The organism is Microbacterium sp. HJ5, from assembly GCF_054824025.1.
This window is the reverse complement of sequence record NZ_JSYE01000003.1, coordinates 56,983-112,343: the sequence shown is the minus strand read 5'-3', so window position 1 is coordinate 112,343 and position 55,361 is coordinate 56,983. Positions and strand designations below refer to the sequence as shown.

Genomic DNA, 55,361 nt, shown 5'->3' with positions numbered 1-55,361 from the left:
TGAGGGTGGTGAGCATGCGCAGGCTCGTCGACTTGCCCGCGCCGTTCGGGCCCAGGAACGCGACGAGTTCTCCTCGCGCGACCTGGAAGGTGAGATCGGTGACCGCCTCGACGGTCTTCTTCTTGACGCTGAAGCGCTTGGTGAGACCCTGCGCCTCGATGATCGGTTCGTTCGCCATGAATCCAAGCTAGAAGGCATTGCGGACAGATTCTGTCCGCGAGATCGGGCATTCTCGAGACATGTCCGATACGACCACCCGAGCGCTCTCGCTCCTCAACCTGCTCCAGACCCACCGCCACTGGCCCGGTTCGGAGCTCGCCGACCGGCTCGGCGTGACCGAGCGCACCGTCCGGCGCGACGTCGAGCGGCTGCGCGACCTCGGATACCGCATCGAGTCCTCACCCGGCGCGGCCGGCGGCTACCGGCTCGAGGCCGGAAGCGCGGTGCCGCCGCTGCTGCTCACCGATGAAGAGGCGGTCGCGATGGCGATCGGGCTGCGGGTCGCGGCATCCCAGCGCCTCGTCAGCGGTCCGGAGACGACGATCACCGCCCTCGCCAAGCTCGAGCAGGTGCTGCCGGCGCCGCTGCGCCGACGGGTGAACGCCCTCGCCGAGACCGTGCAGCCCGCGGGCATCAACGCGGGTGCCGCGGTGTCCAGCGACGTGCTCGGCGAGCTGGCGCTCGCCTGCCGCGACCACGAGCGGGTGAGGTTCTCGTACACCGCCGCGTCGGGCGAGGTCACCCGGCGCCGGGTCGAGCCGCACGCGCTCGCTCCCGCCGACCGCCACTGGTACCTGCTGTGCTGGGATCTCGAGAAGGACGACTGGCGTACGTTCCGCGTCGACCGCCTCGAGGGCGTCGAGCACACGCGGGTGCTGTTCGAGCCGCGGCCGCTCACTGCGGACGAGATCGAGGAGTTCATCTTCGTCGCACGGTCGTGGGTGCGTCAGAAGGTCGAGGCCGACGCCGTGATGGAGCTCCCCCTCGACCGCATGCGCGAGATCTTCGGCCAGTGGGGGCAGGGAGCCGAGGCGGAGGACGAGCACCGCACGCGCTGGCCCGTCGGCGGCGCCGACTGGCGCGAGACGATGTACGGGCTCATGTGGATCCCCGAGGGCGTCGAGTACACCACCGACCTCGAAGAGCCGGCGCGCTCGCAGCTGCGGGAATCGATCGAGCGGATGCTGCGCGCCGTCGACGCTCCCCCGCCACCACGCCGGCTCGCGTCCGCCCGAGCGCACATGGAGCGGGGGTAGGCGGCGCGCCGAGCGGCCACAGCGCGCTCGCAGGACCCCCGCCTACGCTGGCGCCGACCGAAGGAGTGACATGCGCCGACCGATCCTCGCGTGCGCGGGCGGAGCGCTGTTGCTCGCGCTGACCGCCTGTGCCACCGGAGGACCCATGACCGACCCCGCCCCCTCGAGCTCATCCGGCCGACCCGGATTCGAGACGACCACCCCGGGTCCTGTCGGCCCGACCGGCACCCCCGCCGACGTCCCGCCGCAGAAGTGGGATGCGATCATCGCCGACCTCGCCGGGCGGGGGGTCGAGGGCGAGCCGGTCCTCGTGTCAGCCGAGGCCGTGTCGTGGACGAACGGTGCACTCGGGTGCCCGAAGCCGGGGATGTCGTACACGCAGGCGATCGTCGAGGGCATGCAGGTCGTCGTGACGGTCGACGGCACCACGTTCGACTACCGGTTCGGCCGCGGCGACGCCCCCGTGCTCTGCGAGGCCTGAGCGCGGCATCCGCTCACCCGGCCGACGACGAGGGCGGCACCCCCTTCCGGGAGTGCCGCCCTCGGACGGTAGACGACGGTTACTTCGTCTTGACGAGCACCGTCTCAGACGTGCCCGACTTGTTGTCGATCACGACCGCCATGACACCCAGCGGCTTCTGGTCGGCGTACGCCGCAGCGTCGACCCCGACCGGGACCGTCGCGGTGCCGTTGCGGGGCACCTCGGCGAACTGGCCGTTCTCGAGAGCCGGCGACCACGGGTTGTACTTCGCGAACCCGTCGATCGTGTCGGTTCCCGCCGTGTTGGTGATCGAGTAGCTGTCCACCGAGTAGGAGAACGAGCCGGCATCGGACGTGAGGCCCAGGTCGCTCGCCCAGACCGGCAGCAGGATGGTGCTGCTGTCGGTGGGAGCCTGCGCGTAGAAGCCCGCTGCGAACAGACCCGCCGGGGTGCTGACGAACACCTCGGAGCGACCGTCGACGGAGCCCGCGCGGACCAGACCGGAGTCGGCCGAGAACACCACGGCCTCGGCCTTGCCGTCGCCGTTGCGGTCGATCACGACGTCGAACTCGACACCGGCGGCGTTGGACCACCGCTTGTGCGTGTTCACCGCGAACACCAGCAGCTGGTCGTCGCCGTCGGCGAACGACTGCACACCGGCCGATGCCAGGTCGAACCCGGAGTCCTCGATGGTCTCAGGCACGTCCTTGGCGTCGCTGAGACCCCACGTGTAGACGTCCGCACCGGCGGCGCGGGCGCCGAGGGCGTTGGTCAGCTTGACCGACTTCTCGGCGTCCGCGACCTGCTCCTTCTTGCCGAACAGGGCGCCCGTCGACGAGGCGACGCGGGCGTCCGAACGCGGAACCAGGAGGTACGGCACCCGCAGCGTCGACGAGTCGGAGGTGAGCACGATGTCACCAGAGAACTCGTACAGCGCGAACGGGTCACCGGCGACCGACGACGAGCCGACGGCACCGGCCGCGGCCGTGAGGCCCACGATGACGGTGGCCTTGCCCTTGGCGGGAACCTTGACCGTGGTGCGGTTCAGGCTGATCTTCGCCTTCTCGGACTGCGCCGACGGAGCGGAGCTGACCTTGTAGGTCACGTCCTTGTCGCCGTGGTTCGTCAGGGTGATCGTCTTGAGACCGGCGAAGCCGACCCAGGACTCCTGGAACCCGAAGCTCAGCGCCGACTCGCGGAGCCAGCCGCTGTCGGTGCGGAACGCGTCGCCGGTCGCGGTGACCTTCGTCGCGACGGCCTGAGCCGCATCGACGAGTCCGACGCCGCCGCGGGTCATCTGCTGACCGGCGACCTTCTCGGGGTCGGCCGACGACACGACCGCTGCCGCGATGTCCGCCGCCTTCCAGCCCGGGTGGGACTGGACCGTCAGCGCTGCGACGCCCGCGACATGCGGAGCCGCCATCGACGTGCCCGAGATCGTGGCCGGGCCGTTGCCCGTGCCGACGCCCGTCGACACGATCGAGACGCCGGGCGCCGCGATGTCGACGGCCACGCCGCTGTCACCGCTGCGGGGGCCGTTCGACGAGAACGACGCGTAGCCGCGGAAGGCGGGGTTGTCGAGGTCGGCCGCCGCGATGGTCGCCGGAGCGTTCGTGGTGAACTTCGCGCCGTCCGACGCGCGCACCCCGAGGAACGGGATCGTGACGTCGAAGGGCTCGCCGGTGTCGGCGTTCTCGGTGATCTTGCCCTCGAACGGCGGGAAGTCGTTCGTGTTGTTCACCATGAGAGCCGCGGCCGCGCCGGCCTGCTCGGCGTAGATCGCCTTCGAGACGCGGGCGCACGTTCCGCGCGCCGAGACGGCGAGCTGGTTGAGACCCGCGCCCACGCCGTTGCTCGTGTACGCGGCGACCGAGCAGCCGAGCGCCTCGTTCTCGGCCGTGGCCGGGTTGTCGACGAGTCGCACGACGGTCATCGCCGGGAGACCCTCGAGGCTCGCGCCGTTGGCGTTGATCGCCGGGACGGCCACGCCGCCCACGGTGACGGTGGCACCCGGGAAGCTCGCGGTGCTGTCGACCGCGGCGACCGAGATGACGCCCTCGCCGTTGCCCGGCGCGCCCGAGATGTACGGGGCCGGCCCGGAGTTGCCCGCCGAGGCGACGACGACGACGCCCGCGCCGATGGCGTTGGCGGCGGCGACGGCCTCGGGGTCGGTCGCGGTGCCGAAGCTCGAGCCGAGCGACATGTTGATGACGTCCATGTCGTTGGCGACGGCCCAGTCGATGGCGGCGGTGGTGACGTTGGTCGAGCCCTCGCAGCCGAAGACGCGCAGCGCGTAGAGGTCGACCTCGGGCGCGACGCCCGGCCCGATCTTCCACTCCTGCGAAGCCGTGCTCTCGTCGTAGGCGCCCGTGTAGGTCTCGCCCGCAGCCGTCACGCCGCTGCCGCCGGTGGTGCCGGCGACGTGGCTGCCGTGGCCGTTGCAGTCGAGCGGGTTGGCGTCGGGCTTCGGGACGCTGGTGTCGTCGTTGGCGTCGTAGTCGTCGCCGACGAAGTCCCAGCCGCCCTTGATGCGCGGGGCGTTCGGCCCGAAGAGGGCGGGGTCGGCCGCCTGCGTCTCGGCCGCGTTGGCGGCCTCGTACGCCTCGACCGTGCCCGGGCCGCCGAAGTTGGCGTGGGTGAAGTCGATGCCGGTGTCGATGATCGCGACCTTGACGTTCTCGCCGGTGTAGCCCGTGCTCTGCCACACCTGCGGCACGCCGAGGAACGGCACCGAGACGGCGTTGTCGATCGTGTAGGTGCGCGCGGTGTGGATGCCGACGACGTTGGGCAGCGCTGCCACGGTGTCGACGGCGTCTGCCGGGATGGTCGCCTGCACGCCGTTGTACGCGGACTGCATGGTGGCCTCGACCGCGCCGCCCTCCGCCTCGACGGCGCCGACGACAGGCTGCTGCGCCTGCTCGAGCGACTTCTTGATCGCGGTGCGCTCGGCCTTCGTGAGCTCGCGCCCCTTCTCGGCCTGGACGACCGCGACCGGGTCGCCCGCGAGCTCGACGACGACCGTGACGTTGCCGTCAGCGTCGGCGCTGAGCGGCTGGACGGTCTCGCTGATCTGTCCGCGCGACTCGGCCTGCTCGAATTTCGACGACGGGTCGTCGTCTGTTGCGGCGAACGCCGCGGTTGTGGGGAGTGACAGCGCCACGACAGCGGCGACCGCCAATGTACGTCTGTACAAAGGGGACCAACTTTCTCCGTGCTGGGGATACGGGGGAGGAGATACTCCGGCGACGGTATGTGTCTTCTCACATCAAGTCAACAGTCGATTCTCAGGTTGAGCAGAGCGCTCAATCCGAGGTCGGAAAACGCCCGCCCGGCTGTCTCGATGTGACATCCGCGGCCGTTGATCGAGAGATACGCTCGTGCTCATGAGCGACGACGCACGCAGCATCCTCAACCGGATCGAAGCCGAGGAGCGCGAGCTGGTACTCCCCCGGTTCGACCTGTCGGATGCCTGGGCTCTCGGCTCCCGCATGCGCGAAGCGGCACTCGCCGCGAGGCTGCCGATCGTCATCGGCATCACCCTCGGCGAGGCCCGCGTCTTCCACACCGCGCTGCCCGGATCGAGCGCCGACAACGACGGCTGGCTCGACCGCAAGACCCGTGTCGCAAGGCGGTTCGCGCGGTCTTCGTACGGTGTCGGCCAGTCGTTCCGCGCCGCCGACAAGGACTTCGACGTCGACGCGAGACTCGACCCCGTGCGCTACGCCGCGCACGGCGGAGTGTTCCCGCTGACGATCGCCGGCGTCGGGGTGGTGGGCACCGTCGGAGTCTCCGGGCTGCCGCAGGCCGAAGACCACGCCTTCGTCGTCGAGCATCTGCGGGCGTACCTCGCAGGGCTCTGACGAGCGGATGCCTCGCCCGCGACTTCCGTCATCCGGCGACGCACAGCGAAACCACAGTTAACGCTCTGGGCATACGTCCGCCGGTGGGGCTAGCTTTGCCTCATCGCGGCGATCCGGGCGGTCCCGGGCACCGGCTCATAACCGAGTGCGTTGCGGGTTCGACTCCCGCCGTCGCGTCCACGCGCAGCGATCGCACGGGATCGTCGACCGCTCGGCTAGCATTCCGGCATGACGACCTCCGCCCCGATCGACGACGTGCCGATCGGCGGGGATGTCATCCGCCTCGGACAGTTCATGAAGTTCGCCGGGCTGCTCGATTCCGGCGGCGACGTGAAGGAGGCCATCATCGACGGCTACGTCACCGTCAACGGTGAGGTCGACCGCCGCCGCGGCCGCCAGCTTCACCCGGGCGACGTCGTCGCCTTCGAGGGCCGCCGGGTGCGCGTCGCCCCGTAGGCGGCGCATCACCTCACCCGGTAGACGACCGCCTCCCAGGGTCGCAGCCCGAGCACGGTGCCCCGCACGACCGGGTCGTCGCCGTAGTTGCCGATCAGCACCGCGACCCCGTCGAGCGCGAACGGTGCCTCCACTGTGCGCGGCTCCCCCGTCGCGTTGCCGAAGACCGCGAGCTGCTCGTCGTCGAGCGTGCGCGTGAAGGCGTACACGTGCGGGTCGTCGTCGAGGAGCATCGCGAAGTCGCCCCACCGCACGACCGCCTCGTCGTGGCGGAGCGCGATGAGACGCCGGTAGTGATGGAAGACGGATGCCTCGTCCGCCCGCTCCGCCTCGGCGTTCACCGTCGTCGTGTTGGGGTTGACCGAGATCCACGGCTCACCGTCGGTGAAGCCGGCCTGGGGCGAGGCATCCCACTGCACGGGGGTCCGCGCGTTGTCGCGGCTGCCGAACGCGAGCGCCTCGACGAGCTGGGCATCGTTCAGGCGGTCGAGCTCGCGCGCCTCGGCCGCGAACCGCAGCGACTCGATGTCGCGATACTGCGAGAGGTCGGTGAAGTGGGCGTTCGTCATGCCGAGCTCTTCGCCCTGGTAGACGTACGGCGTGCCGCGGTGCAGGTGCAGGATCGTCGCGAGCATCGTCGCCGACTCGCGCCGGAACGCGCCGTCGTCGCCGAACCTCGAGACGATGCGCGGCTGGTCGTGGTTCTCCCAGTAGAGCGCGTTCCACCCGGCATCCTGCAGCCCGGTCTGCCACCTGCCGAGGGTCGCCTTCAGCTCCCGCAGGTCGACCGGCCGGCGGTCGAAGCGTCCGGCGGGGCCGTGATCGAGGCCCATGTGCTCGAACGTGAAGATCATGTCGAGCTCGGCGCGCGCAGGGTCCGTGAAGAGCCTGCCGTCCTCGACCGTCGCCCCCGGCGTCTCGCCGACGAGCAGCAGGGTGTCGCGACGGCCCTCGAAGACCTCGCGGTGCATCTCCTGGAGGAACTCGTGCAGGCGCGGTCCGTTGATGGTGTGCGGTCCGCCGTCGCCGTACGGACCGTGGCTCACAGCGCCGTCGGCCAGCGAGCCGTCCTCGCCCACAGCCTTCGAGATGAAGTTGATGACATCCATGCGGAATCCGTCGATCCCACGATCGAGCCACCACCGCATCATGTCGTAGACGGCCTCCCGCACCTGCGGGTTCTCCCAGTTGAGATCGGGCTGCTTGCGGCTGAAGAGGTGCAGGAAGTACTCGCCGGAGGCCTCGTCGAACTCCCACGTCGAGCCCGAGAAGAACGAGCCCCAGTTGGTCGGCTCGGCGCCGGGCGCGCCTGGCTCGAACCCCTCGCGGGCCGGCCGCCACCAGTACCAGTCGCGCTTCGGGCTGTCCTTCGAGGAGCGCGACTCTGCGAACCAGGCGTGCTCGTCGCTGGTGTGGTTCACGACGAGATCCATCACGACCCGGATGCCGCGCTCGTGCAGCGCGTCGACGACGGCGTCCAGGTCGGCCAGGGTGCCGAAGATCGGGTCGACGTCGCGGTAGTCGCTGATGTCGTACCCGTTGTCGTCCTGCGGGCTGCGGTAGACGGGCGAGAACCACACGACGTCCACGCCGAGCTCGACGAGGTGGTCGATGCGCCGGAGCACCCCGCGCAGGTCGCCGATCCCGTCGCCATTCGAGTCCTGGAACGAGCGGGGGTAGATCTGGTACACGACGGCGGAGGTCCACCACGTCGCTTCGCGACGCGCCTCGGTGGCGGGATCGGGGGTCATGGAGCCTGTCCTTTCAGCCGGGCAGGGCGCGGCATCCGCTCGACTATGCGCCCGCCGCGTCGAACGTATGCCGGTTCTTCCCCTGGCGCTTCGAGTCGTACATCGCCGCGTCGGCCCGCACGAGCATCTGCTCGGCGGTGGGGCGGGCGCCGGAGCCGGGGCGGTGGATCGAGATGCCGATGCTCACCGACGCCGAGATGATGCCGTCCGGGACGGCGATGGGCTGACAGCAGATGTCGAGGATGCGGTCCGCCACCGCGGACGCCGCCTCGCCGTCGGTGGCCGCGCAGATCGCGACGAACTCGTCGCCGCCGATGCGGCCGACCACGTCGCCGGAGCGCACCCCGGCCTGAAGCCGGTGGGCGAGCTCGACGAGCACCAGGTCGCCGGTGGCGTGGTCGAAGGCGTCGTTGATGCTCTTGAAGTCGTCGACGTCGAGGAACATCACCGCGAGCGGCTCGTTCCGATCGATCGCCTGCGCGATGGACTCGTCCAGCGTGAGCTGGAGCAGCTGGCGGTTCGCGACGCCCGTCAGCTGGTCGTGCAAGGCGAGGAAGGCGAGGCGGCGCTGCAGGCGCACACGCGTCAGCGTCTGTGACGCCTGGCGGCTCAGGGCGTCGAGCAGGTCGAAGAACTGCGAATCGAACTCGCTGCGCCGCGCGAAGAAGCACACCAGGATGCCCAGCCGCACGCCGTCGGCGACGAGCGGCGTGATCGTCAGTGCCGCGAGCCGCTCCTCGCGCAGCGCCGCGGCGACCTGCGGGTACGCGGTCTCCTCAGGCCCGGCGGTGATCACCGCGACGTGCGGAGTGGCCCGCAGCTCGGCGATCGGCGCGACCTTGCCGACCAGGGGGTTGCTGCCGCCCACGAGCTTCAGATCGCCGTCGTCCTGGAGCAGATGCACTGCGGTCTCCCGGGCCGCGAACGCCGTGCGCGCGACCTGCGCGAACGACTCGGCGACGTCCTCGTCGCTGGCGCTCACCCCGAAGGCGCTCGAGATCTCCTGCAGGATGCGCACGCGCTCCTCGGACGACTCGGCCGCGCGGCGCGCGGTGAGGAGCTCGCGCTCGTAGCGGATGCGCTCCTCCGCGTTGAACACGGCCGTGCGGATGACGCCCGCGTCGTCGTCGCGTATCGAGTTGACGAGGCTGGGCATGGGAGAACCGTCGGCCTTCATCAGGGTCAGCGCGACCTCGTTCACCCGACCCTCGAGATGCATCACCTGCGTGTAACGGGTCTCGAAGAAGAGCCGGCTTCCGGGATCGAGCAGCGACGCGAACGGCTGCCCGACGAGATCGGCGAGCGCATGACCGCTCCACGACAGGAACATCTCGTTGACGTCGGTGATCTCACCGTCGATCGTCATCGCGAGCAGTCCGCAGGGAGCCGCGTGGAACCAGTCTTCGCTGGGACCGCTCACGAGAGGTACGCGCGGATCTGTGCGACGACCTCGTCAGGGGCCGAGAGGATCGGGACGTGCCCTGTCGCCTCGAGCACCGCGAGACGGCTCCCCGCGATCTCGGCGTGGACGTAGTCGCCGACCGCATGGGGCGCGATCGTGTCTGCCGTGCACTGGATCACGAGCGTCGGCACCGACACGACGGCGAGGTCGGCGCGGTTGTCCGAGAGGAATGTCACGTGCGCGAAGTGCTGGGCGATGGAGGGGTCGAGACTGCAGAAGCTGTCGCTGAGCCGCTGCCCGAGCTCGGGAAGGTCGGGCCTGCCCATGATGACCGGCGCCGTCGCGTGCGACCACCCGAGGTAGTTGGCGTCGAGCGACTCGAGGAGCGCCTGGATGTCAGCCGGTTCGAAACCGCCGATGTACGAGCCTTCGTTGGTGTAGCGCGGCGACGGCCCGATGAGCACGAGTGCGCCGAAGCGCTCCGGCTCGCGATTCGCCGCAAGCACGCCGATCATGGCGCTCACCGAGTGACCCACGAACACCACGTCCGTGGCATCGAGCGCGTCGAGGATCTCGAGGACGTCAGCGGCATAGCCGTCGAGCGAGTCGTACTTGCCCCGGTCGTAGGCCGAGACGTCGGACCCGCCGGCGCCGACGTGGTCGAACAGCACGACGCGGTGGTCGGCCTCGAAGTGCGGAGCGACGAGGTTCCAGGTCGCCTGACTGCAGCCGAAGCCGTGGGCGAACATCATCACCCGGCCGGCGGGATCGCCGGACACGACGACGTTGTTGCGACGCAGAACGTCGATCGTACGAACGGCGGTCATGGCGTTCTCATCCCCGGCACAGCGGGGGGCACCGCACCTACGCCCGATCGTACGTCACCACGCGGCCGCGGCCCCACTCCGCCCTCGTGCCCGGTCGCGGGTAGCCGATCCGCGCATCCGTGAGCCGCATGGCGCGGCGGAGGTTCAGAGGTCTTCGGGCGCGAGATCGCCCTGGCCCTCCTCGCCGAGCTCCGCCTGATTCGGGTCCAGCCCCTGGGTCTCGGGGAGGTCGGCAGCAGCGTGGAGATCGTCGGCGGGCACCTCGTCGAGCGGGTCGGGGAGCTGCGCCGGATCGTCGCCGGTGGCGGTGGCGGCATCGAGCTCCTCGGCCGGCACCCCCGCGTCGAGCGAGGTCGTGCGGTCCCACTCCGCCTGAGCGGGGTCGTACTCGAGGTCGATCGACGTGTCGCCGTCGCGGAGCGGCTGCGCCCCGACGGATTCGTCTTCGACGGGCGCTATGCCGCGGTCCGGTGTCGTGTCCGACATGGTGCTCCTTCTTCCGTGTCCGCTCCACGGTACGAACGGCGCCCGCGCGGCCGGAGGGGGTTGACACGGCCGGTGCGCCGCCTCCTATCGTCGAGTCATGGCAGAGCACGAGACCGACGGCACAGCCGGCATGACTCCCGACGAGAAGCGCCGCGATCAGCTGCTCGCGGCGCCGGACGCGGTCGAGGCCGACGCCGCTCCGCGCTTCGACGTGACCCACCCGCGCGACGGCGTCACACGGATCGACGTGAGGGACGACGCGCCGGTGCGCCCCGGGAACCCGGAGGAGGACCCCGGCCCGTCCTGACCGCCCGCCGGCGAGATCGCCGGCGGGTCAGAGCCCTTCGGCGATCTCCTTGATCGCCGCGAGGCGCCGGTCCCACTCGGCGCCGACGGCGTCGAGCCGCCGCGCGGTCGCGCTCAGCTGCGCACCGACGATGCGGTAGCGCACCTCCCGGCCGACCTTGACCGGCTCGACGAGCCCGACCTCCTGGAGCACGGCGAGGTGCTTGGCGACGGCCTGCCGGGTGACGGGCAGGCGCCCGGCGAGGGCCGACGCCGATGCGTCACCCTCGCCGAGCGCCGCCAGGATGCTCCACCGGGTCTCGTCTCCGAGTGCGGCGAACACCGGAACCAGCGTCTCTGTCGTCACGAGCCGCTCTCGAGCAGCGCGACGAGCTTGTCGAGCTCGCCGTTCCAGCCGTCGCGATGGTCGGCGAGGTTCGCGGCCGGGTCGGAGGTCGCCTCGAACCCGGTCTCGACGACGGTCAGCTCGGTGCCGTCCGACACTTCGACGAGCGTGAAGGTGAACACCGTGGAGCGCGACTCGTCGAGCTCGTCGGGCACGACGCCGCTCGCGTCGTCGTTGCTCCAGCGGTAGGACACCATCCGCTGCGCTTCGATGGCCTCGAGCCGCACGGGGATCGGCGCGCGGTCGGGCCACGTCAAGGTGCCGCGCGCACCGGCATACGACCCCTCGAACTCGGCCCGCCCGAACCAGCGCGAGATATGCTCCGGCTCGGTGACCGCGGCCCACACCTTCGCGACGGGAGCGGCGATCCGGATGGTGCGCCGCACCGAGAAGGCGGCGTCGTCGACGGTCGACGACGGGTTGGCTGCCATGCTCACAATGATGCTTCCTCTCTGTCATCGACTGCAACCTTGAGGTTGCAATCTCTGTGCAACCTCATGGTTGCAGTCGAGGATGAAAAGCGCAACCCCCCGGTTGCAGTCAGAGGCGGGCGATTCCCGCGCCGCCGCGCCTCGCCGAGGCTCAGAGCGCGCGGTCGAGCTCCTCGGCGATGACGCGCGCCGCCTCGGGATAGCGCTCCGGGCTCGGACCCGAGTAATTGAGCCGGATGTGGGGAGCGGATGCCTCGGCCGGGAACCACTCGGCCCCGTCGGCCACGATGACCCCGCGGCCCTCGCACGCGCGGACGAACCCCTCCACGTCGGTGTCGCCCGGAAGACGCAGCCACAGGTTGAGCCCGCCCCGCGGAACGTGCTCGAGGTGCGCGAGGGGCGCGTGCTCGGCGAGGCTCGAGACGAGCACGTCGCGGCGGGCGCGCAGCTGTTCGCGGACGGAGCGCAGATGCGTGCGCCACGCCGGCTGGGTCACGACGTCGAGCGACGCGGCCTGCAGGAGCCCGCTCACGTACATCGACTCGGCAGCGCGGTCCGCCAGGATGCGCTCGCGCGCCGGGCCGCGCGCCGTGACGGCCGCGACGCGGAGGGCGGGCGAGACGCTCTTGGTGAGCGAGCGCAGGTAGATGACGTGACCGTCGTCGTCGAAGGCGGCGATCGGCCGGGGATCCGTGTCGATCGCGAGATCGTGCGCCCAGTCGTCCTCGACCAGGAATGCACCGTGGCGCCGCGCGATGTCGAGCACGGCGCGGCCGCGCTCGGCCGACCACTGGGCGCCGGTCGGATTCGCGTACGTGGGCTGCACGTAGAACGCCCGTGCGCCCGTCTGCTCGAACGCCCGGTCCACGTCGTCGAGGTCGGGCCCGTCCGGCCCCGACGCCACCGGCACGAGCCTCACGTTCGCCTGCGTCGCCGCGAGGATGGCGCCCCAGTAGGTCGGCGACTCGATCAGCAGCGGCTGCCCCGGGCCGACGAGGGCGCGGAAGATGGAGCTGAGCCCGCTCTGGCTGCCCGAGAGGATGAGCACGTCGCGCGCGGCGGGTGGAGTGACGCCGGCCGGCGCCGCGCTCGCGAGCTCGGCCGCGAACCACGCCTGGAGATCGGGCGCACCGGCGACCGGGGAGCGCGTGGCCGCGGCATCCGTCCTCGCCGCACGCGCGATCGCGGAGCGCACCAGCCGCTCGGGCAGCAGCTCGCGATCGGGATAGCCGGCGTGCAGGGCGATCGCATCCGGCGACGGGGCGCGCTGCGCCGACGGCAGGCCGAGCAGGCGCGACTGCGCGGCGCCGAGGGCGGACGTCTGCCACGCGTAGTCGACCGGTCGCGGGGGGCGGATGCCGCGCACGAAGGTGCCCACGCCGGGGCGGCTGTCGACGAGCCCGAGCGCGACGAGCGTGCGCATGGCCTTCTGCACGGTGACCGGGCTCGCGCCGTGCCGCGCCATGAGCTCGCGGTTCGACGGGACCCGGGCGCCCGGCGGAGCAGTCGCGATCCACCGCCTGAGGTCGGCGACGATGCGATCGGTGCTATCGTTTGCCATGTCGATACACAGTAGCGTTATCGCTTCCCCGACACCACTGCTATCCGGTCGTGCCGGGCTCTCCTGGGGCCTCGTCGGTGTCCTCGCCTTCTCGTTCACCGTTCCCTTCACGACGGTCGCGCTCGGCGGGCTCAGCCCCCTGTTCATCGGCGCCGGCCGCGCCGTGGTCGCGGCCGCCCTCGCCGCCTGCGCGCTGGCGCTCACGCGCCAGGCTCTCCCCACCGGGCGCCAATGGGCGCGCCTCGCGATCGTGGCCGGGGGCGTGGTCGCCGGCTTCCCGCTGCTGACCTCGTTCGCACTCACCACCTCGTCCGCGACCCACGGCGCGGTGGTCATCGCCCTCCTCCCCGCGGCGACAGCCGTGATGGCCGTGCTGCGTGCCAAGGAGCGGCCCGCGCGATCGTTCTGGGTGTTCGCGAGCCTGGGCGCCGTGGCCGCCGTGGTGTTCGCCGCCCTGCACAGCGGCGGTCTCGGCGGCCTCCACTGGTCGGACCTGCTGCTGTTCGGCGCGGTCCTCGCCGCGGCGATCGGCTACGCCGAGGGCGGGATGCTGTCGCGCGAGCTCGGCTCGTGGCAGACGGTGTCGTGGGCGCTCGTGCTCGCCGCGCCGCTCATGGTCGCTCTCACCGCCGTCTCGATCGCGGAGGCTCCGCCCGCGGCATCCCCCGTCGAGTGGCTCGCGTTCGGCTACCTCGCCGTGGTGAGCATGTTCCTCGGGTTCTTCGCCTGGTACCGCGGCCTCGCGATCGGGCCGATGGCGCGCGTGAGCCAGATCCAGCTCGTGCAGCCCGTGCTCACGATCTCGTGGGCGGCGCTGCTGCTCGGCGAGCCGCTCACCTGGTCGACGGTCCTCGGCGGCGCGGCCGTGATCCTCTGCGCCGCCCTGGCCGTGCGCACCCGCCTCGGAGGCGGACGGCACCGCTGAGTCCTGCCGCCCTCGCCGCCCGGCGAGTTCGGTCGACGTTCGGGTCAGGCGATGCGGGTGCCCGGCGGCAGCGTGCGAGCCGGCGTGCGCGTGCGGGCCCAGGCCCACCACAGCAGCCCGGCGGCGAGCAGCAGCTGCAGCGTCAGTCCGACGAACCAGCTCGGCGCGCTCTGCTCGATCCGCTCCTCCGGCGTGAGATCCTCGCCGAACGGGGGCGGACTGCAGTCGTCGTACGACGTCTCCGCCTCGGGCGGCTGCTGGGCCATCCGCACCGCGAGCTTGATCTGCCCGAACAGGTCGACGGGATACCCCTGCCGATCGAACGTCGTGGGCGTGGCGTCGGCGAGGATCACGAACGGGTTGGCGGCCAGCAGCCACCACACGCGGTCGAACCGCGGCACCTCAGAGGTGTGCGACGTCCACTCGCCGCACTCGGGGGTGACGTCGTCGTCGCACGGGTAGTCGCCGGTGGGCTCCTCACCCGGCGCGCACGGGTAGGTCTCGCCCTCGTACGACTCCCAGTCGAGCGAGCGGTAGTTGTTGACCTGCTCGGTGCGCATGGTGGCCCCCACGAGCCCGAAGGCGATGAGCGTGCCGACGACGAGCGCGGCGACGACCAGGTAGGTGGTCGCGACCGAGAAGAGCGGCCGCGCCAGGATGCCGCTGAGCGCGACGCCGATCGCCGCGATGACCCCGACTTCGACGACGAGCACGAGGAGCGAGACGCCGATGGTGGCGGCGCTGGCACCTCCGGCGAGTGTGGCCGCGACGAGGAACGGCACCGACACGGCGACGAACGCCAGTCCGGTCACCCACGCCGCGAGGAACTTGCCGAGCAGGATCTCGCCCGTCGTGGCGAGCGTGACCTGCACGGGGGCGAGGGTCGCGGCATCCCGATCGCCGTTGATCGAATTGCCGCTCAGCGTCGGCGACACGAGCACGATGAGCAGCAGCGTGATGTAGACGATCGTCGAGTAGATCGCGGATCCCTGCTGCTGAGGAAGCCAGCGGAACGCGAGGAACGAGAGCGTCGTGACGAGCAGCAGGAGCGCCGCGAAGACGCCGAGCAGCACGTACCAGGCGACGCTGCGGGTGCGCTGCTTCAGCTCGAGCCCGAGGATGGTGCCCAGTCGCTGACCGCTCATGCCTTCTCCTCCTGGTCGCTCGCGGGCCGGGGACTCGGGGGCTTCCGGGCGGGGGCCGGCACATCGGGCGCAGCCTCGGCAGGAGGGGCGGGCGGGACCTGCGGCGGCACGCCCTTGCCGAGGTCGAGGAACGTGCGCTCGAGGCTGCCCTGGGCGGCGGCGAACTCCGCCACGGGCAGTCCCGCGGCGATGAGGTCGCGCAGCGCCGCGGCGGCGCTCTCGTCCGAGTCGAACTCGGCCACGACGTCACGCCGGTCGGTGCCGATGGTCGACGGATCGGCGGCGAGCGCCGCGGCGACCTGACCGACGGCGACGGATGCCTCGACCCCGACGAGCCGGATGCGCCACGGCCGCGCACGACGGGCCGCCGCTTCGACGCGCCCCGCGTCGACGGTCTCGCCCGCCACGAGGAAGACCGCGTCGTCGACGACCTCTTCGAGCTCGGACAGGATGTGGCTCGAGACGAGGATCGTGCGCCCCTCGGCGGCGAACCGTCGCAGCAGGACCCGCAGGTCGATGCGCGCCTGAGGATCGAGACCGGACGCCGGCTCGTCGAGGAGCAGCACCCGCGGGTCGTGCACGAGCGCGCGCGCGAGCCCCAGCCGCTGCTTCTGGCCTCGCGAGAGCACCTTCGCCGGAGAGTCGGCGAGCGAGGTCAGCCCGACCTCGGCCAGCAGCGACTCCGCGCGAGCGGATGCCTCGGCCTTCGGCATCCCGTACAGCCGTGCCGTGACCACCAGCGTCTCCCGCGACGTCAGCGAGGCCCACGCTCCGAGCGTGTCGGGCATCCACCCGATCAGCGCCCGCGCGGCCTGCGGATCGGCGACGGGGTCGACGCCGTCGATGCGGATCGAGCCCGCGTCCGGCGCGAGGAGCGAGGCGAGCATGAGCAGGAGGGTCGTCTTGCCCGAGCCGTTGGGTCCGACGAGTCCGGTGACGCGGCCCGCGTGCGCCTGGAGCGACACGCTGCGCACTGCCTGGACCTCGCCGAACGCGCGACGGACTCCTTCGACGACGATGCCGGGGGAGGTCACGCACTCACCATAGCCAGAAGGCGCTTCCCGACGTCAGGAACGGAAGAACGCCACGCCGAGGTCGGGGTGGTCGACGAAGACGCCGTCGACACCGGCATCCCGGATCACCGCCCACTCCGACTCCCAGTCCCCGAACGCCGCCGGGCCGCCGCGGCCGCGGAACTGTCCGATCAGGAAGCTGTTCTCGGGGCGGCACGTCCAGGTGAAGACGCGAAGGCCGCGCTCGTGGGCGTCGGCGACGAGCGGGGACGGGCCGGTGAGCCGCCCCAGCTTGTCGGGGGCGAGGATCATGCGCTTGTCGACGCTGATGCCGTCGACCCGGCCGACGAGCGCGTCGAGTCCGGCCGGCTGCGCCGTCTGCTTGTACGTGAGTGCCGCCTTGCCCTGCGCGGTGAAGAGATCGAAGGGTCGGCCGGCGGCCTCGAGCAGATAGATGTAGGCCGCCGGGATGCCCCGCTCCTGCAGCGCGTACAGGATGCTCGACTCGAACGACTCGATCGTGAGCGGCAGGGCGCCGTCGGCCCAGCCCGCGTCGCGCAGCTCGGCGGCGATGAGCTCGTCCAGGTCCCAGCCGAGGGCGCCGAAGTACGTGGCGTGCTTGATCTCCAGGACGACGCCGATCTCGCGCCCCTGCGCGAGCGAGCCGGCCCGCACGAGGTCGAGCACATCGCGGAGCCGCAGCACGGGCTGCTGGTCGTCGAACGTCGCACTCCCCTCGCGCACCCGGGGCAGCCGCTCGCGGCAGCGCAGCGTCGACAGCTCGTCCCACGTGAAGTCCTCGGTGAACCATCCGGTCAGCTCCGCACCGTCGACGGTCTTCGTGGTGCGGCGGGCCGCGAACTCGAGGCGGTCGGCGACATCGGTGGTGCCGGAGATCTCGTTCTCGTGCCGCACGACGAGCACGCCGTCGGACGAGACGACGATGTCGGGCTCGACGGCGTCCACGCCCAGCTCGAGCGCGAGGTCGTACGAGGAGCGCGAGTGCTCCGGGCGGTATCCCGGGGCGCCGCGATGGCCGATCACGAGCGGACTCCGGCGCGGCATCGTCTCAGGCTACCCGCGCGCGAGCGGCGCCGACCGTGCGGCGCCGGGCTGCGGCATCCGCTCATAGATCACTCACAGCCGCGGTCTGCCGCGCCGTGGCGCGGTTCGGATATCGTTGATCAACAGCACCGCGCTGTTCAACCCTTGACTTGGAGTGTGAGAGCAGTGGCCCTCGACAATCCCGCGTTCAGCAACTCGGCCTTCCAGGACCCGAAGGCCGTCAAGACCTACCCGGGCGGCCGTCAGGCGGCCGGCCTGACCCCGCCCCCCGCGCAGACCCAGTTCTCCACGGCGCAGCACGCCGGAACGGATGCCGCGGCCCAGGCGCAGCTCGAGGGCATGTACGCCGCCCCCGCCGCCGGCGCCATCGAGACCGACCGCATGACGGTCGAGGACACGATCTGGAAGACGGTCGGCCTGTTCGCCGTCCTGCTCGTCACCGCCGTCGGCGGCTGGGTGTGGACGATGGCCCCCGTCACCGCCGAGAACCCGACCCCGTCCATGGCGCCGTGGCTCATCGGCATGCTCGGCGGATTCGTCCTCTCGCTCGTGGTGATCTTCACGTCGCGCAAGAAGGTGCGCCCGGCGCTCATCTTCGCCTACGCGGCGTTCGAGGGTCTCTTCGTCGGCGGCATCTCGGCGTACTTCGAGATGATCTGGGAAGGCATCGTCCTCCAGGCGACCCTCGGCACCCTGTCGGTGGTCGGCGTGACGCTCGCGCTGTTCGCGAGCGGCAAGATCCGCGCCTCCAAGCGCGCGACCAAGGTCTTCATGATCGCGATGGTCGGCTACCTGGTGTTCTCGCTGCTCAACCTCGTCCTCGTGTGGACGGGCGTCTCGACCAACGCGTTCGGCCTGCTCAGCGAGAAGTTCATGGGCATCCCGATCGGCCTCATCATCGGCGTGCTCGTCGTCATCATGGCGGCCTACTCGCTCGTGCTCGACTTCGACTCGATCCAGCAGGGCGTCCGCAACGGCGCGCCTCGTCAGTTCGGCTGGCTCGGCGGCTTCGGCATCATGGTGACCGTCGTGTGGCTGTACATCGAGATCCTGCGCATCATCGCCATCGTGCGAGGCTCCAACTAATCCCGCGCTCTGCGTCAGAGGCCGTCCGGTTCGCCGGGCGGCCTCTTCCGTTGCGTCCGCGTGCACAACGTCGGAGATCTCGGGCGACACGCCGGTCCGGGCCGCTTATTCCCGGCGTGTCGGCGAGAATCTCCGATTCTGTGCACGCCCGCGGAGTTCTGCTCTGAGCGGAAGAGGTCGCCGGGTGCGGCATCCGCGTCCTATCGTGACGGCATGGCCAAGATCATCCCGCTGCCGACGAAGCCCGCGCCCCGCGCGCCCCGCTCGCCCCGCGGACCCCGCGAGCCTGAGCCGCTGTGGCGCGACGCCCTCGGCGAGCAGCTGCGGCGTCGACGCCACGACCGCGGCGAGCGCCTCTCCGACACGGCCGAGCGCGCGGGGGTCTCGCCGCAGTACCTCTCCGAGATCGAGCGCGGCCTCAAAGAGCCCTCGAGCGAGATGATCGCCGCCGTCGCCGGTGCGCTCGACGTCACTCTCGTCGAGCTGACGGCCGCGGTCGTCGACGACCTGCGCGACCGTGCGGCCGAGCGCTCGGTCGCCGGCGTGCGCGCGGCGTACTCGCTCGCTGCCTGAACCGGCACGAGCGCAAGCCCTGGCCGGTGTCATCGGCCGCCGCTAGCGTGGGGCGGGTGGCAGCGCGCAAAGAGGAGTTCCTGCAGGTCGGCGGGCACGAGGTGCGCATCTCGAGTCCCGACAAGGTCGTGTTCCCCGAGCCCGGTCTCACCAAGCTCGACGTCGTCGAGTACTACCTCGCTGTCGCCGACGGCGCCCTGCGCGGTGCGGGCGGACGGCCGATGGTGCTCAAGCGCTTCGTGAAGGGCATCGACCAGGAGGCGTTCTTCCAGAAGCGCGTCCCCGAGAACCACCCCGGCTTCATCGACACCGCCACGCTGCACTACGCGCGCGGCACGTCCGCCGAAGAGGCCGTGATCCGGGATGCCGCGGGCCTGGCCTGGGTCGTCAACCTCGGGTGCCTCGACCTCAACCCGCACCCCATCCGCGCCGAGGATCTCGACCACCCCGACGAGCTGCGCATCGACCTCGACCCGATGCCCGGCGTGGACTGGTCGCAGATCGTCGACGTCGCGATGGTGGCCCGCGAAGTGCTCGACGACGTCGGGCTCGTCGGGTGGCCGAAGACGAGCGGCTCGCGAGGGCTGCACATCCTCGTGCGCATCGCTCCGCAGTGGGACTACAAGCAGCTCCGTCTCGCTGCCGAGGCGCTCGCGCGCGAGGTGGAGAACCGCGCGCCCGGTCTCGCCACCGCGCGCTGGTGGAAGGAGGAGCGCGGCGAGAGCGTGTTCGTGGACTTCAACCAGAACGCGAAGGACCGCACCGTCGCATCCGCCTATTCGATCCGGCCCCTCCCCGACGCGCGCGTGTCGACCCCGATGGACTGGGACGAGGTCGCGCTGCGCCGCCCCGAGGAGTTCACGGTCGCGAGCGTGCTCGAGCGCTTCGCGGCGATCGGCGATCCGCATCGCGGCATCGACGACGCGGTCGGCACCCTCGACGGCCTCCTCGCGCTCGCGGAAGAGCTCGGCCCGGCCGAGAAGCCGCCGCGCGCCGGCGACGGCGAGGGACGCCGCCAGTCGACGATGCCGCTCATCGAAGTCGCCCGCACGAAGACCAAGCCCGAAGCGCTCGACGCTCTCGAGCAGTGGCGGTCGAGGCATCCGTCCGCCGCCGCACAGCTGCACCCGGCCGACGTGCTCGTCGACGGCATGCGAGGGTCGAGCTCGCTCTGGTACCGCGTGCGGGTCAACCTGCAGCACGTCCCCGAGGGAGAGCGACCGATGCAGGAGGAGCTCATCGCCGACTACGACCCCTGGGCGGGCAAGGTGTGGCCCGGGCGAGAGGGTTAAGGGGCTGAGAGCCGGGTCAGTCCGTACTCGAACGCCTGGTCGACATCGCCGCCGAGCTGGAACGCGCCCGCGAGCTCCATGCTGACGAAGCCCGTCGCCCACGCCGTGAGCAGTCGGGCCTCTTCGAGCGCGCGCTCTTCGCCCACGGCGTCGCGCGCCGCGCTGAGCACGGGCTCGCTCGCGCGCGCGAGCGCCTCGGGACTGCCCGAGACGGAGTACATCAGGCGGAATCCCTCGGGCCGCGCGTGCGCGAACGCCCGGTAGACCCGCGCGAGCGCGGTGAGTGAGCGATCGGATGCCGCGAGCCGCGCCCCGAGGTCGTCCACCGTCGCCTCCGCGACGAGCTGCAGCAGCGCCTCGCGGTCGCGGACGCGCTTGTAGAGCGAGGGTGCGCGCACCCCGACCCGCTCGGCGACGGCCTGCATCGTGACCTTGGCAGGACCGCCCTGTTCGAGCAGGTCGCACCCGGCCTCGACGATGGCGGCGAGCGACGTGCGATCCGGTGTCGGCATTCCGGGTCCTCCTCTTGGCTATTGACGTAAGCTATCATAGCTATGTACCGTAGCCAAGAACCCTGAGGAGGATCTCATGCGACTCGGACCGCATCTTCACCGCATCGGCAATGACATCGTGGCGGCGTACCTCGTGGTCACCCCCGAAGGTGTCACGGTCATCGACGCCGGCCTGCCGGGGCACTGGAACGACCTCGTCACCGAGCTGCGGTCGATCGGCCGAACGCTCGACGACGTCCGCGGCGTGGTGCTCACGCACGGCGACAGCGACCACGTCGGCTTCGCCGAGCGCCTGCGACGCGAGCAGGGCGTGCCGGTGTTCGTGCATGCGGCCGACGCCGCCCGGGCGAAGGGCGGCGACAAGCCCAAGACGTCGATGGGGCCTCTGCGGATCGGCCCGACCTTCGGCTTCTTCGTCTACGCCCTGCGCAAGCGCGGCTGGCGCACCGAGTACCTGACCGAGGTGGTCGAGGTCGCCGACGGCGACGTGCTCGACCTGCCCGGTGCGCCGCGGGTGATCGGTCTGCCCGGCCACTCCCCCGGCAGCGTCGCTATCCACGTGCCGATCGCCGAGGCCGTCTTCGTCGGCGACGCCCTCACGACGCGGCATGTGCTGACGGGCCGCGCCGGGCTCCAGCCCGCCCCGTTCACCGACGAGCCCGCCGAGGCCCTGGACTCGCTCGACCGGCTCGCCGACCTCGAGGCGACGTGGGTGCTGCCCGGGCACGGCACTCCGTGGAGGGGCTCGCCGGCCGACGTCGCCGCGGCCGTGCGGGCCGCAGGCGCGCGGCCCTGACCCCGAGCCCCCCTTCTCGACGGACTCTGCCCCGCGCCACTGCGCGCAGCTCCTGCATTTCCGGCCCCGTGCCCAGTCCGGGCCGCGGATTCCCGCGGGCCGCACGATCCGCCGCGCGGGTTCTGCAGGAGTTGTGCGTCGGACCCGTCGGTGGGCGAGCCGTGTCGGGCGTCAGCGCGCCTCGAGGACGCGGTCCGCGAGACCGTAGGCGACGGCATCGGTCGCCGTGAACACGCGGTCGCGGTCGGTGTCGGCACGGAGCTGCGCCGCATCCTTTCCGGTGTGGCGCGCGAGGATGGCCTCGACGTCGCCCCGCACCCGCACAAGCTCGTCGGCCTGCAGGATCAGATCCGGGATCGCGCCCCTCCCCTGCCCCGCCGGCTGGTGCAGCACGACGCGCGCGTGCGGCAGCACCGCGCGCTTGCCCGCCGCACCGGCCGCGAGCATCACGGCACCGACACCGATCGCCTGGCCGACGACGGTCGTCGCGACGTCCGGCCGGATGTGCTGCATCGTGTCGTAGACCGCGAGCATCGCGGCCGGGTCGCCGCCCTCGCAGTTGATGTAGAGCTGGATGTCGCGGTCCGGGCTGTCGGCGTCGAGGTGCAGCAGCTGGGCGATGAGGGCGTTCGCGACGCCGGCGTCGATGCCGGTGCCGAGGTACACGACCCGCTCGGCGAGGAGGTGCGAGTAGACGTCCATGATGCGATCGCCGCGCGGATGCTGCGCCACCACGTTCGGGATCGTGTACGAGCTCATGCCGCCACCTCCGCCGGTCCGAGCCCGAGGCCCGCGGCCCGGCGCCGCCGCGGCACCACCTGGGCGAAGTCGTCGACGATCCCGTCGATGAAGCCGTAGTCGAGCGCCTCGGCCGCCGTGTACCAGCGGTCGTGCAGCGAGTCCTCGAAGATGCGGTCGATGGGCTGCCCGGTGTCCGCCGAGATCAGGCCGAGCACCGTGTCGCGCATGTGCCGCAGGTCGCCCGCCTGCACCTCGACGTCGACCGTCGAGCCGCCGATGCCCGACGAGCCCTGGTGCATGAGGATGCGCGCGTGCGGCAGCGCGCGTCGCTTGCCGGGGGCGCCGGCCGAGAGCAGGAACTGCCCGGCGCTGCACGCGAGGCCGAGCGCGAGGGTGGAGACGTCGTTCGGGACGAGCCGCATGACGTCGCGGATCGCGAGCATCGAGGGGACGGATCCGCCCGGCGAGTGGATCCAGAGCGAGATATCGGATGCCTCGTCCTCGGCCGCCAGCGCCAGGAGCTGCGTCGCGAGGAGCGTGCCGTTGTCGTCGTCGAGCGGGCCGTCGAGCACGAGCACGCGCTGGTGGAACAGCTCGCGTCGCGCCTCGGCCCCGAACATCGGGGTCTTGCCTTCTTCTGCCATGACCCCAGCCTGCGCGGGGCGGCGGGGCGCGGCATCCGATTCCGCCCTCGGCGGCTCCGCCCACGGCGGATCGAGGGCTCAGCGCGTGCGCCGCGAGGGCGCCTCGACGGCCGTCCGCAGAGCCGACACCAGTGCGGGCTGGATGGCGTCCGGCGTGAAGGCGGCGGCCGCCTTCCGCGCCTGAGCCGACAGGTCGGCGCGACGTTCGTCGTCTCGCAGCACACCGATGACGGCCTCGGCGATCGCCTCGACGTCACCGGGCGGCACGAGCACGCCCGCGTCACCCACGGCTTCGCGCGGACCGTAGCGGACGTCGGTCGACACCACCGGCAGGCCTCGCGCCAGCGCCTCGGCGATCGACAGCCCCTGTCCCTCGAAGGCCGTGGACGTGACGAACAGGACGGCGCGGTCGAAGATCGCGTCGCGGTCGGCGGTGGTGCCGTGCAGCGTCACGGATGCTGCGAGCCCGAGCTCGTCGACGAGCCGCTGCAGCTCGTCCCGCAGCGGGCCGTCGCCGTAGACGTCGAGCCGTGCGTCGGGCACTGCGGTCACGACGCGCACCCACGCGCGGAGGGCGAGGTCGACGCGCTTCTGGGGCGCGAGTCGGTTGAGCATCACGACGCGGCGAAGGTCGCGCGCCTCCGCCGCGGGTGGCTCGTCGCCGAGGTCGATCGTGTTCGGCACGACGTGGAAAGTGCCCGGGTCACCGAACCGTGCGGCCACCTCGTCGCGCTGCGCACGCGTGGGCCACAGCACGGCGTCGTAGCGGCCCATCGTCGCCAGCCACCGCTGCCACATTCCCGTCACGGCGGCGCCCGGGTCGTCGTGAGGCGGTGGGAGGTGCGAGTTGTGCACCGCGTGCACGATACGCACCCGTGGGTCCGCCCAGTCCACGAGGACCTCGCCGATCTGCCGCGATTCGACGATCACCACGAGCAGCCGGCCCGGATCGCCCGCCGCCGCGCGCCGCTCGTCCGCCAGATGGGTGAGCCAGGCGATGTACAGCTCGCGGAACCCGCGCAGCCACCGGTCGCCGTCGGGCGCGTGCACGACGATCGGAGAGTCGGTCAGGTGCCAGGTGGCGTCGTCGGCGAACACCGGCAGCGACAGGATGCCGCGACCCGCGGCATCCGTCACCTCTCGACGCTCACCCGCGGGAAGCCCGCCGTCCGGAGCCGAGCCGAACCGCCACAGCCACGACGGGTCGGCGACCACGTCGTCGAAGAGGTTCCGCGCCGACGACACCTCGCCTAGCAGCCCGGCGTCGACGAACGCCTGCCGCTGCGCGGCGTGGGTCTCGGGCGACCCGCCGTCGACGCTGAGCTGCAGCGGATCGCGCGCGCCGGCCGATGCCAGCAGCTGCAGGCGGCGCGGCACGGCCACGGCGAAACCGCCGTCGAGCCCGAGCGCGACCCTGCTCCCGAGCAGCACGTAGTCTGCGTCGGGCAACCCGGCCACCGGGCCGGTCACTCCCACTCGATGGTCCCCGGCGGCTTCGACGTGACGTCGAGCACCACGCGGTTCACCTCGCGCACCTCGTTGGTGATGCGGTTCGAGATGCGGGCCAGCACGTCGTACGGCAGGCGCGTCCAGTCGGCGGTCATCGCGTCCTCGCTCGAGACCGGCCGCAGGACGATCGGATGCCCGTAGGTGCGGCCGTCGCCCTGCACACCGACCGAGCGCACGTCGGCCAGCAGCACGACCGGGCACTGCCAGATCTCGTTGTCGAGGCCCGCCTTGGTCAGCTCCTCGCGCGCGATCGCGTCGGCGTCACGCAGAATCTCGAGGCGGTCAGCGGTGACCTCACCGACGATCCGGATGCCGAGGCCGGGGCCCGGAAAGGGCTGGCGCGCGACGATCGCCTCGGGCAGGCCGAGTTCGCGGCCGATCGCACGCACCTCGTCCTTGAAGAGGGTGCGCAGCGGCTCGACGAGCTCGAACTGAAGGTCTTCGGGGAGGCCGCCCACGTTGTGGTGCGACTTGATGTTGGCGGTGCCCGTGCCGCCGCCGGACTCGACGACGTCGGGGTAGAGGGTGCCCTGCACGAGGAAGCGGATCGGCTCGCCGTCGGCGGCGGCTTCGGCGACCAGTTCGCGCTCGGCGGCCTCGAACGAGCGGATGAACTCGCGGCCGATGATCTTGCGCTTCTGCTCGGGGTCGCTCACGCCCTCGAGCGCCGAGAGGAACTGCTCGCGCGCGTCGATCGTGATGAGGCGCACGCCCGTCGAGGCGACGTAGTCGTTCTCGACCTGCTCGCGCTCGCCCTTCCGCAGCAGGCCGTGGTCGACGAAGATCGCAGTCAGCTGGTCGCCGACGGCCTTGTGCACGAGGGCCGTCGACACGGCGGAGTCCACACCGCCGGACAGCGCCGAGATGACCCGGCCCGAGCCGATCTGAGCCTGGATGCGCTCGACCTGCTCGGCGATGACGTTGCCGCTGTTCCAGTCGGCCGGGAGGCCCGCGGCCTTGTGGAGGAAGTTCTCGATGACCTGCTGGCCGTGGTCGGAGTGCTTCACCTCAGGGTGCCACTGCACGCCGTAGAAGCGCTTCTCGTCGCTGCCGAACGCCGCGACGGGGGTCGCCGACGTCGACGCCAGCACGTCGAAGCCCTCGGGGGCACGGGACACCTGGTCGCCGTGGCTCATCCATACGTTCTGGTCGACCGGCTGACCGCCGAGCAGCACGCCGCCGTCGCCCGTGACCGCCGCGTCGGTCGCGCCGTACTCGCGCAGGCCGGTGTTCGCGACCTCGCCGCCCAGCGCCTGCGCCATGACCTGGAAGCCGTAGCAGATGCCGAGCGTCGGAACCCCGAGGTCGAAGACCCCGGTGTCGAGGGCCGGCGCACCGTCTTCGTACACCGACGACGGCCCACCCGAGAGGATGATGCCCACCGGGTTCTTGGCCGCGATGTGGGCGGCGGATGCCGTGTGCGGGACGATCTCGCTGTACACCCCCGCCTCGCGCACGCGCCGCGCGATCAGCTGCGCGTACTGCGCGCCGAAGTCGATGACGAGGACGGGACGCTGGGAGGTCTCGGTCTGCTGGGTCAACGCTTGTTCTCCGTCGGGATCGCGTGAGTGAGGGACGAGTGCTCGGCCTGCGAGTGCAGCTCGGATGCCTCGCGGGCGGCGAGGTACTGCTTGACCTCGCGGCCGACGCGCGCCTCCATGAAGAAGGACAGCAGGGGCACGATGCCGCCGAGCGCGAGCATCGCCAGGCGCAGCAGGTTCCAGCGCATGAGGCTCCATACGCGGAAGCACGAGACGAGGTAGACGACGTAGAACCAGCCGTGGGCGACGAGGATGCCGAGCGACAGGTTGAACCCGTCGCCGGTCGACTCGGCCCCCTCGGGGCCTTCGACCACGGGAGCCCACCACAGGAAGCCGCCCGACCCGCCGAGGAAGAGCTCGAGGCCGAACGCGTACTTCATGACCATCTCGCCGACCAGCAGCAGCAGCATCGTGCCGGTGATGATCGAGCAGATCTGGTAGAACGTCAGGGCTCCGCGGATCGCCGGAAAGGAAGCGAGCTTCGGGGCGCGGGGCATGGCCCCAGTCTACCCGCGGGATTCCGCGGCGCCGTCCGGCGTTGCGGGGTCGGATGCCCGTCGACGGCCGTGCAAGAATCGGCCGACATCCGACACATCCTCACTGAGCGGAGACGTCGGCCGCGCGAAGGAGCGTCGAATGCACCAGCGAGCGGACGGGGCGTGGTTCACGTCCGAGGTCGCCACGCACCTCGACGCGATCTTCCGCTACTTCCTCCGCCGCGCGGCGCGTCACGATGCCGACGACCTGACCGCCGAGGTCTTCGCGACCGCCTGGCGCCGCCGCGAGGACATCCCCGTCGAGGCGATCCTCCCCTGGCTCTATCGCACTGCGGGATATGTGCTGGCCAATCATCGACGACGGATGCAGAGCATCCCTTCCTCCCTCCCGGACGCAGCGCTGGACGACGACCACGCTCAGCGGATCGCCGACGTCGACGAGATCACCCGGGCGCTGACCCTCCTCTCGGAGCGCGATCGCGAGATCCTCCTCTTGCACGCGTGGGAGGGGCTCGACGGCAACGAGCTCGCGAACGCACTCGGCATCTCCCGGTCGGGCGCTCAAGCCGCGCTCTCGCGGGCCCGTTCGCGCCTGCGCGCCGTGTGGGAGCCCTCGATGCAAGATGACGGCCCGTTCCGACACACATGAGGTGAGGGATGCCGCGACGAGAGGAGGCGCATGATGGACGACGTCACCGATGACGAGCTTCGTGCTCTGCGTGCGGCGGATCCTGCCGGAGAGGCAGCCGCGCCGCAGGAACTGCGGAATCGCGTTGCTTCGTTGGTCGTGTCCGAGGCCGACATCGCCCAGGCACGGAGCCGGTGGGGATCGCGCTGGCTCGCTCCTATGGCCGCCGGCACGTCGATTCTGCTCGCGCTCGGCGCCGGCTATGCCTGGGGTACGGGCGCGATCGGTCGGAGCCCGGCCCCATCACCGCTCGCCGTCGCGACCGGGACGCCGGAGGACCCGGCGGCGCCAGTGGGGCTCGGCCGCGGGGCGGACGGTGAACTGCAATCGGGAATGACGACGGGTGGCGAGTCGGCGGTGACCCCCGGCATCGAGCCCCTCGTCTTCCCGGTGGGAGGCATGCGCCCGGACGGGCAGCGCTTCATCGTGCCCGCGTTCGACGAGGCTCCTGGTCGCGCGAACGTCTACGCCGTCGACGCGGGTGCCCGGTTCTCCGCTGAAGACAGTGCCCGCATGGCGGCAGCCCTCGGCGTCGGTGGCGACGTGCGCGCTCTGCAACCCGAAGCCGGCGGCGGGTGGGTAGTGGGCAGCTCCCCGGGCGCCTCGTTCACGCTCTCTCCATGGATGGGCGATGCGTCGTACAGCAGCGGCATCCCGCACCCGGTCACCTCGTGTGAGGAGAGGGCCACCGCACTGCACGGACGCGACAAGGTCGACGGAGACGGAACCTGGGCGTTCGGTCAGGAGATGATCCGCTGCATGGCGGATACCCCGCTGCCGGGGGATGAACTGGTGCGCGAGTCCACTGCCGCCTTCTTGAACGCGATCGGCCTCACGGAGGAGTCGGCGAAGATCACGACGACGACGGACGCATCGGCCCGCACCGTCATGGTGACCGCGGCGAGGGTGGTCGAGGGGAACGTGACAGAGATCACCGCCCACATCGAGGTCTCGTCGGAAGGGATCCTGTCCGCGTCCGGCCCGACCGGAGAGGTCCTCTCGCTGGGCGACTACTCGATCGTCAGCCCGGCGGAGGCGGCGGGACGGCTCAATGACCCCGCGTACGCACCGCATCTCTTGGCGTGGCCGGATACCCGTCCGCGGTCGACCGATGCGGCCGAGCCGCCCGCGCCGCCCGAAGCTCCCGACGCCGGATCCGCCGTGCCCTGGTCGATCATGGAGCACGACATCGTCTCGGCACGGCTCGGGCTGGCCCTCTTGACGGGCGAGGACGGGCAGCAGTACCTCGCGCCAGCGTACGAGTTCACAGCGACGGACGAGACCGTGTGGAGTGTGCTCGCTCTCGACGAGGATGAGCTCGACACGACGGCGGCGCCACCGGGCGCGAGCGTCCTCGAGTGAAAGCCGAGGCGATCTCAGCCGGCTGGCCGAGCCGCGGCATCCGCTTCGTCCTGTTCGTCCTCGAAGTCCTCGAGCTCCTTCTCCCAGGCATCCTTCGCCAGGCGGTACCAGAGGTAGAAGGCGAAGCCTGCGAAGATCGCCCACTCGGCGGCGTAGAAGATGTTGAGCCAGTTGACGTTCGACGACTCGTCCGGTGCGGGGGACGAGATGTCGGCCAGCGGCTCCGGCGCGGACTCGGAGGCGAGATACGGACGGTAGACGTCGATCCCCTCGGCGTCCTCCCACTGCCCGAGCAGCGCTGCGGGCGACATGCGCGTCATCGACTGAGGGTCGGCGTCGTCGCGCGGCGGCACGGGACCCTCGTCCGAGATGAGGCGACCGGTGACCGTCACGGGCGTCCGGACGGCGGCGGAGGCCAGCCGGTCGAGCTCCCCGGCGGCGGCGTCGGCCTCGTCGCGCGTCGGCGCCCACCCGATGGCGACGGCCACCGACGTCGGCGCTTCGGTGCCGGTGAGCCGCAGCTGCCCTGTCACCCAGTACCCCTCGACGCCGTCGTTGAAGCGCGACTCGACGACGAGGAAGTCACCGGGCATCCAGAATCCGTCGGCCGTCACGCGCTGACCGACGAGCGGCTCGGGGAGGTACTCGCCCGGCCCGGCGACCTCCGCCAGCGGACGCACGACCTCGGTCGCCCCGGCCGGCGGCGGGTCGGTGTCGACGGCGCGGCCCAGCTGCCACTGGCCGAGCCATGCGAAGACCCCGGCGACGAGCAGGCAGAGCAGCAGCAGCCCGATCCACTGCGGACGCAGCATCACCTCGCGCAGCGTCGGCGGGAAGACATCGGGAGCGGATGCCGCGGGTTCGGGTCGTGCCGGCTCGCTGACCTCGCCCGGCGACCCGCGATCGTCGTCGGCGGCGGTCATCCCGCGCTGTAGGGCGCCACGACGACCTCGACGCGCTGGAACTCCTTGAGGTCGGAGTACCCGGTCGTGGCCATCGACTTCCGCAAGGCGCCGATGAGGTTCGCGGTGCCGTCGGCGACGGGCGCCGGGCCGTACAGGACCTCTTCGAGCGAGGCGACCTGGTCGACCTTCACACGGCGGCCCCGCGGGAGCTTGGAGTGATGGGCCTCGGGGCCCCAGTGGAAGCCCCTGCCCGGGGCATCCGTCGCCCGCGCCAGCGCCACGCCGAGCATGACCGCGTCGGCTCCCATCGCGAGCGCCTTGACGATGTCGCCTGACGTCCCCACGCCGCCGTCGGCGATCACGTGCACGTAGCGACCGCCCGACTCGTCGAGGTAGTCGCGGCGCGCGCCCGCCACATCGGCGACCGCGGTCGCCATGGGGGCGTGCAGACCGAGCGTTGCCCGCGTGGTGGAGGCCGCGCCGCCGCCGAAGCCCACGAGCACACCTGCCGCGCCGGTGCGCATCAGGTGCAGGGCCGCGGTGTACGTGGCCGCGCCGCCGACGATGACGGGCACGTCGAGGTCGTAGATGAACTTCTTGAGGTTGAGCGGCTGGTCGACGCTGGAGACGTGCTCTGCCGACACCGTGGTGCCGCGGATCACGAAGAGGTCGACGCCCGCCGCCACGACGGTCTCGTAGAGCTCCTGGGTGCGCTGCGGGGTGAGGGCGCCGGCGACGGTGACCCCGGCGGCGCGGATCTCGGCGAGGCGGTCACGCACGAGCTCGGGCTTGATCGGCTCCGCGTAGAGCTCCTGCATGCGGCGGGTCGCGGCGGCCTTCTCGAGCCCGGCGATCTCGGCGAGCAGCGGGGTCGGGTCGTCGTAGCGGGTCCAGAGGCCCTCGAGGTCGAGGACGCCCAGGCCGCCCAGCTGACCCAGCATGATCGCGGTCTGGGGGCTGACGACGGAGTCCATCGGGGCCCCGAGCACGGGGATGTCGAAGCTGAAGGCGTCGATCGTCCACGTGGTCGAGACGTCCTCCGGGTTGCGCGTGCGCCGCGAGGGCACGACCGCGATGTCGTCGAACGTGTACGCGCGGCGTGCGCGCTTGGCGCGGCCGAGTTCGATGTCCATGCTCACGTCCCCAGCCTACCCGGCGGGCCTCCGGAGGCCCGATCCCCCGGAGCCGCGGGGGTGTCAGCGCTCACGCACCACCCGGGTCTCGTCCCACACCGGCGCATCGGACTCGAACACCCTGCCGTCCGAGCCGAACACCAGGAAACGGTCGAACGACTTGGCGAGCCAGCGGTCGTGCGTCACGGCGAGCACCGTGCCCTCGAAGCGGCCGAGGGCGTCCTGCAGCGCCTCGGCCGACACCAGGTCGAGGTTGTCGGTCGGCTCGTCGAGCAGCAGGAGCGTCGCACCCGAGAGCTCGAGCAGCAGGATCTGGAACCGGGCCTGCTGCCCGCCCGACAGGCTGTCGAACGTCTGCTCTGCCTGACCGACGAGCCCGTACCGGTCGAGGGCGCTCGATGCCGCATCGCGCGGCAGTCCGGTGCGCGCGTCCTCGCCGCGGTGCAGGATGTCGAGGAGGGTGCGGCCGGTGAACTCCGGATGCCGGTGCGTCTGGGCGAACCAGCCCGGCACGACCCTCGCCCCGAGCACCGCCCGCCCGGTGTGCGCGACCGGCTCGAGGCCGGCTCCGGTCGTCGTCACATGGCCGAGGCGCCCGTCGGGATCGGTGCCGCCCCGCGCGAGCAGCCGCAGGAAGTGCGACTTGCCGGATCCGTTCGACCCGAGCACCGCGACGCGGTCGCCGAACCACACCTCGAGGTCGAAGGGCTTCATGAGACCGGTGAGCTCGAGCTGTTCGGCGACCACCGCACGGCGGCCGGTGCGGGCGCCACGCAGCCGCAGCACGAGGTCCTGCTCGGGCGGACGCTCCTGCGGAGGGCCGGCCTCCTCGAATTTGCGCAGGCGCGTCTGGGCCGCGCGATACCGCGAGGTGAACGAGTCGTTGGCCGTCGCCTTGACCTTCAGCGTCGCGACGAGCGCTTTGAGCTTCGCGTGCTGCTCGTCCCACCGTCGCCGCAGTTCGTCGAGCCGCGCCATGCGGTCGTCGCGCGCGCGGTGGTACGTGCCGAACCCGCCGCCGTGGACCCAGGCGGTGCTCCCGGCACCGCCCGCTTCGAGGGTCACGATGCGATCAGCCGCGCGGGCGAGCAGCTCGCGGTCGTGCGAGACGAGGAGCACGGTCTTCGGCGTCTCGCGCAGCTTGGCCTCGAGCCACCGCTTGCCGGGCACATCGAGGTAGTTGTCGGGCTCGTCGAGGAGCAGCACCTGGTCGGGGCCGCGCAGCAGCGCCTCGAGCGCGAGCCTCTTCTGCTCGCCGCCCGACAGCGTCGTCAGTTCGCGGAACCGCGCCCGCGCGAACGGGATGCCGAGCGCCGCGGTCGTGCACGTGTCCCACACCGTCTCGTACTCGTACCCGCCGGCCTCGGCGTAGTCGGCGAGCGCGCCGGCGTACCGCATCTGGTTGTCGAGGTCGTCGTCCTCGATGATCGCGGCCTCGGAGTCCTCGAGCTCGCGCGCGGCACGGCGCACGCGGTCGGGGGCGACCCGGATCAGCAGGTCGTGGACCGTCTGCCCGGGCTCGCCGTGTCCGACGAACTGGTCCATGACGCCCAGTCCGCCGTCGATCGAGACGGCACCGGACAGTGCGGGCGTCTCGCCGCGCACGATCCGCAGCAGTGTCGTCTTACCCGCGCCGTTCTGGCCGATGAGCGCTGTCGTCGACCCCTCGCCTACGCGGAACGACACCTCGTCGAGCAGCGGCCGGCCGTCGGGCAGTGCGTACGAGACGGCGGCGATGTCGATGTACCCCACGATGTTCCTGTCTGCTCCGCGGCATCCGTCGCCGGTGGGGAGCCGACCAGACTATCTCAGCGCGGCGTGGGCGACGGATGCCGCGACCCCGCCCATCCCGACACCCGCATCGTCGCTCCGACTCAGGCCGCGGGCGCGGCGTACCGGCCGGACTTGATCGCCCGCTCGCGCGCCTTCGCCGCCTCTTCCTCACGGTTCTTCGGCGGCGTCACCGCGACGAGATCGTCGAGGAGGTGCTGGGTGATATGCGAGATCTCGTGCACCGCGCGGTCGAACGCCTGCTGGTTGGCCTTGGACGGCTTGGTGGTGCCGGCGATCTTGCGGACGTACTGCAGCGCGGCGGCATGCACCTCTTCGGAGGTCGCGGCGGGCTCGAAGTTGTGGAGCGTGTGGATGTTGCGGCACATGGCCCCGACGATACGCCGGGCGCCCGGTTCAGGGAACGGCCCTGCCCGCTACCAGGGCTCGGAGCCGCGCGGCACGAGATCGAGGATGTGCGGCAGCTCGGTCGGGAAGCAGGAACGGAACAGCTCGGTGATCTGCGGGTCCGAGCCGTAGTCGTCGACGAGGCGGAGGCCGATCATCGTGCTGATGAGCATGCCCTCCGCCATGAACGCCCGCGCATCGTCGGCGTCGAGGCCGAGCTCGTCGCGGAAGAACCGCCACACCGCCGCGAAGCCGCGGCGCGCGGCGGGCCCGATGACCGGGTGGCTTCCCATCAGGTACGCGTTCGCCAGTGTCTGGTGGAGGCCCCGGACCTCGAGGAGATCGACGTACGCCTGGCCGATGCGCTTGCCCGCCGCGTGCTCCGGATCGGCCGGGTCGGCATCGGCGAGCGCGGCGCGGAACGCGGAGAGCATGCGGGCCAGGGCGTCCTCGAGGGCGGCGAGGAAGAGGTTCTCCTTCGAGCCGAAAAGCCGCACGACGTAGGGCTGGCTCACACCGGCGGCGCGGGCGACCTCGTCGGTCGTCGCCCCGTCGTACCCGCGGGCGCCGAAGACCGCGAGCGCGGCGACGAGGATCTGGCGCCGGCGTTCGTCGGACGACAGCCGCTTGGCGGGATCGGATGCCGCGGGGTCGGCGGCGACGGCCTGCGGAGTGCTCATGGCGAAAGGTTATCAGCGAATGACTTGACTTTGTAATCAGTCGATTACTACATTGACCTCCGTAAGTAATCATCCAATTACTACCGGAGACCTCATGACCCTCGACCAGCTCCCCGCGCCGGTGCCCGCCGCACCACTCGACACACCTCCTCGACGCCGGGCCCGACCGTTCGCGCTTGTCGTGGCCGCGGCATCCCTCCCCATGTTCATGGCGACGCTCGACAACCTCGTGATGACCAACGCCCTGCCCGTGCTGCACTCCCAGATGGGCGCCTCGGTCGAAGAGCTCCAGTGGTTCGTCAACGCCTACACGCTGGCGTTCGCCGGAGCGATCCTCGTGGCGTCGGCGCTCGGCGACCGCTTCGGCCGGCGCACGGTCTTCGCGATCGGCATCGCCGTGTTCGGCATCGGCTCGGTCCTCGCGGCCCTCAGCACCGACCCAGGCCAGCTCATCGCGGCGCGGGCGTTCCAGGGGCTCGGCGGTGCGGGTGTCATGCCACTGTCGCTCGCGCTGCTGAGCGGCGCGGTCCCGCCCGAGCGGCGCCCGCTCGCGATCGGCATCTGGGGCGGGATCTCCGGCCTCGGCGTCGCCGTCGGCCCGCTCGTCGGCGGCGCCATCATGGAGGGCTGGGACTGGCAGGCCATCTTCTGGATCAACGTCCCGGTCGCCATCGTCGCGATCCCCCTGGCTTTGATCGTGCTGCGCAACGACTTCGGCCTCCGCGAGCGGATCGACGTGCCCGGTGCGGTGCTGGCCGCCGTCGGCGTACTGGCGCTGGTGCACGCGATCGTGCGCGGCAACGACGACGGCTGGGACTCGCTCGGCGTGATCGCCGAACTGGCGCTCGGCGCGCTGCTGCTCGTCGGCTTCCTGTGGTGGCAGACCCGCACGCGGGCGCCGCTCGTGCCGCTGCGCCTCTTCCGCGACCGGTCGTTCTCGGTCACCAACATCATCGGCTTCGCGTTCAGCTTCGGCACGTTCGGGGCGGTGTTCATCCTCATCCAGTACCTGCAGGTCGTCCAGGGGTCCACGCCGTTCGAGGCCGCCCTGCAGACAACGCCGTGGACGCTCGCACCGATGTTCGTCGCGCCCATCGCGGGCCTGCTCGCCCCGCGGATCGGCACGCGGGTGCTGATGGTCGTCGGCCTCGGCCTGCAGGCGATCGCCCTGACCTGGATCGCCGTCATCATGTCGGCCGACCTCGACTACCCCGCGCTCATCGTGCCGTTCATCCTGGCCGGCGTCGGCATGGCGCTCGTCTTCGCTCCGTCCGCGACGGCGCTGCTGGCGACACTGGGGCTGATCGACCACGCGAAGGCCTCGGGGGTGAACTCGACCGTCCGAGAGCTCGGCGTCGCGCTCGGAACCGCCGTCATGACCGCGATCTTCGTCAGCGCCGGGGGCGCGCTGACGCCCGACCTCTACGTCGACGCGGCACGACCCGCCGTCTTCACGGGCGCGGCGGTGCTGCTCGCCGCGACCGTCGCAGCCCTGTGGCTCCCCGCCGGTCGGTCGGAGAGGGAAGCGGATGCCGCGACCCCGCGCGGCTCGGAGGAGCAGGCAGAGCTCGAACCCGTCGGCTGATCCCCCCCCACGAGGGCGGCGGGCGCGGCATCCGATCGCGGCCGCCGCCCTCCGCCGTGCGCCGCCGCCCCTCAGTCGGTCTTGGCGCGGAGGACGCGGGTGAACACGCCGTCGAGCAGGAACAGCAGGAACGCGGCCGACCCGATGAACGGCGCCAGCACCACCACGACGGCCGCGATGAGGAGCGCGCTCAGCGACGCGCGCCCATAGGCGGCGGCCGTCGCCTCCAGATCCGGCAGCATGACCTCACGACGGCGCACGGCCCACTGCCACTGCAGCCAGCTGCACAGGATCGCCAGGAAGAAGGCGACGGGCATCGCCAGCCGGCCGGCCAGGTAGTCCGAGTACTCCGTGGTCAGGTTCGTCGCGAACGGCACGAGCACGACGAACAGCAGGCGCGCGTTGTTCAGCCACATCATCGTCGCGTCGACGCGGGCGATGTGCGCGAACTGCTGCACGTGGACCATCCACAGCAGGCACAGCAGCCCGAAGCTCAGGGCGAAGTTCACGAACAGGTACGACATGTCGCCCAGCGCCGACCACATCTCGGCGTCGCTGCCGACCTCGCCGAGCGCGTGCGACGTGAGATCGAGCACGAGGAGGGTCGCCGCGATCGCGAAGACTCCATCGGTGAACGCCTCCAGGCGGGTCGTCGCCTGGGTCGCCGCCGGGTGCCGCCGCTGCCGGATCATGGGCACATCGTAACGACGGCGCGTCCCCGGCGTGCCCCTGCGAGGATGGGTCGATGGCACGTTCGACCGTCCTCCGCATCCCGTTCGTCGTCGTCGGGGCGGGAGCGATGGGGCTCGCCGCCACGTGGCAGCTTTCGCGCGCGGGACACCGGGTGGTGGCTCTCGAACGGTTCGAGCGAGGCCACCACCGGGGCGCCTCGCACGGCGCGACGCGCAACTTCAACAACGCCTACGGCGAGGAGCACTACCTCGACTTGCTCGCGTCGGCGCGCGAGGAGTGGGACGCGCTGTCGCGCACGACCGGCGAGCCGCTGCTGCGGCTTCACGGCCTGGTGACCCACGGCGACGACGGCACGGTCGCCCGGGTCCATGCGGCGCTGACGGCGCGCGGCGAGCGCGCGACGATCCTCTCCGGCGCCGAGGCGGCCGATCGCTGGCGCGGCATGCGATTCGCCGGCGACGTCCTGTTCACGGAGGACGCGGGGGTCGTGAGAGCGGATGCCGCGCTCGCCGCCCTCGAGGGCGCGGCCCGTGCGCATGGGGCGGATGTCCGCTACGGTCACGCCGCGGTGGGCCTCGAGGAGACCGGCGATGGCGTGATGATCTCCGTCGAGGCCGGCGGAGAGAGGTACGACCTCCTGGCCGACACGGTCGTCGTGACCGCCGGCGCCTGGACGGGATCGGTGCTGCCCGCGGGGTTCGCCGTGCCTCGGCTGACGGTGACGGAGGAGAGCCCCGCCCACTTCGCGCCGCGGGACCGGGCCGACCACTGGCCGTCCTTCAACCACTTCCTGGGCGGGGCGGGAGCGGATGCCGCCGGTCACGCACCGCAGCCCGGGCAGGTGTACGGCATGCCCACTCCCGGCGAGGGCGTCAAGGTCGGCTTCCATCACGTCGGTCCGATGGTGGATCCGGATGCCCGCTCCTTCCGCCCCCTGCCGGAGCTGGCCGCCGCGCTCGACGACTACGTGCGCGAGTGGTTCCCCGGGCTCGACCCCGCCTCGGCGGCGCCCATCAGCTGCACGTACACGTCGACCGACACCGAGGACTTCGTGCTCGACCGGCGCGGCCGCATCGTCGTCGGCGCCGGGTTCTCCGGCCACGGCTTCAAGTTCACGCCGGCCGTCGGCCTGGTGCTCGCCCGGCTCGCCTCCGACGACTCCGCGCGCGTCGCAGCGCCGTTCCGGCTCGAGCGCTGACGTGGCCGCAGCGGGCCGCGGGCTTACAGACTTCGCAGATTGTCGCGGCATTCGCGCGATCTCCCACGAGCAGGTGGATGGGCCGCATCGCGCGACGGCCGCGCGATTCTGCGAAGTCTGTGCGCGCGGGCGGAGCGCCTACCGCTTGTAGTTGGGCGCCTCGACCACGATCTGCACGTCGTGCGGGTGCGACTCCTTGAGCCCCGCCGCGGTGATGCGCACGAACCGGCCCTTGGCCTTGAGCTCGTCGATGGTGCGGGCGCCGACGTAGAACATCGACTGACGGAGCCCGCCGACGAGCTGGTAAGCCACGGCCGAGACGGGTCCGCGGTACGCGACCTGGCCCTCGATCCCCTCGGGGATGAGCTTGTCGTCGCTCGGCACGTCGGCCTGGAAGTAGCGGTCCTTCGAGTAGGAGGTCTTCTTGCCGCGCGTCTGCAGCGCACCGAGCGAGCCCATGCCGCGGTACTGCTTGAACTGCTTGCCGCCCTGGAAGACGATCTCGCCCGGCGACTCGTCGGTGCCGGCGAGGAGCGACCCGAGCATGACCGTGTCGGCGCCCGCGACGAGGGCCTTGGCGATGTCGCCCGAGTACTGCAGGCCGCCGTCGGCGATGATCGGCACGCCTGCCTCGCGTGCGGCGAGGGATGCCTCGTAGATCGCGGTGACCTGCGGCACGCCGACGCCCGCAACGACGCGCGTGGTGCAGATCGAACCCGGGCCGACGCCCACCTTGACGGCGTCGACACCGGCATCGATGAGCGCCTGCGCGCCCTCGCGGGTCGCCACGTTGCCGCCGATGACGTCGATGTGGGCGAAGGATGCCTCGGCCTTGATGCGCTTGACCATGTCGATGACGCCCGCGGACTGGCCGTTCGCGGTGTCGACGACGATGACGTCGACGCCCGCGTCGCGCAGCGCCTCGGCGCGCTCCCACGCGTCGCCGAAGAAGCCGATGGCGGCACCGACGCGGAGACGGCCCTGCTCGTCCTTCGTGGCGAGGGGGTACTTCTCGCTCTTGTCGAAGTCCTTGATGGTGATGAGCCCGGCCAGGCGCCCGTCGTCGTCGATGAGGGGCAGCTTCTCGACCCGGTGCTTGGCGAACGTCGCGATGACCTCGTTGGCGCCGATGCCGACCGGGCCGGTGATGAGGCCCTCGCTCGTCATGACGTCCTTCACGAGCGTCGTCTGGCGCTCGAACCCGGAGACGAAGCGCATGTCGCGGTTGGTGACGATGCCCACGAGTCGCCCGTCGGCGTCGACGACGGGGAGGCCCGAGATGCGGTACGTCGCGCACAGTGCGTCGACCTCTTCGATCGTCGCGTCGGGCGTCGTCGTGATGGGGTCGGTGATCATGCCGGACTCGCTGCGCTTCACGCGGTCGACCATCGACGCCTGCTCCTCGATGGAGAGGTTGCGATGGATGATGCCCAGACCGCCCTCGCGGGCGATCGCGATGGCGAGCCGCGCCTCGGTGACGGTGTCCATCGCGGCCGAGAGGAGCGGCGTCGCCACGGTGATGCGGCGCGTGACCCGCGACGACGTGTCGGCTTCGCTGGGGATCACGTCGGTGTGCCCCGGCAGCAGCAGGACGTCGTCGTACGTCAGTCCGACGAAGCCGAAGGGGTCGTGGTGCTCCATGGGTTCTCCTGCGCTCGCGGCGCGTTTCTCGGGGTGGACGACGACGGCCGGTGCGCGGGGACGCTCCGTACTCGATTCTAAGCGGCGGCGGAGCCCATTTGTTCCCGCGCGCACGAGGCGCGGCCGCCGTCGTCATTCCGATCCGGTCACGTGTGGCTGGGGATAACTAGGGGAAACACCGCGGACACATTAAAGTCGTACCGTCGTTCATCACGGCCGATGCGACCCGGGCCTCGGTGTGCATCGTGCTGAACTGGAGGTTCTGTGGGTCCTACGACTGTGGCCACGAGGGGTTTCCCCCGTTGGGTCGTCGTCCTCGTCGGAGTGCTGATGGCGGCAGCGATGCTGCTCCTCGCCTCGCCGTCCGGCGCGCACGCATCAGCATCAGCACCGGACACCCCCGGCGGTGACCAGGAGCAGACGGAGTTCTACTTCGGTGGAGTGATCACGTTCGACGGAGAACCCGTCGCCGACGTGGTCATCTCGGTCGACGGCGGCGGCTTCGAGGCCGAGACCGTCACCGACGCCGACGGCAAGTGGCGCCTCTACGTGCCGGAGAAGGACGAGTACGTCCTGGTCGTCGACGAAGACACCCTGCCCGACGGCGTCATCGTCGACCCGGCCCAGCTGCCGGAGGGCATCCAGCCCAAGTCGGGCACGACGGCCTCGTTCGACGTCGGATTCGGTGCGACGGGAACCAAGATCGTCAACCTCTTCCTCGGCGAGGGTGAGCGCGTCACGGTGTCGTTCTGGGACCAGTTCACCGAGCGCCTCATCAACGGCATCAACTTCGGCCTGCTCCTCGCCCTCGCCGCGGTGGGCGTTTCGCTCATCTTCGGCACGACGGGCCTCACCAACTTCGCGCACGCCGAGATGCTGACCTTCGGCGCCGTGATCGCCCTCCTCCTCGCGGGCTTCCAGATCCCGATGTGGATCGTGATCCCGCTCGTCATCCTCGCCGGCGCCGCGTTCGGCTGGGTGCTCGACGCCGGGCTGTGGAAGCCGCTGAGGCGCAAGGGCCTGGGCCTCGTGCAGCTCATGATCGTCAGCATCGGCCTGTCGCTCGCGATCCGCTACACCTACCAGTTCTTCATCGGCGGCGGCACGTACCAGCTGCCCGGCGCCGGCGCTTCGCGCGACATCCGCCTGGGCCCGATCGCGGTGTCCTGGATCGACCTGGTCTCGATGGGCATCTCGATCGTCCTCCTGCTGGCGGTCGCATACTGGCTGCTGCGCACCCGCATCGGCAAGGCGACGCGCGCCATCTCCGACAACCCCGGCCTGGCCGCGGCATCCGGCATCAACGTCGACCGGGTGATCCGGATCGTCTGGGTGCTCTCCGCAGCGCTCGCCGCCGTGGCCGGTGTCCTGTGGGCCTACTTCCGCCCCGGCGTCAAGTGGGACATGGGCGTGCAGGTCCTGCTGCTGATCTTCGCCGCGGTCACCCTCGGCGGCCTCGGCACCGCGTTCGGCGCCCTCATCGGCTCGCTGATCGTCGGCATCCTGGTCGAACTGTCGACCCTCCTCGGCATCCCGCCGGACATGAAATACGTCGGTGCGCTCGCAGTGCTGATCATCATCCTCCTGGTGAGGCCACAAGGCCTCCTGGGTCGTAAAGAGAGGCTGGGCTAGCCATGGATTGGGGACAGATTCTCAACAACACGGCTTACTGGCTGTTCAGCCCCGAGACGATCGCGTACGCGCTCGCGGCGACCGGTCTCGCGGTGCACTTCGGCTACGCGGGCCTGCTCAACTTCGGTATGGCCGGCTTCATGGCGCTCGGCGCCTACGGGTACGCCATCTCGATCCTCACCTTCGGCTGGCCGTGGTGGGTGGGCATCATCGTCGGATGCCTCGCGGCGGTCGTGTTCGCGATCATCCTCGGTATCCCGACGCTGCGCCTGCGCGCCGACTATCTCGCCATCGTGACCATCGCCGCGGCCGAGATCGTGCGACTGGCGCTGACCACGCAGCTCTTCGACGAGTGGACGAACTCGGCCGACGGCCTCGGCGGCTACCACGCCGGATTCCGCGCGGCCAACCCGTTCCCGGAGGGGACGTACGGCTTCGGCCCGTGGACGTGGACCGCGGATCAGCTGTGGGTGCGCGTCTTCGGCGCCATCCTGCTGGCGATCGCCGTCTACCTGGTGTGGGCTCTCATGCGCAGCCCGTGGGGCCGCGTGCTCAAGGGCATCCGCGAGGACGAGGACGCCGTGCGATCGCTCGGCAAGAACGTCTTCGCCTACAAGATGCAGGCGCTCATCATCGGTGGTGTCTTCGGCGCACTGGGCGGCGTGGTCTTCGCGCTCCCGTCCGCCGTCGTCCCCGCCACCTACACGACCTCGCTCACGTTCTTCATCTGGACGATCCTCCTGCTCGGCGGCGCGGCGACCGTGTTCGGTCCCGTCGTCGGCTCGGTGATCTTCTGGGTGATCATGGGCTTCCTCGGGAACGTCCTGCCCGCGCTGGCGAACTCGGGCATCCTGCCCATCTCCTCGGTCCAGGCCGGCACGCTCCGCTTCATCCTCGTGGGTGTCGCGCTCATGCTGATCGTGATCTTCCGCCCGCAGGGCATCTTCGGCAACAAGAGGGAGCTGACCTTTGTCAAGTAACAGCACGCCTCCGGAGCCCGTGACTCCGGAGGGCACGACGCCACCGGCAGCGGGCTCCGCGCCCGCCGCGGCGGCAGGCACCGCGCCTGCCACGGGAGCGGTCACGACCGCGACCGGCAGCATCCGTCGTCCCAAGACGACCGGGCTCGCGAAGGGCGACGCCGCACCCGGCGTCGCCAAGAACGACCCGATCATGATCATCGACAACGTGACCCGTCGGTTCGGCGGCCTCACCGCCGTCGACGTCGATCACCTCGAGATCCCCCGCGGTGCGATCACCGCGCTCATCGGCCCCAACGGCGCGGGCAAGACCACGCTGTTCAACCTGCTGTGCGGCTTCGACAAGCCCAACTCGGGAACGTGGTCGTTCGACGGCACGAACCTGTCGGGCATCCCGTCGTTCAAGGTCGCGCGCATGGGCCAGGTCCGCACGTTCCAGCTCACCAAGGCGCTTTCGCTGCTGACGGTGCTCGAGAACATGAAGCTGGGCGCCACGTCGCAGAAGGGTGAGCGCCTGTGGGCGAGCATCATCCCCGCGGTCTGGCGCAAGCAGGACGACGCCAACGAGGACAAGGCGATGGAGCTGCTCGCGCGCTTCAAGCTCGACGCGAAGTCCGAGGACTACGCGGCCTCGCTCTCGGGCGGTCAGCGCAAGCTCCTCGAGATGGCGCGCGCTCTCATGAGCGACCCGACCCTGGTGATGCTCGACGAGCCCATGGCCGGCGTCAACCCCGCGCTGACCGAGTCGCTGCTCGACCACATCCTCGATCTCAAGGACCTCGGCATGACCGTGCTCTTCGTCGAGCACGACATGCACATGGTGCGCCACATCGCCGACTGGGTCGTCGTGATGGCTGAGGGCCGCGTCGTCGCCGAGGGGCCGCCCGAGACGGTGATGCAGGACCCGGCGGTCATCGACGCCTACCTCGGAAGCCACCAGGACGTCGACCTGGGAGTCGTCACCGGCCGCATCGCCGGCGAGCTCGACGCATCGGCCGAGGAACTGCTCGAGGAGATCAAGGAGGCCGAGGAGGCCTCGATCGCCGAGGCTGAGGAGGAGAACAAGTGAGCAGCGCTTCCGCAGCGGGTGCACCGTCGACGACCGGAGCGGGTTCGGTCGAGGCAGCGCGCACCGACCGCGTCGTCGTCGAGGTGACCGACCTCTACGCCGGCTACCTGCCCGGCATCAACATCATCCAGGGCGCCAACCTCGTCGCGCGCAAGGGCGAGCTCATCGGGATCATCGGCCCGAACGGCGCGGGCAAGTCGACGCTGCTGAAGTCGATCTTCGGCATGGTGAAGGTGCGCTCGGGCGAGGTGAACGTCAACGGCAAGAGCGTCATCGGATTGAAGTCCGACAAGCTCGTGACGCAGGGCGTCGGCTTCGTGCCGCAGACGAACAACGTCTTCCCGTCGCTCACGATCGAGGAGAACCTGCAGATGGGGCTGTACCAGGCCCCGAAGCAGTACGCCGAGCGTCTCGACTTCGTGACGGGCATCTTCGCCGAGCTGGGCAAGCGCCTCAAGCAGCGCGCCGGCTCGCTCTCGGGCGGCGAGCGCCAGATGGTCGCCATGTCGCGCGCACTGATGATGGACCCGGCCGTGCTGCTTCTCGACGAGCCGTCTGCCGGGCTCTCACCGGTCCGCCAGGACGACGCCTTCATCCGCGTCTCCGACATCAACAAGGCGGGCGTCACGATCATCATGGTCGAGCAGAACGCCCGCCGCTGCCTGCAGATCTGCGACCGCGGCTACGTGCTCGACCAGGGCCGCGACGCGTACGAGGGCACGGGGCGCGACCTCCTGAACGACCCGAAGGTCATCGGCCTCTACCTCGGAACGCTCGGCACCGACTGAGCCCACCGCGAACAGCCTTCACAACAGAAGAGCGGATGCCTCGAGGCATCCGCTCTTCTCTTATGCCCGTGCCTACCGCCCGGGCATCGGCTGCCCCGGCGGCGCCCGTGCCGCGGCCGGCCGCCGCACGGCATGGGAAAGGGCCCCGGATCGCTCCGGGGCCCTTCCTCGTGTTCAGCTCGACTCAGCCGATACGGGTGAAGTTGTTGTCGTCACCGTACTCGAACACACCGACGGTCGCTTCGGTCGGGTCGCCGTTCTCGTCGAACGTGATCGGACCGGAGAAGCCGTCGTAGTCGGCCACGCCGCCACCGAGGATGATCGCGGCGCAGTCGGCGTAGTTGTCACACTTTTCGCCCTCACCAGAGCCGCCCGAGACCTCCTGGAGCTTTCCGGCGACCTCGGCCGGGTCCGTGGAGTTCGCCGCGAGCGAGGCGAGCGCGAGCAGGACGACCGCGTCGTACGACTCGTTGGCGTACGAGAAGTCGGTCAGGTCGGAGTTGCCCTCACCCGTCCACCACTCGTTGAGGCGGTCCTGGAAGTCGGTGTCGGCTTCGATCGGACCGGCGGGCGTGGTGCCCTTGGCGCCTGCCATGCTCACGTCGGCGGGCCACTTGGCGTCGGCACCGAAGTTCTTCAGGTTTCCGTCGACCAGGTAGAGCTGATCTGCGGGGTAGCCCGCGGAGAGCAGCGCCGGGCCGATGGTGAAGATCTCGTCGAACGTGATCAGCACGATGGCGTCGGGGTTGGAGGCCATCAGCGCGCTGATCTGCGCGTCGAACGAGGTGTCACCGGTGTTGTACGACTGCTCCTCGACGACCGTGCCGCCCGCGCCGGTGAAGGTCTCCTGGAAGACCTCGTTCAGGCCGGTGCCGTACGAGTCGTTGAGGTACAGGACCGCGACGTTCTCGTGACCGTCTTCGGCCACGACGTTGCCGAGGACCTCGCCCTGCAGCGTGTCGGACGGAGCCGTGCGCCAGTACAGGCCGTCGTCGTCCCACGACGTGAAGTCGAGCGACGTGTTGGCCGGCGAGAAGACGATCATGCCCGAGGCGACGGCGTCGTCGAGGAACAGCTTCGTCACGCCGGACGAGGCGGCGCCGATGGCGGCGGTGACGCCCTCGGAGATGAGCGTCTGGATCGTGGTGGCGTACGCCTTGTTGTCGGTGTCGCCCGAGTCTCCCCAGACGATGTCGTCGATGGTCAGGCCCGTGTCGCCGGACGCCTCGTTGATGTCGGCTGCGGCGAGACCGACGCCGGCTTCCTCGGGCGGTCCGAGGAACGACAGGTTTCCGGTCTGCGGCAGGATGGTGCCGATCTTGAGGGTGAGGTCACGCTCCTCGGCGGGAGGCGCGCTGGTCTCGCCCCCTCCGGTTCCGCCACCGGCGCAGCCGGCGAGGACGAGGGCGCTGGCGCCGGCGAGCGCAGCGACGCCCAGGAGGGCGGACTTGCGCGAGCGGGTGAAGACGCTCATGTTGCTCCTTGCTGTGGATGAACGACGGGCGCGGCTCGGGGGCCGACCCAGTGTGAATAACCTAACCATCCGGAGCGCCCCGCAATGTTGCCATTCGTTAACGATGTGTAACGGGTCGGGAAGCCGTTCTCCGGCGGTGGACGCCCTCCCCGTCGTTTCCACCGCCGGTCCCCCGAGCCGGGAATACCCCATCCCGGTATAGAGTTGGATGCAGATGTACCCCTCGGGGGTATCCACTGTTCTCCAGCGAAAGGCACGATCATGACCAAGACCGTCGAGTACACCGTGACGGGGATGAGCTGCGGGCACTGCGAGGCCGCAGTGCGCGGAGAGGTGTCCAAGATCGCCGGCGTCGAGACTGTCGCGGTCGACGCCGCCACCGGTTCGCTCGTCGTCGGCTCCTCCCTCCCGCTGTCCGACGCCGACGTGCTCGCGGCCGTCGACGAGGCGGGCTACGAGGCGGTGCGCGTCTGATGGATGCCGCGCCGCCCGCGGGCGAGCGCTTCGAGCTCGAGATCGGCGGCATGACGTGCGCGTCGTGCGCCGTGCGGATCGAGAAGCGTCTGAACCGGATCGACGGGGTCGAGGCATCCGTCAACTACGCGACCGAGAAGGCGACCGTCAGCGCGCCGACGGGGGTCGACGCCGACGTCCTCATCGCCGAGGTCGAGAAGACCGGCTACACGGCGACGCTGCCGGCGCCGCCGGCGCCCGCCGGCCACGAACACGACCACGATCTGTCCGACGCCGAGCTGGTCGGCCTCCGCCACCGGCTCATCGGGTCCGTCGCGCTCTCCCTGCCCGTGATCCTGCTCGCCATGATCCCGGCCCTGCAGTTCACGTACTGGCAGTGGGCGTCCCTCGCCCTCGCCGCGCCCGTCGTGGTGTGGGGAGCGTGGCCCTTCCACCGCGCCGCCTGGATCAACCTGCGCCACGGCGCCGCGACGATGGACACCCTGATCTCGCTCGGTGTCTCGGCCGCGTTCCTCTGGTCGCTCTACGCCCTGTTCTTCGGGCACGCCGGCATGCCCGGCATGACCCACGCCTTCGAGTGGACAGCCCAGCCCGGCGACGGCGCGGGCGACATCTATCTCGAGGTCGCCGCGGGCGTGACGACGTTCGTGCTCGCGGGCCGGTACTTCGAGGTCCGCTCCAAGCGTCGCGCCGGCGCAGCGCTGCGCGCGCTGCTCGAGATCGGGGCGAAGGATGCCGCGATCCTCCGGCCCGGCGCGGACGGGCGTCATGTCGAGACCCGCGTGCCGATCGCCGAGCTGCGGGCGGGCGAGGAGTTCGTCGTGCGCCCCGGCGAGAAGATCGCGACCGACGGCGTCGTGGTGTCGGGCACCTCGGCGGTCGACGCCTCCATGGTCACGGGCGAGTCCGTGCCGGTCGAGGTCGGACCGGACGATGCCGTCATCGGCGCGACGGTCAATGCCGGCGGCAGGCTCGTCGTGCGCGCCACGCGCGTCGGCGACGACACACAGCTCGCCCAGATGGCACGTCTGGTCGAGCAGGCGCAGTCGGGCAAAGCCGACATCCAGCGCCTGGCCGACCGCATCTCGGGGATCTTCGTGCCGATCGTCCTCCTGATCGCGGTGGGCACGCTCATCGCCTGGCTGGCGCTCGGATACGACCCGGCGATGGCGTTCACGGCCGCCGTGGCGGTCCTCATCATCGCGTGTCCCTGCGCGCTGGGTCTCGCCACCCCGACCGCGCTGCTCGTCGGCACCGGGCGCGGAGCGCAGCTGGGCATCCTCATCAAGGGCCCCGAGGTGCTCGAGTCGACGCGCTCGGTCGATACGGTCGTGCTCGACAAGACCGGCACCGTCACGACGGGCCGCATGGCGCTCGTCGAGGTCACGACGGCACCGGGCACGGATCGCGCGCAGCTGCTTCGCCTCGCGGGGTCCCTCGAGCACGCGTCCGAGCACCCCATCGCCCAGGCCGTCGCACGGGCGGCGGCAGCCGAGGTGGGCACGCTCGCGGCGCCCGAGTCGTTCGAGAACGTGCCCGGCAAGGGCGTCTCCGGCGTCATCGAGGGCCACGCCGTGCTCGTCGGCCGAGAATCGCTCCTCGCCGACTGGGCGCTGCGCCTGTCGCCGCAGCTCGCCGCCGCGAAGAGGGCGGCCGAGGCCGCCGGCCGCACCGCGGTGCTCGTCGCGTGGGACGGCGAGGCGCGCGGAGTCCTCGTGGTCTCGGATCGGGTGAAGCCGGCGAGCCGCGAGGCGGTCACGCAGCTGAGAGCACTGGGTCTGCGGATCGTGCTCCTGACAGGCGACAACGCCGCCGCGGCGCGCGCGGTGGCCGACGAGGTCGGGATCGAGCAGGTGTTCGCGGAGGTGCTCCCCCAGGACAAGGTCGCGGTCATCGCGCGGCTGCAGTCCGAGGGCCGCGTCGTCGCGATGGTCGGCGACGGCGTCAACGATGCCGCGGCGCTCGCGCAAGCCGACCTCGGTCTCGCGATGGGGACGGGGACGGATGCCGCGATCGAGGCATCCGACATCACCCTCGTCCGCGGCGACCTGCGCAGCGCCGCCGATGCGATCCGGCTGTCGCGGGCGACGCTCGGCACGATCAAGGTCAACCTCTTCTGGGCCTTCGCGTACAACGTGGCGGCCATCCCGCTCGCCGCGCTTGGCCTGCTCAACCCGATGATCGCGGGCGCCGCGATGGCGCTGTCGAGCGTCTTCGTGGTCGGCAACAGCCTGCGGCTCCGTTCGTTCCGCAGCCGCTCCGGCGCCGTCTCAGCCGAGACCGGCCGGGCCGCGGCATCCGCTCCCGCTCTGGAGGTACACAGTGGACATCATTCCTGACGCGGCTCTCGCGTCGTCGACGGCGGCGGTCGCCGAGCACAGTCACCACGGGTACATCACCGACAAGGATCGGTACCTGAACCGCCTCAAGCGGATCGAGGGCCAGGCGCGCGGCATCCACAAGATGGTCGAGGACGAGAAGTACTGCATCGACATCCTCACGCAGATCAGCGCCCTGACGTCCGCGCTCGAAGCCGTCGCCGTGGGTCTGCTCGACGACCACCTGAGGCACTGCGTGGTGGATGCCGCGCGCCTCGGCGGCCCCGAGGCGGACGCCAAGATCACCGAGGCCACACAGGCGATCGCCCGGCTCGTGCGCTGACGCCTCCGCCGGATGCGGATTCGGCCCCTCAGGCGACGGCGCGCACGCGCCGGGCGTGCACGACCGAGTCCACCGTCAGGACGATGAGCGCGAGCCACACCAGGCCGAACCCGATCCAGCGTTCGAGGGGCATCGGCTCCTGCAGGAGCCAGGCTCCGATGATGAACTGCAGGATCGGGGCCACGAACTGCAGCAGCCCGATGACGGTCAGCGACGTGCGCCGCGCACCGGCCGCGAAGAAGAGCAGCGGGACGGCCGTCACGACGCCCACGAGACTCAGCAGCACCGTGTGGAGCGCACCCTCGGACCCGAAGACGAAACCCGTCGTCGAGCCCACCACGATGAGGATGACGGTCGCGACGGGCACGAGCCACATCGACTCCAGCGTGAGACCGCTCACCGCGTCGACCGACGGACCGACCCGCTTCTTCACGAGTCCGTAGAGGCTGAACGAGGCCGCGAGCGTGAGGGCGATCCACGGCACCGCGCCGTAGCCGACGATGATGACGACCACCGCGAGGGCGGCGATGCCGATCGCGATCCACTGCGTCACCCGCAGGCGCTCGCGCAGCACGAGCACCGCGAGCAGCACGGTGGCGATCGGGTTGATGAAGTAGCCGAGGCTCGTCTCGATCACGTGGCCGGTGAGGGCGCCGAGGATGAAGACCTGCCAGTTGATGTAGATGAGGCCGCCGGCGAGCGCCGTCAGTCCGAGCAGCCTCGGCTGACGGAAGATCGCCCCGATGCGCGACCACGAGCGCGTGACGGCGATGAGGAGGACGCAGAACACGAGCGACAGCAGGATGCGCCACGCGACGAGCTCGAACGGCCCGATCGGCATGAGCAACAGGAAGTAGAGCGGCAGGAAGCCCCAGAGCAGGTACGCGGTGAAGGCGTACACGCCGCCGAGGGTGCGCTCGCGCGCCAGCGCGGAGCGCTCCGACTCAGGCGCGACGGCGATGCCCGCGGTGTTGCAGGCGACCTCGCCCAGTTCGACGTCGTCGGCCCGGCCGGCGGGGGAGGCTGCTGCGTCGCGGGTCACCGCTCCAGCCTAGGACCGGCGCCGTCCGGCCGGGTCGCCGCGCGGCGCCGTCGACGGTCCGCCGGCCCGAGCCCGCCCGCCCGATCCCGGCCGCCGCGAACGCCGAGAGGGCCGGATGCCGAAGCATCCGACCCTCTCGGTACGCGGTGTGCGCGATGTCAGCGGACGACGACCGCCAGGACGTCGCGAGCCGACAGGACGAGGAACTCGTCGGCGCCGAACTTGACCTCGGTGCCGCCGTACTTGCTGTAGAGCACGCGGTCGCCGACGGCGACGTCGAGCGGCACGCGGTTGCCGTTGTCGTCGATGCGGCCGGGGCCGACGGCGACGACTTCGCCCTCCTGCGGCTTCTCCTTGGCAGTGTCGGGGATGACGAGGCCACTCGCGGTGGTCTGCTCGGCCTCGACCTGCTTGATGACGATGCGGTCCTCGAGCGGCTTGATGGAAACCGACACGGTCTACCTCTTCTTTCCTTGAGACTGAAGACTCGTTAGCACTCTGGTGTGGAGAGTGCTGACAGCAAGTCTAGGGATGCGCTGGCACTCACGCAACGTGAGTGCCAGCCCCGTGACGCCGTGTGGCGCGCCCGTAGGCTTGCCGGGTGGAGATGGCCGAACTGACCGCCCTGCTGACCCCCGACGGGCTTCGGCTCCTCGACGCGCTGCCCGCCGTCGAATCCGCCGACGACGTGGCCCGCACGGTCACGCGGCTCCGCAGAGAGGGGCACTCCCCCGACCTCGTCTCGGCGGTCGTGACGCAGTCGCGGCTGCGCACGCGGGCGACCGCGAAGTTCGGGCCGTTCGCCCAGCGGATGCTGTTCACCCGCGCGGGCCTCGAGCAGGCCACGCGGCTTCCCATCGCCGCGCGGCACGCCGGGCGCTTCCGCGACGCAGGGATCGCGCGGGTCGCCGACCTGGGATGCGGCATCGGCGGTGACGCGCTCGGGCTCGCCGGGCTCGGGCTGGAGGTCACCGCGGTCGACGCCGACGAGGTCACCGCGGCCATCGCCGCCTACAACCTGGCCCCGTTCGGCGAGGCGGTCACCGTCGCCCACGGCACGGCGGAGGACGCCGACCTCGCCGACGTCGACGCCGTATGGCTCGACCCCGCCCGCCGCACCTCCGGTCACTCCGAGACCAGGCGCACCCGGCCGGAGGACTGGTCGCCGTCGCTCGACTGGGTGCTCGCGCTCGCCGCGCGCCTGCCCGCCGGGATCAAGCTGGGCCCGGGACTCGAGCGCGATCTCGTGCCCGACGACGTCGAGGCGCAGTGGGTGAGCGCCGACGGGTCGACGATCGAGCTCGTGCTCTGGTCGCGCGCGCTCGCGCGGCCCGGCGTGCGCCGGGCCGCGCTCGTGGTCCGCGGCGACGAGGCGCACGAGCTGACCGCAGCGGGCGACGCGCCCGACGAGGGCGTCCGCGCCATCGGGGCGTTCCTGCACGAGCCGGACGGCGCGGTCATCCGCGCACGCCTCATCGGCGAGGTGGCGCGGTCGCTCGACGCGGGCATGCTCGACGAGCACATCGCGTACCTGACGTCGGATGCCGCGCTCACGAGCCCGTTCGTGTCGAGCTTCCGCGTGCGCGAGACAATGCCCGTCAAGGTTCCGGCGATCAACGCCGCTCTGCGCGCGCAGGGCATCGGGCGCCTCGAGATCAAGAAGCGCGGAATCGACGTCGATCCCGCGCAGTTCCGCAAGAAGCTGACGCTGCGCGGCGACGCGGAGGCGACCCTCATCCTCACCCGGGTCGGCGCCGAACGGGTGGCGATCCTCGCGGACCGGGTCAGCCGATGATCGAGGCGCGCGCCGCGGCGTAGACGAGCCAGCCCGCGCTGTAGAGCACGGACACCCCGCCGACCACGATCGCCCACACTGCGACAGCGCGGCTCTCGAGCGGGCGCCGGAGCGCGAGGATGCCGGTGACGATGCCGACGATGCCGATCGGGAACCCCCACCCGACGAAGAGCGACACGATCAGCCCCAGGATCGACGACGCGAGCCCCCACCCGGCGAGTCCCCGGCTGGGCCGCTCCGCCGGCATCGCCCACTGAGCCGTCACGGCCTGCTCCTCGTTGGTGCCCGGCTCGGCGGGGGCCGACTGGGAGGTCACGGCCACCGGGGCCGTGGGGAGACGCTGGAACCCCCCGCGATGCACGCCGGGGAGCGGCGTCGCCTCATCGGCGAGTGACACGTCCGGCGAGGGCGGCTCGACAGCCGGTGCGGCGGGTCGAGCGGGCGCACCTGCGGGGACGGTGGGCACGCCCCCGGGGGCGGCCGGTTCGCGAGCGCCGGCTCCGGGGGCGGCCGGTTCGCGAGCGCCCGCGTCGGGACGCGGCATCCGCTCGTCGCCGCTCACGCGACCCGCTCCGCGACCTGGATCTCGGTCACCGGCAGCGTCGAGTCGGCCCCGAAGTGCAAGGTGGAGGGCGCGCCTCCCGACATCACGAGCTCGGCGGCGAGCGCCGCGATCATCGCGCCGTTGTCGGTGCACAGCGACAGCGGCGGGATGCGCACGGTGACGCCCTCGGCGGCGGCGCGTTCGAGGGCGACGTCGCGCAGCCGGCGGTTCGCGATGACGCCGCCGCCCAGCAGCAGCCGCGGGACCCCGTGGTCGCGACAGGCGGCGAGCGCCTTCGTCACCAGCACGTCGACGACCGCCTCGCGGAAGCTCGCCGCGACATCGGCGACGGGCACGGGCTCGCCCTCCGCCTCACGCTGCTCGACCCAGCGCGCGACCGCCGTCTTGAGGCCCGAGAACGAGAAGTCGTAGCGGTGGTCGGCCATGTCGCTGGCGCGCGACAGTCCGCGTGGGAAGCGGATGGCGTTGGGATCGCCGGATGCTGCTGCACGGTCGATCTCCGGACCCCCGGGATACGGCAGCCCGAGCAGCCGGGCGACCTTGTCGAACGCCTCGCCGGCGGCGTCGTCCATCGTCTCTCCGAGCAGCACGACGTCGCTCGTGAGATCGCGCACCAGGAGGAGCGACGTGTGCCCGCCCGAGACGAGGAGCGCGACGGTGGGATATTCAAGCGGCGGGGCCTCGGCGTCGAGGATGTCGGCGGCGATGTGCCCGACGAGGTGGTTCACGGCGTAGAGGGGCCGGTCGAGCGACACGGCGAGCGCCTTCGCCGCTCCCACGCCGACCATGAGCGCCCCGGCGAGCCCCGGCCCGGACGTCACAGCGACGGCGTCGATGTCGGACAGCGCGACGCCGGACTCGGCGAGCGCCGCCTGGATCGCGGGCTCGAGCGCCTCGAGGTGGGCGCGCGCGGCGACCTCGGGCACGACCCCGCCGTAGCGGGCGTGCTCATCCATCGAACTGGCGATCGTGTTGGACAGCAGCGTGCGACCGCGGACGATGCCGATGCCGGTCTCGTCGCAGCTCGTCTCGATGCCGAGGATCAGCGGCTCTTCCCGATTCACGTGCACACTCCGGCGTCGTCGGCCGACACGGTGCCGGCGGCGGTCCACCCGCGCAGGTCGAGCTTCATCACGACGGCGTCCACGTCGTCGGGCTGGTAATAGCGCGGACGCCTGCCGACCTCGAGGAAGCCCTCCGAGGCGTACAGCGCCTGCGCGACGGGGTTGTCGGCCCGCACCTCGAGGAACACGTCCTGGACGCCGCGGCCTGCGGCCTCGCCGAGCAGAGCGCGCAGCAGGGCGCGCCCGCGCCCGCGGCCGCGGGAGGTCTCGGCGATCGCGATGGTCTGGACATCGGCGTCCTTCGCCCCGCGCACCGCGCGGAGACCCGCGTAGCCGAGCACATTCCCGGCCTCCTCGTCGACGACGTACCAGCCGTGGGGCGAGCCCAGCTCTTCGCGCATCATCGCGTCGGACCAGGCGTCGGTGGGGAACGACGCCCGCTCGAGCGTCATGATCGCCGCGAGGTCGTCAGGGGTGGCGGTCCGGAGGCTCACGAGCCGACCCTCTTCGGCGCGCCGGGCAGGGTCACATCCGGCGAGCGGAGGTAGAGCGCGTCCACCGGGCCGACCGAGCGCCCCGCGGCGAGCGCCCGCGCCGCGCACAGCGCCACGAGCGAAGCCGGGATGCGGTCCGCGTCGCGGCGGCGCGCCCCTTCGCGTCCGAGCAGCGAGTCGAGGTCGTCGCGCGGCGAGAGCGCGGGCTCGGCCAGGCGGATCGGCAGCCCGTCGTCGTCGAGTCCGCGATAGAGCGTGAAGGCGAACTCGCGCCGGCGCGCATCCGTCACGACGGCGAAGGTCTCGGCGTCGCCGTCGAGCCCGCCCGTGAGGGCATCGTGGAGCAGCAGTTCGAGCGCGACCGCGTCGTGGCTCGCGACGGGCACGACCGGGATGCCGCGCCCGAGCGCGAACGCGCGCGCCGCCGCGATCCCGACCCGCAGGCCGGTGAACGGACCGGGTCCCATGCCCGCGGCGACATGCGTGATGCCCGCGGCGGTGGCCGAGGCCTCGGCCAGCGCGCGCTCGATGAGATCGCCGATCACCTCGGCGTGCCCGCGGGGATCGGCGCTCTCGACCTGCGAGCGCACCACGCCGTCCTGCTCGACGACCGCCACCGCGGAGCCGAGGGAGGTGTCGATGCCGAGGATCACCCCTCCAGGGTAGTCGGCGCGCCGATCTGCCGACCTCAGGGTCGGCGGGAGATCGTCACGACGCGCGGAGTGTCGGCGTCGAGCTGCTCGGTGGCACGCGAGTACGTGCCGCACGCGGTATCGACGCCGCGTCCGTGCCACTCCCGATCGAGCTCGACCTCCCACCAGTGCTCGCGCAGACCGTCGACCATGCCGCGCCCCCACTCCACGACGACCGCAGAGGCGTCGAAATCGATGTCGAGGTCGTCGAGTTCGGCGGCGGACCCGAGCCGATAGGCGTCGACGTGCACGAGGGGCGTCCCGCCGGCGAGCGAGGGGTGGGTCCGCGCGAGCACGAAGGTCGGGCTCTGCACGGGGCCGCGCACGCCGAGCCCGGCGCCGATCCCGCGCGTGAGCGTCGTCTTGCCCGCCCCCAGCGGACCGGTGAGCACGACCAGGTCGCCGGGGCGCAGCATCCGTCCGATCTGCTCCCCCAGCGCTTCCATGTCGCCCGGCGACGCGATCTCGCGAGTGCCGACGAGTGGGTCGAGGCCTGTCAGCGTGTCTTCCACACCCGGTGCAACGCCCGAGAGGTCGCCGGACTTCCCCGTCATGCCTGCACCTGTCGCCGGGGCACCCGCGGACCGATGCGCGTCACGACCTCGTAGTTGATCGTGCCCGCGGCCGCCGCCCACTCGTCTGCGGCAGGGGCGCCGAGGGTCGGGTCGCCGAAGAGCACGACCTCGTCGCCGACGGCGACCGGGGTGTCGCCGACGTCGACGACGAACTGGTCCATCGCGATGCGTCCGGCGACGGCATGGCGGCGCCCGCCGATCGACACCGGCCCCGCACCGGAGGCCTGCCGGGGCACGCCGTCGGCGTAGCCGAGGGGCACGAGGGCGAGGGTCGTATCGCGAGGGGCACGGAAGTCGTAGCCGTACGAGACGCCCTGCCCGGCGGGCACGCGGCGCACGGCGGCGACCGCACCGCGCAGCGTCATCGCCGGGCGGAGGCCCAGCTCGGCCGAGCTGCGGTCCGCGAACGGGGACAGCCCGTACATGCCGATGCCGATCCGCACGCAGCCCAGACGCGTCTCGGGCAGCTCGATCGCGGCGTGCGTCGCCGCGAGGTGACGCAGCGGAGGGGCGAGGCCCAGCGTCGCCGCCAGCGACACCGCGTCCTCGAAGGCGCGCAGGGCGGCGCGGTCGTCGTCGGCCGACGCGTTGGACAGGTGGCTGAAGAGCGCGATCACCCGCAGCTTGCCGATGCGCTCGAGACGCGCGGCCTCGGCGAAGACGATCCGCTGGTCGGCGGGCGCGATGCCGTTGCGCGAGAGCCCGGTCTCGAGCTTCAGGTGCACCCCGACGGGGCGGTCGGCGGATGCCGCGGCCGCAGCGGCCAGCAGTTGCTCGAAGCTCGAGATTCCGAGCTCGACCCCGAGCGCGGCCGCCTCGGCGAACGACGTGCCGGGCGCGTGCAGCCATGCGACGATCGGCGCGTCGATGCCCGCACGCCGCAGCGCGACCGCCTCGGCGATCTCGGCGACGCCCAGCCTCGTGGCGCCCCCGGCGAGGGCGGCCACGGCGGAGCGGACGGCGCCATGACCGTAGCCGTCGGCCTTCACGACCGCGATCACCTCGGAGTCGGTGAGCCTCCGGAGATGGCGCACGTTGTCTTCGATGGCGCCGACGTCGATCGTCGCCTCGCGCATCGCCCCGGGAGGGAGCCGGGTCATCGCTGAGCCTCCGGCAGGAGCAGCGCCTCGGCGATCACGTAGGCCGTGGCGAAGCCCGCATCGTGCGACATCGACAGGTGGAGCGTGGTGATTCCGCGCGCCTCGACGGCCTCGCGGGTCGTGCCGGTGAGCGTGAACCACGGGCGGCCGGATGCCTCGGGGGTGATCTCGATCTCGGTCCAGTGCACGCCGTCCGAGCCGCCGAGCGCCTTGATGAGGGCCTCCTTGGCCGCGAAGCGAGCCGCCAGGGAGCGGGGATTGAGTGCGCGCTCCTTCTCCGAGAAGAGCCGCTCCACCAGCCGCGGAGTCCGCTCGAGCGTGCGCTCGAAGCGGGCGATGTCGACCAGGTCGA

The 55,361-nt window shown here is 71.3% G+C and carries 57 protein-coding genes and 1 tRNA gene (2 of these 58 only partly in view); 23 read left to right on the top strand and 35 right to left on the bottom strand.

Annotated features, from left to right (window positions below; all coding sequences use genetic code 11):
• Positions 1 to 178 carry the 5' end (the start) of an ATP-binding cassette domain-containing protein gene (locus OB08_RS01280; protein WP_461471291.1) on the bottom strand. It extends 872 nt beyond the left edge of the window, so the window shows 178 of its 1,050 coding nt (coding positions 1-178); the start codon lies at positions 176 to 178; its stop codon lies off the left edge, out of view.
• 61 nt (positions 179 to 239) lie between these two features.
• On the opposite strand from OB08_RS01280, the gene OB08_RS01275 reads away from it, so the two are divergent.
• Positions 240 to 1,256, top strand: a complete 1,017-nt coding sequence (locus OB08_RS01275; RefSeq protein WP_461471289.1) for a helix-turn-helix transcriptional regulator — start codon at positions 240 to 242, stop codon at positions 1,254 to 1,256.
• 70 nt (positions 1,257 to 1,326) lie between these two features.
• The gene (locus OB08_RS01270; RefSeq protein WP_461471287.1) at positions 1,327 to 1,737 is read left to right on the top strand and encodes a hypothetical protein; all 411 of its coding nucleotides are present in this window, start codon (positions 1,327 to 1,329) and stop codon (positions 1,735 to 1,737) included.
• Between the two features lie 79 nt (positions 1,738 to 1,816).
• On the opposite strand, the gene OB08_RS01265 is transcribed toward OB08_RS01270, so the two are convergent.
• Positions 1,817 to 4,915, bottom strand: a complete 3,099-nt coding sequence (locus OB08_RS01265; protein WP_461471285.1) for a S8 family peptidase — start codon at positions 4,913 to 4,915, stop codon at positions 1,817 to 1,819.
• 205 nt (positions 4,916 to 5,120) lie between these two features.
• Here OB08_RS01265 and OB08_RS01260 point away from each other — a divergent pair, with 205 nt between their 5' ends.
• The 3 genes from OB08_RS01260 (at position 5,121) to OB08_RS01250 (ending at position 6,053) form a co-directional block, all read left to right on the top strand.
• A complete protein-coding gene (locus OB08_RS01260) occupies positions 5,121 to 5,597 on the top strand; it encodes a heme-degrading domain-containing protein (protein ID WP_461471283.1) in 477 nt (158 codons plus the stop codon).
• A 104-nt stretch (positions 5,598 to 5,701) separates the two neighbouring features.
• Positions 5,702 to 5,777: transfer RNA gene (locus OB08_RS01255), tRNA-Met, on the top strand.
• 48 nt (positions 5,778 to 5,825) lie between these two features.
• Positions 5,826 to 6,053 (top strand): RNA-binding S4 domain-containing protein, encoded by a 228-nt coding sequence (locus tag OB08_RS01250; protein WP_461471281.1) that lies wholly within the window; start codon positions 5,826 to 5,828, stop codon positions 6,051 to 6,053.
• 8 nt (positions 6,054 to 6,061) lie between these two features.
• Here OB08_RS01250 and OB08_RS01245 read toward each other — a convergent pair whose 3' ends face one another.
• The 4 genes from OB08_RS01245 to OB08_RS01230 form a co-directional block, all read right to left on the bottom strand.
• The gene (locus tag OB08_RS01245) at positions 6,062 to 7,804 is read right to left on the bottom strand and encodes a glycoside hydrolase family 13 protein (protein ID WP_461471279.1); all 1,743 of its coding nucleotides are present in this window, start codon (positions 7,802 to 7,804) and stop codon (positions 6,062 to 6,064) included.
• A 43-nt stretch (positions 7,805 to 7,847) separates the two neighbouring features.
• Positions 7,848 to 9,224, bottom strand: coding sequence for a sensor domain-containing protein (locus OB08_RS01240; RefSeq protein WP_461471277.1), 1,377 nt, complete (start codon positions 9,222 to 9,224; stop codon positions 7,848 to 7,850).
• Positions 9,221 to 10,033, bottom strand: a complete 813-nt coding sequence (locus OB08_RS01235) for an alpha/beta fold hydrolase (protein WP_461471275.1) — start codon at positions 10,031 to 10,033, stop codon at positions 9,221 to 9,223. The genes OB08_RS01240 and OB08_RS01235 overlap by 4 nt, the downstream gene beginning before the upstream one ends.
• A gap of 144 nt (positions 10,034 to 10,177) precedes the next feature.
• Positions 10,178 to 10,519, bottom strand: coding sequence for a sugar ABC transporter ATPase (locus OB08_RS01230; RefSeq protein ID WP_461471273.1), 342 nt, complete (start codon positions 10,517 to 10,519; stop codon positions 10,178 to 10,180).
• A gap of 97 nt (positions 10,520 to 10,616) precedes the next feature.
• On the opposite strand from OB08_RS01230, the gene OB08_RS01225 reads away from it, so the two are divergent.
• Positions 10,617 to 10,826 carry a hypothetical protein gene (locus OB08_RS01225; protein WP_461471271.1) on the top strand — a complete coding sequence of 70 codons (210 nt, stop codon included), beginning with the start codon at positions 10,617 to 10,619 and terminating at the stop codon, positions 10,824 to 10,826.
• Positions 10,827 to 10,853: 27 nt separating this feature from the next.
• Here the strand turns inward: OB08_RS01225 and OB08_RS01220 are convergent, their stop codons facing one another.
• From OB08_RS01220 to OB08_RS01210, 3 genes are all read right to left on the bottom strand, one after another.
• On the bottom strand, positions 10,854 to 11,171 hold the full coding sequence (locus tag OB08_RS01220) for an ArsR/SmtB family transcription factor (RefSeq protein ID WP_461471269.1): 318 nt from the start codon (positions 11,169 to 11,171) through the stop codon (positions 10,854 to 10,856).
• Positions 11,168 to 11,641 carry an SRPBCC domain-containing protein gene (locus OB08_RS01215; protein WP_461471267.1) on the bottom strand — a complete coding sequence of 158 codons (474 nt, stop codon included), beginning with the start codon at positions 11,639 to 11,641 and terminating at the stop codon, positions 11,168 to 11,170. The genes OB08_RS01220 and OB08_RS01215 overlap by 4 nt, the downstream gene beginning before the upstream one ends.
• A gap of 151 nt (positions 11,642 to 11,792) precedes the next feature.
• Positions 11,793 to 13,202, bottom strand: a complete 1,410-nt coding sequence (locus OB08_RS01210; protein ID WP_461471265.1) for an aminotransferase-like domain-containing protein — start codon at positions 13,200 to 13,202, stop codon at positions 11,793 to 11,795.
• On the opposite strand from OB08_RS01210, the gene OB08_RS01205 reads away from it, so the two are divergent.
• A complete protein-coding gene (locus OB08_RS01205) occupies positions 13,201 to 14,127 on the top strand; it encodes a DMT family transporter (protein ID WP_461471263.1) in 927 nt (308 codons plus the stop codon). The two genes, OB08_RS01210 and OB08_RS01205, sit on opposite strands and share 2 nt — an antisense overlap.
• 44 nt (positions 14,128 to 14,171) lie before the next feature.
• Here OB08_RS01205 and OB08_RS01200 read toward each other — a convergent pair whose 3' ends face one another.
• The 3 genes from OB08_RS01200 to OB08_RS01190 are packed head-to-tail and all read right to left on the bottom strand — an operon-like array spanning position 14,172 to position 17,350.
• Entirely contained in the window at positions 14,172 to 15,272 is a 1,101-nt protein-coding gene (locus OB08_RS01200; RefSeq protein ID WP_461471261.1) for an ABC transporter permease, read from the bottom strand.
• Positions 15,269 to 16,306 (bottom strand): ABC transporter ATP-binding protein, encoded by a 1,038-nt coding sequence (locus OB08_RS01195; RefSeq protein WP_461471259.1) that lies wholly within the window; start codon positions 16,304 to 16,306, stop codon positions 15,269 to 15,271. Before OB08_RS01195 ends, OB08_RS01200 begins: the two co-directional genes overlap by 4 nt.
• A 33-nt stretch (positions 16,307 to 16,339) precedes the next feature.
• Complete coding sequence (locus OB08_RS01190; RefSeq protein ID WP_461471257.1) at positions 16,340 to 17,350, bottom strand: glycerophosphodiester phosphodiesterase family protein; 1,011 nt, start codon at positions 17,348 to 17,350, stop codon at positions 16,340 to 16,342.
• A 165-nt stretch (positions 17,351 to 17,515) separates the two neighbouring features.
• Here OB08_RS01190 and OB08_RS01185 point away from each other — a divergent pair, with 165 nt between their 5' ends.
• The 3 genes from OB08_RS01185 (at position 17,516) to ligD (ending at position 20,301) form a co-directional block, all read left to right on the top strand.
• Positions 17,516 to 18,436: a Bax inhibitor-1/YccA family protein gene (locus OB08_RS01185; protein WP_461471330.1), complete on the top strand. Its 921-nt coding sequence runs from the start codon at positions 17,516 to 17,518 to the stop codon at positions 18,434 to 18,436.
• Between the two features lie 213 nt (positions 18,437 to 18,649).
• A complete protein-coding gene (locus OB08_RS01180; RefSeq protein WP_461471255.1) occupies positions 18,650 to 19,009 on the top strand; it encodes a helix-turn-helix domain-containing protein in 360 nt (119 codons plus the stop codon).
• A gap of 56 nt (positions 19,010 to 19,065) precedes the next feature.
• Positions 19,066 to 20,301, top strand: a complete 1,236-nt coding sequence (gene ligD, locus OB08_RS01175; RefSeq protein WP_461471253.1) for a non-homologous end-joining DNA ligase — start codon at positions 19,066 to 19,068, stop codon at positions 20,299 to 20,301.
• Here the strand turns inward: ligD and OB08_RS01170 are convergent.
• Positions 20,298 to 20,813, bottom strand: a complete 516-nt coding sequence (locus OB08_RS01170) for a TetR/AcrR family transcriptional regulator (protein ID WP_461471251.1) — start codon at positions 20,811 to 20,813, stop codon at positions 20,298 to 20,300. The two genes, ligD and OB08_RS01170, sit on opposite strands and share 4 nt — an antisense overlap.
• A 76-nt stretch (positions 20,814 to 20,889) precedes the next feature.
• Here OB08_RS01170 and OB08_RS01165 point away from each other — a divergent pair, with 76 nt between their 5' ends.
• Positions 20,890 to 21,609: an MBL fold metallo-hydrolase gene (locus OB08_RS01165; protein WP_461471249.1), complete on the top strand. Its 720-nt coding sequence runs from the start codon at positions 20,890 to 20,892 to the stop codon at positions 21,607 to 21,609.
• A 171-nt stretch (positions 21,610 to 21,780) separates the two neighbouring features.
• On the opposite strand, the gene OB08_RS01160 is transcribed toward OB08_RS01165, so the two are convergent.
• From OB08_RS01160 to OB08_RS01140, 5 genes are all read right to left on the bottom strand, one after another.
• The gene (locus OB08_RS01160; protein ID WP_461471247.1) at positions 21,781 to 22,368 is read right to left on the bottom strand and encodes a ClpP family protease; all 588 of its coding nucleotides are present in this window, start codon (positions 22,366 to 22,368) and stop codon (positions 21,781 to 21,783) included.
• Positions 22,365 to 22,994, bottom strand: coding sequence for a ClpP family protease (locus tag OB08_RS01155; protein WP_461471245.1), 630 nt, complete (start codon positions 22,992 to 22,994; stop codon positions 22,365 to 22,367). Before OB08_RS01155 ends, OB08_RS01160 begins: the two co-directional genes overlap by 4 nt.
• A gap of 78 nt (positions 22,995 to 23,072) precedes the next feature.
• A complete protein-coding gene (locus OB08_RS01150) occupies positions 23,073 to 24,464 on the bottom strand; it encodes a glycosyltransferase (RefSeq protein ID WP_461471243.1) in 1,392 nt (463 codons plus the stop codon).
• Entirely contained in the window at positions 24,461 to 26,044 is a 1,584-nt protein-coding gene (gene guaA / locus OB08_RS01145; protein ID WP_461471241.1) for a glutamine-hydrolyzing GMP synthase, read from the bottom strand. Before guaA ends, OB08_RS01150 begins: the two co-directional genes overlap by 4 nt.
• Complete coding sequence (locus OB08_RS01140; protein ID WP_461471239.1) at positions 26,041 to 26,541, bottom strand: DUF3817 domain-containing protein; 501 nt, start codon at positions 26,539 to 26,541, stop codon at positions 26,041 to 26,043. Before OB08_RS01140 ends, guaA begins: the two co-directional genes overlap by 4 nt.
• A gap of 139 nt (positions 26,542 to 26,680) precedes the next feature.
• Here OB08_RS01140 and OB08_RS01135 point away from each other — a divergent pair, with 139 nt between their 5' ends.
• Entirely contained in the window at positions 26,681 to 27,190 is a 510-nt protein-coding gene (locus OB08_RS01135) for an RNA polymerase sigma factor (protein WP_461471237.1), read from the top strand.
• A gap of 138 nt (positions 27,191 to 27,328) precedes the next feature.
• The gene (locus OB08_RS01130) at positions 27,329 to 28,591 is read left to right on the top strand and encodes a hypothetical protein (RefSeq protein WP_461471235.1); all 1,263 of its coding nucleotides are present in this window, start codon (positions 27,329 to 27,331) and stop codon (positions 28,589 to 28,591) included.
• A 14-nt stretch (positions 28,592 to 28,605) separates the two neighbouring features.
• On the opposite strand, the gene OB08_RS01125 is transcribed toward OB08_RS01130, so the two are convergent.
• From OB08_RS01125 to OB08_RS01105, 5 genes are all read right to left on the bottom strand, one after another.
• Positions 28,606 to 29,403 (bottom strand): SURF1 family protein, encoded by a 798-nt coding sequence (locus OB08_RS01125; RefSeq protein ID WP_461471328.1) that lies wholly within the window; start codon positions 29,401 to 29,403, stop codon positions 28,606 to 28,608.
• Between the two features lie 107 nt (positions 29,404 to 29,510).
• Positions 29,511 to 30,629, bottom strand: coding sequence for a GuaB3 family IMP dehydrogenase-related protein (locus tag OB08_RS01120; RefSeq protein ID WP_461471326.1), 1,119 nt, complete (start codon positions 30,627 to 30,629; stop codon positions 29,511 to 29,513).
• Between the two features lie 63 nt (positions 30,630 to 30,692).
• Complete coding sequence (locus OB08_RS01115) at positions 30,693 to 32,381, bottom strand: ABC-F family ATP-binding cassette domain-containing protein (protein WP_461471233.1); 1,689 nt, start codon at positions 32,379 to 32,381, stop codon at positions 30,693 to 30,695.
• 122 nt (positions 32,382 to 32,503) lie between these two features.
• Entirely contained in the window at positions 32,504 to 32,788 is a 285-nt protein-coding gene (locus OB08_RS01110) for a DUF2277 domain-containing protein (protein WP_461471231.1), read from the bottom strand.
• Between the two features lie 48 nt (positions 32,789 to 32,836).
• A complete protein-coding gene (locus tag OB08_RS01105) occupies positions 32,837 to 33,487 on the bottom strand; it encodes a TetR/AcrR family transcriptional regulator (protein WP_461471229.1) in 651 nt (216 codons plus the stop codon).
• 94 nt (positions 33,488 to 33,581) lie between these two features.
• Here OB08_RS01105 and OB08_RS01100 point away from each other — a divergent pair, with 94 nt between their 5' ends.
• The gene (locus OB08_RS01100; RefSeq protein ID WP_461471227.1) at positions 33,582 to 35,072 is read left to right on the top strand and encodes an MFS transporter; all 1,491 of its coding nucleotides are present in this window, start codon (positions 33,582 to 33,584) and stop codon (positions 35,070 to 35,072) included.
• Between the two features lie 71 nt (positions 35,073 to 35,143).
• Here OB08_RS01100 and OB08_RS01095 read toward each other — a convergent pair whose 3' ends face one another.
• On the bottom strand, positions 35,144 to 35,764 hold the full coding sequence (locus tag OB08_RS01095; RefSeq protein WP_461471225.1) for a TMEM175 family protein: 621 nt from the start codon (positions 35,762 to 35,764) through the stop codon (positions 35,144 to 35,146).
• Between the two features lie 53 nt (positions 35,765 to 35,817).
• Between OB08_RS01095 and OB08_RS01090 the strand changes: the two genes are divergently transcribed.
• Positions 35,818 to 36,963: an FAD-dependent oxidoreductase gene (locus tag OB08_RS01090; RefSeq protein ID WP_461471223.1), complete on the top strand. Its 1,146-nt coding sequence runs from the start codon at positions 35,818 to 35,820 to the stop codon at positions 36,961 to 36,963.
• A 138-nt stretch (positions 36,964 to 37,101) separates the two neighbouring features.
• On the opposite strand, the gene guaB is transcribed toward OB08_RS01090, so the two are convergent.
• Positions 37,102 to 38,604: an IMP dehydrogenase gene (gene guaB, locus OB08_RS01085; protein WP_461471221.1), complete on the bottom strand. Its 1,503-nt coding sequence runs from the start codon at positions 38,602 to 38,604 to the stop codon at positions 37,102 to 37,104.
• A gap of 330 nt (positions 38,605 to 38,934) precedes the next feature.
• Between guaB and OB08_RS01080 the strand changes: the two genes are divergently transcribed.
• From OB08_RS01080 to OB08_RS01065, 4 genes are all read left to right on the top strand, one after another.
• Complete coding sequence (locus tag OB08_RS01080) at positions 38,935 to 40,236, top strand: ABC transporter permease subunit (RefSeq protein ID WP_461471219.1); 1,302 nt, start codon at positions 38,935 to 38,937, stop codon at positions 40,234 to 40,236.
• 2 nt (positions 40,237 to 40,238) lie between these two features.
• Positions 40,239 to 41,216 carry a branched-chain amino acid ABC transporter permease gene (locus OB08_RS01075; RefSeq protein WP_461471217.1) on the top strand — a complete coding sequence of 326 codons (978 nt, stop codon included), beginning with the start codon at positions 40,239 to 40,241 and terminating at the stop codon, positions 41,214 to 41,216.
• Positions 41,217 to 41,409: 193 nt separating this feature from the next.
• On the top strand, positions 41,410 to 42,285 hold the full coding sequence (locus OB08_RS01070) for an ABC transporter ATP-binding protein (protein ID WP_461471324.1): 876 nt from the start codon (positions 41,410 to 41,412) through the stop codon (positions 42,283 to 42,285).
• Positions 42,282 to 43,073 carry an ABC transporter ATP-binding protein gene (locus OB08_RS01065; RefSeq protein ID WP_461471215.1) on the top strand — a complete coding sequence of 264 codons (792 nt, stop codon included), beginning with the start codon at positions 42,282 to 42,284 and terminating at the stop codon, positions 43,071 to 43,073. Before OB08_RS01070 ends, OB08_RS01065 begins: the two co-directional genes overlap by 4 nt.
• Positions 43,074 to 43,257: 184 nt before the next feature.
• Here OB08_RS01065 and OB08_RS01060 read toward each other — a convergent pair whose 3' ends face one another.
• A complete protein-coding gene (locus OB08_RS01060) occupies positions 43,258 to 44,547 on the bottom strand; it encodes an ABC transporter substrate-binding protein (protein ID WP_461471213.1) in 1,290 nt (429 codons plus the stop codon).
• Positions 44,548 to 44,808: 261 nt separating this feature from the next.
• Here OB08_RS01060 and OB08_RS01055 point away from each other — a divergent pair, with 261 nt between their 5' ends.
• Genes OB08_RS01055 through OB08_RS01045 form a run of 3 tightly spaced genes read left to right on the top strand, consistent with a single transcriptional unit; the run spans position 44,809 to position 47,682 of the window.
• Positions 44,809 to 45,021, top strand: coding sequence for a heavy-metal-associated domain-containing protein (locus tag OB08_RS01055; RefSeq protein WP_461471211.1), 213 nt, complete (start codon positions 44,809 to 44,811; stop codon positions 45,019 to 45,021).
• Entirely contained in the window at positions 45,021 to 47,360 is a 2,340-nt protein-coding gene (locus tag OB08_RS01050) for a heavy metal translocating P-type ATPase (RefSeq protein WP_461471209.1), read from the top strand. Before OB08_RS01055 ends, OB08_RS01050 begins: the two co-directional genes overlap by 1 nt.
• Positions 47,353 to 47,682 carry a metal-sensitive transcriptional regulator gene (locus tag OB08_RS01045; RefSeq protein ID WP_461471322.1) on the top strand — a complete coding sequence of 110 codons (330 nt, stop codon included), beginning with the start codon at positions 47,353 to 47,355 and terminating at the stop codon, positions 47,680 to 47,682. The genes OB08_RS01050 and OB08_RS01045 overlap by 8 nt, the downstream gene beginning before the upstream one ends.
• A 28-nt stretch (positions 47,683 to 47,710) precedes the next feature.
• On the opposite strand, the gene rarD is transcribed toward OB08_RS01045, so the two are convergent.
• Together rarD and groES are read right to left on the bottom strand one after the other, a co-directional pair.
• On the bottom strand, positions 47,711 to 48,643 hold the full coding sequence (gene rarD / locus OB08_RS01040; protein ID WP_461471320.1) for an EamA family transporter RarD: 933 nt from the start codon (positions 48,641 to 48,643) through the stop codon (positions 47,711 to 47,713).
• A 239-nt stretch (positions 48,644 to 48,882) separates the two neighbouring features.
• Entirely contained in the window at positions 48,883 to 49,179 is a 297-nt protein-coding gene (groES, locus tag OB08_RS01035) for a co-chaperone GroES (protein WP_017203655.1), read from the bottom strand.
• A gap of 146 nt (positions 49,180 to 49,325) precedes the next feature.
• On the opposite strand from groES, the gene OB08_RS01030 reads away from it, so the two are divergent.
• Positions 49,326 to 50,519, top strand: a complete 1,194-nt coding sequence (locus OB08_RS01030) for a class I SAM-dependent methyltransferase (RefSeq protein ID WP_461471205.1) — start codon at positions 49,326 to 49,328, stop codon at positions 50,517 to 50,519.
• Here OB08_RS01030 and OB08_RS01025 read toward each other — a convergent pair.
• The 7 genes from OB08_RS01025 to OB08_RS00995 form a co-directional block, all read right to left on the bottom strand.
• Positions 50,509 to 51,081: a hypothetical protein gene (locus OB08_RS01025; protein WP_461471203.1), complete on the bottom strand. Its 573-nt coding sequence runs from the start codon at positions 51,079 to 51,081 to the stop codon at positions 50,509 to 50,511. The genes OB08_RS01030 and OB08_RS01025 overlap by 11 nt on opposite strands.
• Positions 51,078 to 52,154: a tRNA (adenosine(37)-N6)-threonylcarbamoyltransferase complex transferase subunit TsaD gene (gene tsaD, locus OB08_RS01020; protein ID WP_461471201.1), complete on the bottom strand. Its 1,077-nt coding sequence runs from the start codon at positions 52,152 to 52,154 to the stop codon at positions 51,078 to 51,080. Before tsaD ends, OB08_RS01025 begins: the two co-directional genes overlap by 4 nt.
• Positions 52,145 to 52,642, bottom strand: coding sequence for a ribosomal protein S18-alanine N-acetyltransferase (gene rimI, locus OB08_RS01015; RefSeq protein ID WP_461471199.1), 498 nt, complete (start codon positions 52,640 to 52,642; stop codon positions 52,145 to 52,147). Before rimI ends, tsaD begins: the two co-directional genes overlap by 10 nt.
• On the bottom strand, positions 52,639 to 53,295 hold the full coding sequence (gene tsaB, locus OB08_RS01010) for a tRNA (adenosine(37)-N6)-threonylcarbamoyltransferase complex dimerization subunit type 1 TsaB (RefSeq protein ID WP_461471197.1): 657 nt from the start codon (positions 53,293 to 53,295) through the stop codon (positions 52,639 to 52,641). The genes rimI and tsaB overlap by 4 nt, the downstream gene beginning before the upstream one ends.
• Before the next feature lie 35 nt (positions 53,296 to 53,330).
• Positions 53,331 to 53,780, bottom strand: coding sequence for a tRNA (adenosine(37)-N6)-threonylcarbamoyltransferase complex ATPase subunit type 1 TsaE (gene tsaE, locus OB08_RS01005; protein WP_461471318.1), 450 nt, complete (start codon positions 53,778 to 53,780; stop codon positions 53,331 to 53,333).
• A gap of 104 nt (positions 53,781 to 53,884) precedes the next feature.
• A complete protein-coding gene (gene alr / locus OB08_RS01000; protein ID WP_461471195.1) occupies positions 53,885 to 55,009 on the bottom strand; it encodes an alanine racemase in 1,125 nt (374 codons plus the stop codon).
• Positions 55,006 to 55,361, bottom strand: partial view of a holo-ACP synthase gene (locus OB08_RS00995; protein ID WP_461471193.1) — the 3' portion only. 19 nt of this gene lie beyond the right edge of the window; the window shows 356 of its 375 coding nt (coding positions 20-375); its start codon lies off the right edge, out of view; it ends in the stop codon at positions 55,006 to 55,008. The genes alr and OB08_RS00995 overlap by 4 nt, the downstream gene beginning before the upstream one ends.

Bases quoted from the DNA above. Each gene is read 5' to 3' on its own strand.
- OB08_RS01135 (WP_461471237.1), top strand. From the start codon at position 26,681: ATGCACCAGCGAGCGGACGGGGCGTGGTTCACGTCCGAGGTCGCCACG.
- OB08_RS01100 (WP_461471227.1), top strand. From the start codon at position 33,582: ATGACCCTCGACCAGCTCCCCGCGCCGGTGCCCGCCGCACCACTCGAC.
- OB08_RS01215 (WP_461471267.1), bottom strand. From the start codon at position 11,641: ATGGCAGCCAACCCGTCGTCGACCGTCGACGACGCCGCCTTCTCGGTG.
- OB08_RS01250 (WP_461471281.1), top strand. From the start codon at position 5,826: ATGACGACCTCCGCCCCGATCGACGACGTGCCGATCGGCGGGGATGTC.
- OB08_RS01205 (WP_461471263.1), top strand. From the start codon at position 13,201: ATGTCGATACACAGTAGCGTTATCGCTTCCCCGACACCACTGCTATCC.
- guaB (WP_461471221.1), bottom strand. From the start codon at position 38,604: ATGGAGCACCACGACCCCTTCGGCTTCGTCGGACTGACGTACGACGAC.
- OB08_RS01200 (WP_461471261.1), bottom strand. From the start codon at position 15,272: ATGAGCGGTCAGCGACTGGGCACCATCCTCGGGCTCGAGCTGAAGCAG.
- OB08_RS01225 (WP_461471271.1), top strand. From the start codon at position 10,617: ATGGCAGAGCACGAGACCGACGGCACAGCCGGCATGACTCCCGACGAG.
- OB08_RS01075 (WP_461471217.1), top strand. From the start codon at position 40,239: ATGGATTGGGGACAGATTCTCAACAACACGGCTTACTGGCTGTTCAGC.
- OB08_RS01110 (WP_461471231.1), bottom strand. From the start codon at position 32,788: ATGTGCCGCAACATCCACACGCTCCACAACTTCGAGCCCGCCGCGACC.
- tsaE (WP_461471318.1), bottom strand. From the start codon at position 53,780: ATGGAAGCGCTGGGGGAGCAGATCGGACGGATGCTGCGCCCCGGCGAC.
- OB08_RS01080 (WP_461471219.1), top strand. From the start codon at position 38,935: ATGGCGGCAGCGATGCTGCTCCTCGCCTCGCCGTCCGGCGCGCACGCA.
- OB08_RS01260 (WP_461471283.1), top strand. From the start codon at position 5,121: ATGAGCGACGACGCACGCAGCATCCTCAACCGGATCGAAGCCGAGGAG.
- OB08_RS01050 (WP_461471209.1), top strand. From the start codon at position 45,021: ATGGATGCCGCGCCGCCCGCGGGCGAGCGCTTCGAGCTCGAGATCGGC.
- OB08_RS01230 (WP_461471273.1), bottom strand. From the start codon at position 10,519: ATGTCGGACACGACACCGGACCGCGGCATAGCGCCCGTCGAAGACGAA.
- OB08_RS01170 (WP_461471251.1), bottom strand. From the start codon at position 20,813: ATGCCGACACCGGATCGCACGTCGCTCGCCGCCATCGTCGAGGCCGGG.
- OB08_RS01070 (WP_461471324.1), top strand. From the start codon at position 41,410: ATGATCATCGACAACGTGACCCGTCGGTTCGGCGGCCTCACCGCCGTC.
- OB08_RS01235 (WP_461471275.1), bottom strand. From the start codon at position 10,033: ATGACCGCCGTTCGTACGATCGACGTTCTGCGTCGCAACAACGTCGTC.
- OB08_RS01055 (WP_461471211.1), top strand. From the start codon at position 44,809: ATGACCAAGACCGTCGAGTACACCGTGACGGGGATGAGCTGCGGGCAC.
- OB08_RS01180 (WP_461471255.1), top strand. From the start codon at position 18,650: ATGGCCAAGATCATCCCGCTGCCGACGAAGCCCGCGCCCCGCGCGCCC.
- OB08_RS01140 (WP_461471239.1), bottom strand. From the start codon at position 26,541: ATGCCCCGCGCCCCGAAGCTCGCTTCCTTTCCGGCGATCCGCGGAGCC.
- OB08_RS01190 (WP_461471257.1), bottom strand. From the start codon at position 17,350: ATGCCGCGCCGGAGTCCGCTCGTGATCGGCCATCGCGGCGCCCCGGGA.
- OB08_RS01160 (WP_461471247.1), bottom strand. From the start codon at position 22,368: ATGAGCTCGTACACGATCCCGAACGTGGTGGCGCAGCATCCGCGCGGC.
- OB08_RS01210 (WP_461471265.1), bottom strand. From the start codon at position 13,202: ATGGCAAACGATAGCACCGATCGCATCGTCGCCGACCTCAGGCGGTGG.
- OB08_RS01060 (WP_461471213.1), bottom strand. From the start codon at position 44,547: ATGAGCGTCTTCACCCGCTCGCGCAAGTCCGCCCTCCTGGGCGTCGCT.
- OB08_RS01155 (WP_461471245.1), bottom strand. From the start codon at position 22,994: ATGGCAGAAGAAGGCAAGACCCCGATGTTCGGGGCCGAGGCGCGACGC.
- OB08_RS01165 (WP_461471249.1), top strand. From the start codon at position 20,890: ATGCGACTCGGACCGCATCTTCACCGCATCGGCAATGACATCGTGGCG.
- alr (WP_461471195.1), bottom strand. From the start codon at position 55,009: ATGACCCGGCTCCCTCCCGGGGCGATGCGCGAGGCGACGATCGACGTC.
- OB08_RS01245 (WP_461471279.1), bottom strand. From the start codon at position 7,804: ATGACCCCCGATCCCGCCACCGAGGCGCGTCGCGAAGCGACGTGGTGG.
- OB08_RS01120 (WP_461471326.1), bottom strand. From the start codon at position 30,629: ATGGACATCGAACTCGGCCGCGCCAAGCGCGCACGCCGCGCGTACACG.
- OB08_RS01105 (WP_461471229.1), bottom strand. From the start codon at position 33,487: ATGAGCACTCCGCAGGCCGTCGCCGCCGACCCCGCGGCATCCGATCCC.
- OB08_RS01270 (WP_461471287.1), top strand. From the start codon at position 1,327: ATGCGCCGACCGATCCTCGCGTGCGCGGGCGGAGCGCTGTTGCTCGCG.
- OB08_RS01125 (WP_461471328.1), bottom strand. From the start codon at position 29,403: ATGCTGCGTCCGCAGTGGATCGGGCTGCTGCTGCTCTGCCTGCTCGTC.
- OB08_RS01095 (WP_461471225.1), bottom strand. From the start codon at position 35,764: ATGATCCGGCAGCGGCGGCACCCGGCGGCGACCCAGGCGACGACCCGC.
- OB08_RS01090 (WP_461471223.1), top strand. From the start codon at position 35,818: ATGGCACGTTCGACCGTCCTCCGCATCCCGTTCGTCGTCGTCGGGGCG.
- OB08_RS01275 (WP_461471289.1), top strand. From the start codon at position 240: ATGTCCGATACGACCACCCGAGCGCTCTCGCTCCTCAACCTGCTCCAG.